Origin of the sequence: Mycolicibacterium chengduense (assembly GCF_033741155.1) — a bacterium.
GTDB lineage: Bacteria > Actinomycetota > Actinomycetes > Mycobacteriales > Mycobacteriaceae > Mycobacterium.
This window is the reverse complement of record NZ_JAWQNH010000003.1, coordinates 680470-735217: the sequence shown is the minus strand read 5'-3', so window position 1 is coordinate 735217 and position 54748 is coordinate 680470. Positions and strand designations below refer to the sequence as shown.

Annotated in this window: 60 protein-coding genes and 2 pseudogenes (2 of these 62 running past the window's edge); 33 read left to right on the top strand and 29 right to left on the bottom strand. The window is 66.6% G+C overall.

Translation table 11 applies throughout. The features are described from left to right. Positions 1–574 carry the final stretch of a spinster family MFS transporter gene (locus SBI67_RS14085; RefSeq protein WP_318981133.1) on the top strand. 707 nt of this gene lie to the left of the window's left edge, so 574 of the gene's 1281 nt are visible here — the last part of the coding sequence; its start codon lies beyond the left edge, outside the window; the stop codon is at positions 572–574. Between the two features lie 12 nt (positions 575–586). Here the strand turns inward: SBI67_RS14085 and SBI67_RS14080 are convergent. Further along, positions 587–919, bottom strand: a pseudogene (locus SBI67_RS14080) (YaeQ family protein); the annotation flags it as partial. A gap of 19 nt (positions 920–938) precedes the next feature. Between SBI67_RS14080 and SBI67_RS14075 the strand changes: the two are divergent. Beyond that, on the top strand, positions 939–1769 hold the full coding sequence (locus SBI67_RS14075) for an acyl-CoA thioesterase domain-containing protein (RefSeq protein ID WP_413232473.1): 831 nt from the start codon (positions 939–941) through the stop codon (positions 1767–1769). Between the two features lie 215 nt (positions 1770–1984). Here the strand turns inward: SBI67_RS14075 and SBI67_RS14070 are convergent, their stop codons facing one another. Together SBI67_RS14070 and SBI67_RS14065 are read right to left on the bottom strand one after the other, a co-directional pair. Next, positions 1985–2971 (bottom strand): NAD(P)H-dependent flavin oxidoreductase, encoded by a 987-nt coding sequence (locus SBI67_RS14070; protein ID WP_318981131.1) that lies wholly within the window; start codon positions 2969–2971, stop codon positions 1985–1987. 7 nt (positions 2972–2978) lie between these two features. After that, positions 2979–3587 carry a PadR family transcriptional regulator gene (locus tag SBI67_RS14065; RefSeq protein WP_318981130.1) on the bottom strand — a complete coding sequence of 203 codons (609 nt, stop codon included), beginning with the start codon at positions 3585–3587 and terminating at the stop codon, positions 2979–2981. A 180-nt stretch (positions 3588–3767) separates the two neighbouring features. On the opposite strand from SBI67_RS14065, the gene SBI67_RS29105 reads away from it, so the two are divergent. Then, positions 3768–3998 carry a helix-turn-helix domain-containing protein gene (locus SBI67_RS29105; RefSeq protein ID WP_413232489.1) on the top strand — a complete coding sequence of 77 codons (231 nt, stop codon included), beginning with the start codon at positions 3768–3770 and terminating at the stop codon, positions 3996–3998. Between the two features lie 28 nt (positions 3999–4026). Here the strand turns inward: SBI67_RS29105 and SBI67_RS14060 are convergent, their stop codons facing one another. Continuing rightward, positions 4027–4386 carry a hypothetical protein gene (locus SBI67_RS14060; protein ID WP_318981129.1) on the bottom strand — a complete coding sequence of 120 codons (360 nt, stop codon included), beginning with the start codon at positions 4384–4386 and terminating at the stop codon, positions 4027–4029. A gap of 124 nt (positions 4387–4510) precedes the next feature. Here SBI67_RS14060 and SBI67_RS14055 point away from each other — a divergent pair, with 124 nt between their 5' ends. The 5 genes from SBI67_RS14055 to SBI67_RS14035 all read left to right on the top strand — a co-directional run bounded on the left by SBI67_RS14055 (position 4511) and on the right by SBI67_RS14035 (position 9085). Next, positions 4511–6121 carry an arylsulfatase gene (locus SBI67_RS14055; RefSeq protein WP_318981128.1) on the top strand — a complete coding sequence of 537 codons (1611 nt, stop codon included), beginning with the start codon at positions 4511–4513 and terminating at the stop codon, positions 6119–6121. A gap of 9 nt (positions 6122–6130) precedes the next feature. Continuing rightward, positions 6131–6571: a pyridoxamine 5'-phosphate oxidase family protein gene (locus tag SBI67_RS14050; RefSeq protein WP_318981127.1), complete on the top strand. Its 441-nt coding sequence runs from the start codon at positions 6131–6133 to the stop codon at positions 6569–6571. Positions 6572–6684: 113 nt separating this feature from the next. Beyond that, positions 6685–7437, top strand: coding sequence for an SDR family oxidoreductase (locus SBI67_RS14045; protein WP_318981126.1), 753 nt, complete (start codon positions 6685–6687; stop codon positions 7435–7437). 153 nt (positions 7438–7590) lie between these two features. Next, complete coding sequence (locus tag SBI67_RS14040) at positions 7591–8169, top strand: TetR/AcrR family transcriptional regulator (protein WP_318981125.1); 579 nt, start codon at positions 7591–7593, stop codon at positions 8167–8169. A 64-nt stretch (positions 8170–8233) separates the two neighbouring features. Further along, a complete protein-coding gene (locus SBI67_RS14035) occupies positions 8234–9085 on the top strand; it encodes an MBL fold metallo-hydrolase (RefSeq protein ID WP_318981124.1) in 852 nt (283 codons plus the stop codon). Here SBI67_RS14035 and SBI67_RS14030 read toward each other — a convergent pair whose 3' ends face one another. Continuing rightward, on the bottom strand, positions 9086–9637 hold the full coding sequence (locus SBI67_RS14030; RefSeq protein ID WP_318981123.1) for a TetR/AcrR family transcriptional regulator: 552 nt from the start codon (positions 9635–9637) through the stop codon (positions 9086–9088). It lies immediately after the preceding gene. 241 nt (positions 9638–9878) lie between these two features. Here SBI67_RS14030 and SBI67_RS14025 point away from each other — a divergent pair, with 241 nt between their 5' ends. Further along, positions 9879–10220 carry a nuclear transport factor 2 family protein gene (locus SBI67_RS14025; RefSeq protein ID WP_318981122.1) on the top strand — a complete coding sequence of 114 codons (342 nt, stop codon included), beginning with the start codon at positions 9879–9881 and terminating at the stop codon, positions 10218–10220. A 66-nt stretch (positions 10221–10286) separates the two neighbouring features. Continuing rightward, positions 10287–10931, top strand: a complete 645-nt coding sequence (locus SBI67_RS14020; protein ID WP_413232472.1) for an NADPH-dependent F420 reductase — start codon at positions 10287–10289, stop codon at positions 10929–10931. A 2-nt stretch (positions 10932–10933) separates the two neighbouring features. Here SBI67_RS14020 and SBI67_RS14015 read toward each other — a convergent pair whose 3' ends face one another. From SBI67_RS14015 to SBI67_RS13995, 5 genes are all read right to left on the bottom strand, one after another. Further along, positions 10934–11356 (bottom strand): hypothetical protein, encoded by a 423-nt coding sequence (locus tag SBI67_RS14015; RefSeq protein WP_318981120.1) that lies wholly within the window; start codon positions 11354–11356, stop codon positions 10934–10936. 182 nt (positions 11357–11538) lie between these two features. Then, complete coding sequence (locus SBI67_RS14010) at positions 11539–12006, bottom strand: hypothetical protein (RefSeq protein WP_318981119.1); 468 nt, start codon at positions 12004–12006, stop codon at positions 11539–11541. A gap of 116 nt (positions 12007–12122) precedes the next feature. Continuing rightward, positions 12123–12914 carry a cysteine hydrolase family protein gene (locus SBI67_RS14005; protein ID WP_318981118.1) on the bottom strand — a complete coding sequence of 264 codons (792 nt, stop codon included), beginning with the start codon at positions 12912–12914 and terminating at the stop codon, positions 12123–12125. Between the two features lie 21 nt (positions 12915–12935). Next, on the bottom strand, positions 12936–13319 hold the full coding sequence (locus SBI67_RS14000) for a DUF4267 domain-containing protein (protein ID WP_318981117.1): 384 nt from the start codon (positions 13317–13319) through the stop codon (positions 12936–12938). A gap of 28 nt (positions 13320–13347) precedes the next feature. Beyond that, positions 13348–13824 carry a DUF1772 domain-containing protein gene (locus tag SBI67_RS13995; RefSeq protein WP_318981116.1) on the bottom strand — a complete coding sequence of 159 codons (477 nt, stop codon included), beginning with the start codon at positions 13822–13824 and terminating at the stop codon, positions 13348–13350. Between the two features lie 145 nt (positions 13825–13969). Here SBI67_RS13995 and SBI67_RS13990 point away from each other — a divergent pair, with 145 nt between their 5' ends. Then, positions 13970–14464, top strand: a complete 495-nt coding sequence (locus SBI67_RS13990) for a MarR family winged helix-turn-helix transcriptional regulator (protein ID WP_318981115.1) — start codon at positions 13970–13972, stop codon at positions 14462–14464. Positions 14465–14485: 21 nt separating this feature from the next. Here the strand turns inward: SBI67_RS13990 and SBI67_RS13985 are convergent, their stop codons facing one another. The 6 genes from SBI67_RS13985 to SBI67_RS13960 form a co-directional block, all read right to left on the bottom strand. Next, on the bottom strand, positions 14486–15430 hold the full coding sequence (locus SBI67_RS13985; RefSeq protein WP_318981114.1) for an NADP-dependent oxidoreductase: 945 nt from the start codon (positions 15428–15430) through the stop codon (positions 14486–14488). Positions 15431–15709: 279 nt separating this feature from the next. Continuing rightward, positions 15710–17506, bottom strand: a complete 1797-nt coding sequence (locus SBI67_RS13980) for an FAD-dependent monooxygenase (RefSeq protein ID WP_318981113.1) — start codon at positions 17504–17506, stop codon at positions 15710–15712. A 3-nt stretch (positions 17507–17509) separates the two neighbouring features. Then, positions 17510–18145 (bottom strand): VOC family protein, encoded by a 636-nt coding sequence (locus SBI67_RS13975; RefSeq protein ID WP_318981112.1) that lies wholly within the window; start codon positions 18143–18145, stop codon positions 17510–17512. A 13-nt stretch (positions 18146–18158) separates the two neighbouring features. Next, positions 18159–19118, bottom strand: a complete 960-nt coding sequence (locus tag SBI67_RS13970) for a fumarylacetoacetate hydrolase family protein (RefSeq protein ID WP_318981111.1) — start codon at positions 19116–19118, stop codon at positions 18159–18161. A gap of 108 nt (positions 19119–19226) precedes the next feature. Continuing rightward, positions 19227–20525 (bottom strand): PucR family transcriptional regulator, encoded by a 1299-nt coding sequence (locus tag SBI67_RS13965; RefSeq protein WP_318981110.1) that lies wholly within the window; start codon positions 20523–20525, stop codon positions 19227–19229. Continuing rightward, positions 20522–21832, bottom strand: a complete 1311-nt coding sequence (locus SBI67_RS13960; protein ID WP_318981109.1) for a cytochrome P450 — start codon at positions 21830–21832, stop codon at positions 20522–20524. The genes SBI67_RS13965 and SBI67_RS13960 overlap by 4 nt, the downstream gene beginning before the upstream one ends. Positions 21833–22016: 184 nt before the next feature. Here SBI67_RS13960 and SBI67_RS13955 point away from each other — a divergent pair, with 184 nt between their 5' ends. Beyond that, a complete protein-coding gene (locus SBI67_RS13955) occupies positions 22017–22553 on the top strand; it encodes a TetR/AcrR family transcriptional regulator (protein WP_318981108.1) in 537 nt (178 codons plus the stop codon). A gap of 200 nt (positions 22554–22753) precedes the next feature. Next, the gene (locus SBI67_RS13950; RefSeq protein ID WP_413232471.1) at positions 22754–23260 is read left to right on the top strand and encodes an FBP domain-containing protein; all 507 of its coding nucleotides are present in this window, start codon (positions 22754–22756) and stop codon (positions 23258–23260) included. A 10-nt stretch (positions 23261–23270) separates the two neighbouring features. On the opposite strand, the gene SBI67_RS13945 is transcribed toward SBI67_RS13950, so the two are convergent. Further along, positions 23271–24164 carry a serine hydrolase gene (locus tag SBI67_RS13945; protein ID WP_318981107.1) on the bottom strand — a complete coding sequence of 298 codons (894 nt, stop codon included), beginning with the start codon at positions 24162–24164 and terminating at the stop codon, positions 23271–23273. Positions 24165–24396: 232 nt separating this feature from the next. Here SBI67_RS13945 and SBI67_RS13940 point away from each other — a divergent pair, with 232 nt between their 5' ends. From SBI67_RS13940 to SBI67_RS13915, 6 genes are read left to right on the top strand one after another with little or no spacing between them, the layout of a single operon-like run. Beyond that, positions 24397–25395: a substrate-binding domain-containing protein gene (locus tag SBI67_RS13940; protein ID WP_318981106.1), complete on the top strand. Its 999-nt coding sequence runs from the start codon at positions 24397–24399 to the stop codon at positions 25393–25395. Positions 25396–25404: 9 nt separating this feature from the next. Continuing rightward, a complete protein-coding gene (locus SBI67_RS13935; RefSeq protein WP_413232470.1) occupies positions 25405–26409 on the top strand; it encodes an ABC transporter permease in 1005 nt (334 codons plus the stop codon). Next, positions 26406–27185: an ATP-binding cassette domain-containing protein gene (locus SBI67_RS13930; protein ID WP_318981105.1), complete on the top strand. Its 780-nt coding sequence runs from the start codon at positions 26406–26408 to the stop codon at positions 27183–27185. Before SBI67_RS13935 ends, SBI67_RS13930 begins: the two co-directional genes overlap by 4 nt. Then, positions 27163–28083: a PfkB family carbohydrate kinase gene (locus SBI67_RS13925; RefSeq protein WP_318981104.1), complete on the top strand. Its 921-nt coding sequence runs from the start codon at positions 27163–27165 to the stop codon at positions 28081–28083. The genes SBI67_RS13930 and SBI67_RS13925 overlap by 23 nt, the downstream gene beginning before the upstream one ends. Before the next feature lie 2 nt (positions 28084–28085). Further along, positions 28086–28736 (top strand): nucleoside/nucleotide kinase family protein, encoded by a 651-nt coding sequence (locus SBI67_RS13920; protein WP_318981341.1) that lies wholly within the window; start codon positions 28086–28088, stop codon positions 28734–28736. After that, positions 28733–29731: a LacI family DNA-binding transcriptional regulator gene (locus SBI67_RS13915; RefSeq protein ID WP_318981103.1), complete on the top strand. Its 999-nt coding sequence runs from the start codon at positions 28733–28735 to the stop codon at positions 29729–29731. The genes SBI67_RS13920 and SBI67_RS13915 overlap by 4 nt, the downstream gene beginning before the upstream one ends. Positions 29732–29735: 4 nt before the next feature. On the opposite strand, the gene SBI67_RS13910 is transcribed toward SBI67_RS13915, so the two are convergent. Next, positions 29736–30845, bottom strand: a complete 1110-nt coding sequence (locus tag SBI67_RS13910; protein WP_318981102.1) for an ROK family protein — start codon at positions 30843–30845, stop codon at positions 29736–29738. 79 nt (positions 30846–30924) lie between these two features. Between SBI67_RS13910 and xylA the strand changes: the two genes are divergently transcribed. The 5 genes from xylA to SBI67_RS13885 all read left to right on the top strand — a co-directional run bounded on the left by xylA (position 30925) and on the right by SBI67_RS13885 (position 36012). Next, positions 30925–32148: a xylose isomerase gene (gene xylA / locus SBI67_RS13905; protein ID WP_318981101.1), complete on the top strand. Its 1224-nt coding sequence runs from the start codon at positions 30925–30927 to the stop codon at positions 32146–32148. 103 nt (positions 32149–32251) lie between these two features. Continuing rightward, a complete protein-coding gene (locus SBI67_RS13900) occupies positions 32252–33337 on the top strand; it encodes a sugar ABC transporter substrate-binding protein (RefSeq protein ID WP_318981100.1) in 1086 nt (361 codons plus the stop codon). Between the two features lie 7 nt (positions 33338–33344). Continuing rightward, positions 33345–34130, top strand: a complete 786-nt coding sequence (locus tag SBI67_RS13895) for an ATP-binding cassette domain-containing protein (protein WP_318981099.1) — start codon at positions 33345–33347, stop codon at positions 34128–34130. Positions 34131–34140: 10 nt separating this feature from the next. Then, a complete protein-coding gene (locus tag SBI67_RS13890; RefSeq protein WP_318981098.1) occupies positions 34141–35406 on the top strand; it encodes a sugar ABC transporter permease in 1266 nt (421 codons plus the stop codon). Between the two features lie 102 nt (positions 35407–35508). Beyond that, positions 35509–36012, top strand: coding sequence for a hypothetical protein (locus SBI67_RS13885; RefSeq protein ID WP_318981097.1), 504 nt, complete (start codon positions 35509–35511; stop codon positions 36010–36012). Positions 36013–36066: 54 nt separating this feature from the next. On the opposite strand, the gene SBI67_RS13880 is transcribed toward SBI67_RS13885, so the two are convergent. After that, entirely contained in the window at positions 36067–36726 is a 660-nt protein-coding gene (locus tag SBI67_RS13880; RefSeq protein ID WP_318981096.1) for a GntR family transcriptional regulator, read from the bottom strand. A 142-nt stretch (positions 36727–36868) separates the two neighbouring features. Here SBI67_RS13880 and SBI67_RS13875 point away from each other — a divergent pair, with 142 nt between their 5' ends. Genes SBI67_RS13875 through SBI67_RS13865 form a run of 3 tightly spaced genes read left to right on the top strand, consistent with a single transcriptional unit; the run spans position 36869 to position 39782 of the window. Further along, positions 36869–37633: an HpcH/HpaI aldolase family protein gene (locus SBI67_RS13875; RefSeq protein ID WP_318981095.1), complete on the top strand. Its 765-nt coding sequence runs from the start codon at positions 36869–36871 to the stop codon at positions 37631–37633. Next, positions 37630–38973 (top strand): MFS transporter, encoded by a 1344-nt coding sequence (locus SBI67_RS13870; RefSeq protein ID WP_318981094.1) that lies wholly within the window; start codon positions 37630–37632, stop codon positions 38971–38973. Before SBI67_RS13875 ends, SBI67_RS13870 begins: the two co-directional genes overlap by 4 nt. 2 nt (positions 38974–38975) lie before the next feature. Continuing rightward, the gene (locus tag SBI67_RS13865) at positions 38976–39782 is read left to right on the top strand and encodes a carbon-nitrogen hydrolase family protein (protein ID WP_318981093.1); all 807 of its coding nucleotides are present in this window, start codon (positions 38976–38978) and stop codon (positions 39780–39782) included. An 18-nt stretch (positions 39783–39800) separates the two neighbouring features. Here the strand turns inward: SBI67_RS13865 and SBI67_RS13860 are convergent, their stop codons facing one another. Together SBI67_RS13860 and SBI67_RS13855 are read right to left on the bottom strand one after the other, a co-directional pair. Then, the gene (locus SBI67_RS13860; RefSeq protein ID WP_318981092.1) at positions 39801–40862 is read right to left on the bottom strand and encodes a sodium:calcium antiporter; all 1062 of its coding nucleotides are present in this window, start codon (positions 40860–40862) and stop codon (positions 39801–39803) included. Positions 40863–40953: 91 nt separating this feature from the next. Beyond that, positions 40954–41205, bottom strand: a complete 252-nt coding sequence (locus SBI67_RS13855; RefSeq protein WP_318981091.1) for a hypothetical protein — start codon at positions 41203–41205, stop codon at positions 40954–40956. Positions 41206–41254: 49 nt separating this feature from the next. Between SBI67_RS13855 and abc-f the strand changes: the two genes are divergently transcribed. The 3 genes from abc-f (at position 41255) to SBI67_RS13840 (ending at position 46378) form a co-directional block, all read left to right on the top strand. After that, entirely contained in the window at positions 41255–42904 is a 1650-nt protein-coding gene (gene abc-f / locus SBI67_RS13850; protein ID WP_318981090.1) for a ribosomal protection-like ABC-F family protein, read from the top strand. Between the two features lie 112 nt (positions 42905–43016). Next, entirely contained in the window at positions 43017–43463 is a 447-nt protein-coding gene (locus SBI67_RS13845; RefSeq protein ID WP_318981089.1) for an MmpS family transport accessory protein, read from the top strand. Next, the gene (locus tag SBI67_RS13840) at positions 43460–46378 is read left to right on the top strand and encodes an MMPL/RND family transporter (protein WP_318981088.1); all 2919 of its coding nucleotides are present in this window, start codon (positions 43460–43462) and stop codon (positions 46376–46378) included. Before SBI67_RS13845 ends, SBI67_RS13840 begins: the two co-directional genes overlap by 4 nt. Positions 46379–46383: 5 nt before the next feature. On the opposite strand, the pseudogene SBI67_RS13835 reads toward SBI67_RS13840, so the two are convergent. The 4 genes and pseudogenes from SBI67_RS13835 to SBI67_RS13820 form a co-directional block, all read right to left on the bottom strand. Then, positions 46384–46827 (bottom strand): annotated as a pseudogene (locus SBI67_RS13835) (arsenate reductase ArsC); the annotation flags it as partial. A gap of 50 nt (positions 46828–46877) precedes the next feature. Then, complete coding sequence (arsB, locus tag SBI67_RS13830; protein ID WP_318981087.1) at positions 46878–47993, bottom strand: ACR3 family arsenite efflux transporter; 1116 nt, start codon at positions 47991–47993, stop codon at positions 46878–46880. Continuing rightward, on the bottom strand, positions 47990–48364 hold the full coding sequence (locus SBI67_RS13825; protein WP_318981086.1) for an ArsR/SmtB family transcription factor: 375 nt from the start codon (positions 48362–48364) through the stop codon (positions 47990–47992). The genes arsB and SBI67_RS13825 overlap by 4 nt, the downstream gene beginning before the upstream one ends. Before the next feature lie 106 nt (positions 48365–48470). Further along, positions 48471–48947, bottom strand: coding sequence for an ArsI/CadI family heavy metal resistance metalloenzyme (locus SBI67_RS13820; protein ID WP_318981085.1), 477 nt, complete (start codon positions 48945–48947; stop codon positions 48471–48473). 99 nt (positions 48948–49046) lie between these two features. Between SBI67_RS13820 and SBI67_RS13815 the strand changes: the two genes are divergently transcribed. Further along, a complete protein-coding gene (locus SBI67_RS13815) occupies positions 49047–49406 on the top strand; it encodes an Rv2640c family ArsR-like transcriptional regulator (protein WP_318981084.1) in 360 nt (119 codons plus the stop codon). Between the two features lie 31 nt (positions 49407–49437). Here the strand turns inward: SBI67_RS13815 and SBI67_RS13810 are convergent, their stop codons facing one another. The 4 genes from SBI67_RS13810 to SBI67_RS13795 form a co-directional block, all read right to left on the bottom strand. Then, a complete protein-coding gene (locus SBI67_RS13810) occupies positions 49438–49929 on the bottom strand; it encodes a hypothetical protein (RefSeq protein ID WP_318981083.1) in 492 nt (163 codons plus the stop codon). Positions 49930–50014: 85 nt separating this feature from the next. Then, positions 50015–51037, bottom strand: a complete 1023-nt coding sequence (locus SBI67_RS13805; RefSeq protein WP_318981082.1) for a fused (3R)-hydroxyacyl-ACP dehydratase subunits HadA/HadB — start codon at positions 51035–51037, stop codon at positions 50015–50017. Between the two features lie 109 nt (positions 51038–51146). Beyond that, a complete protein-coding gene (locus SBI67_RS13800; protein ID WP_318981081.1) occupies positions 51147–51719 on the bottom strand; it encodes a TetR-like C-terminal domain-containing protein in 573 nt (190 codons plus the stop codon). Positions 51720–51964: 245 nt separating this feature from the next. Continuing rightward, complete coding sequence (locus tag SBI67_RS13795) at positions 51965–52450, bottom strand: hypothetical protein (protein WP_318981080.1); 486 nt, start codon at positions 52448–52450, stop codon at positions 51965–51967. Between the two features lie 147 nt (positions 52451–52597). Here SBI67_RS13795 and SBI67_RS13790 point away from each other — a divergent pair, with 147 nt between their 5' ends. Together SBI67_RS13790 and SBI67_RS13785 are read left to right on the top strand one after the other, a co-directional pair. After that, positions 52598–54289 carry a metallophosphoesterase family protein gene (locus SBI67_RS13790; protein WP_413232469.1) on the top strand — a complete coding sequence of 564 codons (1692 nt, stop codon included), beginning with the start codon at positions 52598–52600 and terminating at the stop codon, positions 54287–54289. Between the two features lie 234 nt (positions 54290–54523). Then, positions 54524–54748 carry the beginning of a glycoside hydrolase family 6 protein gene (locus tag SBI67_RS13785; protein ID WP_318981079.1) on the top strand. The gene runs 789 nt beyond the window's last position, so the window shows 225 of its 1014 coding nt (coding positions 1–225); it begins with the start codon at positions 54524–54526; its stop codon lies off the right edge, out of view.

Below are 54748 nucleotides of genomic sequence, written 5' to 3'. Positions count from 1 at the left end.
GGTGTCTGCGGCGGGCTACTCGCTGACGACCTTTGCGCCCGCTTTCCTCATGCGTACCCGGGGGATGTCGCTGGGCGAGGTCGGTATCGAGTACGGCCTTCTCACAGGCCTTCTCGGAGTTCTGGGACTGTTTATCGTCGGCCGGATCGCCGACGGATTGGCAGCCCGTGACCCGCGCTGGTTGCTCTGGATCGTCGTGATTCTGATCGCGGCACTGTTGCCGGCGTCGGTGCTGGCATTCGTTGTCGAGAACCGCGTGTGGTGCGTTCTCCTTCTGGCACTGTCCTATGTCATCGGCATTGCTTATCTGGCGCCATCCATCGCGGCGATACAGCGCTTGGTCCTTCCCGAACATCGCGCGACAGCATCGGCCGTGTTCTTGTTCTTCAACGCAACGCTGGGTGCGGTCGGACCTTTCCTGACCGGCGTGGTCAGCGATTCGCTGGCTGGTGTGTTGGGCACGCAATCACTGGGCCGCGCCCTGCTGATCCTCGTGCCGACCATGCAACTGGTGGCGATCGGCTGTTACGCCCTTGCCGCGCGCCGGTTTCGGCGCGACGTCATCCCGGAATAGTGACGTCCACCGTCACATCGGCGGCTCAGGGGTGAAGGTGACGTCGGATCCGCCCACGGTCATCGTTACCTGGTCCTCTATCGCTATCACCTGCGCGGTCAACCGCCGATCGACACTGTGAGCCAGCCGCTCGACGGCCGAATGCGATATCTGCATGACTGACAAACTCTGCAGCCCAGCCACTTTCGGGCCGACGAGCTACCACCAGGTGGCCACTCCGGAGGAGCACGGGAACAGCATCACCGGTTCTTCCTTGCTGGCCGCTTTGGCCAGCGCCCGTTCGTCGGGTTGCCCCGCGGCGGTCCACTCCAGTGTCCGGTCTGTGTAGTCGGCGAGCCGTAGGTCTGCGTTATCGTCAGGTGCGATGAGCATCCGAGCGTTCTTCGCGCTGCAGACCGACGACGTCGGTCGCGAGGTCTTCGTGCCCACCGAGTGGGCGCGCGGACCGTGGGGCGATACCATCAGCGGCAACTATATCGGGGGGCTGCTCGGCCTAATCGGCGAGCGCGACCTCAGTGACCAGACGGCCGGTATGCACCCCGCTCGGTTGACTGTCGACCTGATGCGGCCCGCAGCGCTGACGCCGGTGTCGGTGACGACCGACGTGGTCCGGGCCGGGCGCCGGCTACTGCTGGCCGACGTCGTGATGACCCAGGACGGCACACCGATCGCCCGGGCAAGTCTGCTCTATCTGCGTTCTGGTGGCCAGCCGACCGCTCCGCGCTGGTCTGCCGATGTGGTCATGCCGCCGCTTCCGGCGATGCCCTCGACGATCGCCGCCGACGTGCCGATGCTGATGTACACCTACGGGCGCGATGACGTCCAACCCGGCGACGGGCTCGCGGCGTGGGCGCACAGCGGGCCCAAGTTCGTGTGGTTCCACGACTTGCTGCCGATCGTCGATACGCTGGACAAGACGCCGTTCGGGTCCGCGGCGATGGCAGGCGATGTCGCGAGTTCGATCACGGGCTTCGGCGAGGATGGCCTGCCCTTCATCAATGCCGACTACACGGTGTCGCTGAGCCGCTTGCCCTCCGGCGCGTTCATCGGTCTTGCCGCTCTGACGCACCATAGCTATGGCGGGATTGCCACCGGCACAGCGTTTCTCGTCGACGAGAAAGGGCCGATCGGAACTGCGTCCGCCACGGCGGTGGTCAATCCCGGCTTCAACCCGCCGGATCGACCGCGCTCCTGACGGCATGTATCCGTTTTCCACTCCCACCGAGCCGGTTCGTAGCGTGATCAGGGATCTGGGATTTCCCGATCCGAAGATCCGGTTCGCTGAAGGGCTGTGCACCGGTCTGACCACCTGGCTCATCGGTGCCGCCGCGCAAGGGCCGCCATGATCGGGGCGTCGGTCGAACGAAATCGCCCCTGCGACAGCCCATCGCGATACTACGCGCGGACGCGTCACGCGCCGGCCGAGGTCAACTCCGCGGCGAACAACCGGGCCCGAGCAGCCCCGTACTGCTCTCTCAACCGCGCAACCAGCTCGGCCGTCGAGACCACGTCTCGGATGGGGCCGATGCCTTGTCCGGCGCCCCAGATGTCCTTCCACGCTTTGGCGTCGGTGTTCCCGCCGGAGCCGAAATCCATTGTCGACGAATCGGATTCGGGCAGGTTGTCCGGATCCAGCCCCGCTGCCTCGATGGAGCCCCGCAGGTAGTTGCCGTGCACACCGGTGAAGAGGTTCGAGTACACGATGTCGCTGGCGCCGCTGGTGGTGACCATCTGCTTGTATGCGTCTTCGGTGCGGGCTTCGGTCGTGGCCAGGAACGCCGATCCGATGTAGGCCAGATCGGCGCCGGCGGCTTGGGCGGCGAGGATCGATCGGCCGTGGCCGATGGCACCGGAGAGCAGCAGCGGCCCGTCGAACCACGCGCGGATCTCCTGAACGAGCGCGAACGGCGAGATGGTGCCGGCGTGCCCGCCGGCTCCCGCAGCCACGGCGATCAGGCCGTCAGCGCCCTTGTCGATGGCTTTGCGGGCGAACCTCTCGTTGATGACGTCGTGCAACACGATGCCGCCGTAGGAGTGGATGGCGTCGTTGACGTCGGCGCGGGCGCCCAGCGACGTGATCACGATGGGGACCTTGAAGTCGATGCACGCCTGGACATCCTCGTCGAGTCGGGCGTTGGACTTGTGCACGATCTGGTTGACCGCGAACGGCGCCGTCACCGCGTCGGGATGCTCACGGCGCCGGTCATTCAACGCCGTGGTGATCTGTTCCAGCCATTCGCGCACCACCGAGGCCGGACGAGCGTTGAGCGCGGGGAAGGAGCCCACGACGCCGGCGCTGCACTGCGCGATGACCAGCTCCGGTCCGGAGCAGAGGAACAGCGGGGCCGCGACGACGGGCAGTGCGAGATTGTCACGCAGGATATCGGGAAGGGCCATGGGACAGTCACTTTCGCTCGGGTCGATCGGGGTGGCGGGAAGGAAGTTCAGCGCGTTCTGGACGCGGCGGAGTGAGATCGTCTGCAGTCTCGGCGATTTCGCGCCAGAACGCGATGGATGCCCTTTCGATCATCTGGCCTGCCCGCAATGTCGCCATGGGATAGCCGATGCCGGGCCGATCCTGATAGCGGTGCTGCAGATCGGTGAAGCGGGCCAAGCGGGCCTTTCGTTCCACGATCTGGTTTTCGGCCAGCTCCCGCATACTGGCCGGATCGACAAGCTCACCGAAATGGAGTTTCAGCAGTGCCTCGTCATGGAGCTCGGCGGCCTGTGCGGTCCCGGGATCGCGCAGCCAATTCCGCAGGCAATCAAGGCCTTCGGGGGTGATGGTGAAGAACTGGCGACGTCGGCCGCCGTCCTCGGTCTCGGACTGCAACAGCCCGCAGTCCTCCAGTCTGCGCGGTTCGCGGTACAGCGTGGCGTGCTGCAGTGGCCACAGGTAAGCGATGGATTCGGCGACGTACTGCTTGAGCTGATACGAGGTGGTGGGTCCGCGCACCGCGATGACACCCAGGACCACATAGGAGAGGTGGCTGAGTCTGGAGCCTTCGGACATAGGTCCAACCGTATCACTGATACGGTCCCGGTGGAATGGTCGGAGGGGCGTTTACTCTTGTGTGGCGCTGCGCGCTGATGGTGTGAAACGGGATGGGTCACATGGACATCGTGCTGGCCGGCTGAGCGCGGGGTCAGCCGTCGTTTGTGAGCTGTTTGTGTCTTACGGGTACGCGGGCACCTGTTCATCGAGCGTGGATATGAGTCCTTCACGGTGGCCGAGATCGCGGACTACGCCGGGCTGACAAAGCGGACGTCTTCCGTCATTTCCGGGACAAGCGTGCGGTATTGGCCGCCGGCCAGGAATCACACCGCAGGGTGTTCGCCGATGCCATCGCTGGCGACAATGTCGGCCACACCACTGGAGGCGAGGCGGGAGCAATGCCAGACCCCGCATGACCAGCGATTCTGAACTGGACCTGTGCGACCATTCGGCCCGACTACGCCTCACCCAAACTCGGCCGGTAATCGGCCGCGTCGGCCTCGGCGGTAAGCAAGGCGCCCAGATCACCCTCCTGCTGGGCGACAAACACGCCGATCACCTGCCGGCATACCTCGGGCACGCTCACCCCACGAATATCTGCAATACGTTTGAGCCCGAGCAGCATTGACGTAGAGACGTGAAACTGGACGGCGAATTGACCGCACGAACCATCCTCAGGCGGCGACCCCGGACCCACGACCACAGGTTCATCCACCCCGTACTCGTCCACCTCAGCACGCCGGGCTCGCTCAACAAATCCGCCGCCACCAACGGTGCCGGCCGGCTCCGGGAACTCCTCATGACTGAACAAACCCATTCTGCCCACGCTAGACCTCGCAGAATTCTCAGGTTGCCCACCGAATCCAGACGCAGGTATTGGCGCTGGCGAGAATCAAATTTCACGGCCGGTCTGGCGGCGGCCCGTGCCAGGATTCCTCAGCGTGACGCGTCCCAACTTTCTGGTCATCGTGGCCGACGATCTCGGATTTTCCGACATCGGCGCCTTCGGCGGGGAGATCAACACCCCCAACCTGGACAGCCTGGCCCACGCGGGCATCAGGCTCACCGATTTCCATTCCGCCCCGGCGTGTTCGCCGACGCGGGCGATGCTGCTGACCGGAACCGATCACCACGTCGCCGGAATCGGCACCATGCTGGAGATGGCCGCCCCGGACTTCCAGGGAGCCCCCGGCTACGAGGGCTATCTGAACGATCGGGTCGTGGCGCTGCCCGAGCTGCTGCGCGACGCTGGCTACCAGACGCTCATGTCGGGTAAGTGGCATCTGGGCGACTCGATCGACCGGTCGCCGTGGGCGCGCGGATTCGACCGTTGCTTTGCCCTGTTGCCGGCCGGTGCCAGTCATTACGGCACCCGCGGGGGCGGCGGGGTCTCTCCCGTGCCGACGATGTTCACCGAAGACGATCAGTTCGTCACCGTCGGCGAGGATTTCTACTCGTCGGATGCCTACACCGACAGGCTGCTGCGCTATTTCCGCGAACGTCCGCAGGACGGCCAACCCTTCTTCGCCTATCTGCCCTTCCAGGCGCCGCACTGGCCGCTGCACGCGCCGCGGGAAACCATTGCCACCTATCACGGTCGCTACGACGACGGACCGGACGCGCTGCGCGAGCAGCGGCTGGCGGCACTTATCCGGCTGGGACTGTGCGCACCTGACGTGGAGCCGCACCCGGTGGTCGCTGACGGCGCCCCGGAATGGGCGGACATGACCGACGAGCAGCGCGCCGTGTCCGCCCGCAAGATGGAGGTCTACGCCGCCATGGTGGACAACATGGACTGGAACATCGGTCGGGTGATCGACTACCTCGACGGCACCGGCGAACTCGACAACACGGTCGTGATCTTTCTGTCGGACAACGGCGCGGAGGGAACGATCGTCGAGGCCATGCCGCTGCGCGGCCCCGAAATCGAAGCGTTCGTCGCCAAGCACTGTGACAACAGCCTGGACAACCTCGGCGGTCCCAGCTCCTGGGCCTGGTACGGCCCGCGCTGGGCGCAGGCCGCCACCGCGCCGTCGCGGCTGCACAAGGCCTTCACCACCGAGGGCGGAATCCGGGTGGTGGGTTTTGTTACGTGGCCGGGTTTTGCCCGGCAGGGGGAGATCGGTACGGCGTTCACCACCGTCATGGACATCGCGCCGACCGTGCTGGAGCTGGCCGGCGCCGAGCACCCCGGTACCGAGTACCCGGGCAGGGAGGTCGAGCCGCTGCGCGGCCGGTCGATGGTGGCTTACCTGTCCGGGCAGACGGACGCGGTGCACGACGGGGACACCGGCACCGGGTGGGAGTTGTTCGGCCGCCGTGCTATTCGGCAGGGCGATTGGAAGGCGCTTCACCTGCCCGCGCCCTACGGCTCGGGCACCTGGCAGCTTTATGACCTCTCGAGTGATCCGGGCGAGGTGCATGACCTGGCCGCCTCCCGGCCCGACAAATTGGCCGACTTGCTCACGCTGTGGGACCGCTACGTCGAGGAGAACGGCGTGATCGTCGGGCCCGTGTCGCTCTTCGATATCGACCTTGAGGCGGGCGCTTAAACTCTCTGCATGCCAAGAAAACTCAGTGATGAAGAAATCGAGGCCTTCCTTGACAGCCGGCCGGGCTGGGCGACACTGAGCACCATCGATAAGGATGGTTTCCCGCATTCAGTACCACTGGGATACTTCCGCCTCGGCCGCGACATCGTCATGGGAGTACGGGACGGGACACGCAAAGTCGCCAATGTCGAAAGCAATCCGAACGTGAGCATCATGCTCGAAGACGGGTCCACCATGGCGGACATCCGTGGAGTGCTGCTTCAAGGCCACGCCCGCATCGTTCGCGAACCGGGCGAGGTACTTCAGCTCGCCAGGCACGGTGCCCGCAGGCGGGGCGTACCGGAGTCCGAGTGGCCCACCGCACCAAGACCGGGTGTCGTCTACATCCGCATGACACCGGTGCGAACAGTGTCGTGGGATTACTCCCAATCAACCCCAGACGAGGCCTAGCGTCGGTGGCGCCTTGGGCGGCCAGGCGCCGTCTGCCGTCGGTCTACTGCACGGAATGGGCAGACTGCCGACGTTGTTGCCCAGGAGATTGGGCTGCATGAGGAGGAAGTTCGATGACGACCTTGCCGTTGACTGGTGCCGTGGCAATGGTGTCGGGTGCTTCGAGCGGGATTGGGTGGGCTACCGCGCGGGCGCTGTCCGCGCATGGCGCAAGGGTGTTGGTCCTAGCCCGGCGGATCGAACGGTTGAAGGACCTGGTGGACGTCATCGCCGCCGACGGAGGGCAGGCACTGGCCTACCAAGTCGACGTCGCCGATGCGGCCGGCGTTGAACATGCCATCCGGGTCATCGGCGAGGAGCACGGACAGATCGATGTGTTGGTCAACAATGCCGGCTTCCTGGCCAACGGGCCCGCGATAGGCGCGGACCTCTCTGATTGGCACCGCATGCTCGACATCAACGTCGGCGGGGTGCTCAACCTGACCCATGCGGCTCTGCCGTATGTGGTGAGTGCCGCGAGGGGATCTCGCGGTGTCGCCGACATCGTGAACGTGAGTTCCGTTGCTGGACGGCGTGTTCCATCTCCCAGTAGTAACGTCTATGCGGCCAGTAAGCATGCTGTCGTAGCGTTCAGCGAGGCTTTGCGGCAGGAATTGAGTCCCAACCAAGTCCGGGTAGGTCTCATCGAACCCGGTGTGGTGCGCACCGAGATGACGACGGGTGGCGCCAAGCACGCGCCCGACGCAACGACCGGCCGACCGCTGAATCCCGATGATGTGGCCGGCGCGATCACGTACATGGTCACTCAACCGCCGCATGCCGCGGTGAACGAGATCCTGCTCAGACCCACAGAACAGGTCATCTAGTGACGGTAGATGCCCCCGGGGCTGCGAGTCTGCGTGTAGCGCATCGGGTCTGCGGTCAGAGCGCGATAACGCGGTCTGACACGATCTCAGCGCAGCGCCGATCACGGCTCGGTCAGCGTCACCAGCTCTCGATGCGTGGATAGAGTTGCCGGCGTGGGACGGCCCAAGGAATTCGATCCAGGTGTGGCGATCGATCAAGCAATGCACGTGTTCTGGGGTCGGGGGTATGGTGCGACGACACCCCAGGATCTGGCCGACCGACTGAAAATCGGTAAGGGCAGCCTCTACCACGCCTTTGGTGGCAAGCGTCAACTCTTCGACCGTGCGCTTCGGCGCTATCTCGACATGGGGGTCGAGACTGTCAGCGCCCTCCTGGCGGAACCCGGCCCGGCGAAAGACATCCTGCGCCGGGTGCTTCAGTTCATGGTGGAAACTGACCTCGCGTTGCCCGAACGGCGGGGTTGCTTCGCCACCAACAGCGCGGTGGAGTTCGGCCGCGTCGACCCGCTGGTTACCGATCAGTTGCTGGACCTGTTCACCCGCACCGAGTCTGCCTTCCACGCGCTCATCGAACGTGGCCAGCGTGAGGGTGACATCCGCCCGGACGTGGCCGCTGCGGCCATCGCGAGCATGCTGCTGAGCACCGTGACGGGTTTTCACGTCCTCGCGCGCGTCGAACCTGGCCCCGAGCGGCTGCTACGCGCGGTCGAGGCCACCATCGCAGTTCTCTGATCGTGGTGCTAGATTCTTGACCTAAGGGTCAAGAATCTAGCAGGACGCGGTGGAGAGGGCTTACATGGCGAAGCGACTGACGCTGGAGCTCTTCGACGTGCCGCAACGTCGACTCGATCCACACCTCGATGTCGCCGCCCCGGCGGAAGGGTGGACGTGGCCGCCGACCTCGGTGACGCTCATCGCTGGCGAAAAAGAGGCGGTACTGGTCGACACCGTGCCCACCCGCGCGGATGCGGATGCGCTCGGCGCCTGGATAGCCGCAACCGGTCTGGAACTCACCACAATTTTCATCACGCATGGTCACCTCGACCACTACCTCGGTGCGGCACCGCTGTTGAACCGCTTCCCCAATGCCCGCCTCGTCGCGACTGCGGCCACCGTGCGCCATATCGACCTCGAGCTCAAGTCCGGCGCTGAGCGCGAGATCTACGCCGCGATGTTCGTCGATGAACTGGTCTCGACCGTCGTTGTGCCGGAGCCACTCTCGGGTGAGCATCTGGAACTCGAGGGCCACGAGGTGATCGCCGTGGCCGCCGGCCAATCCGATCACGCCGATTCGTCCTATGTGCACCTGCCCGAACTGGCCGCCGTCGTGGTCGGGGACATCGCGTACAACGACGTGCACTGTGCACTCATGGGCAGCGATCGCGACAAGCGGCAGGCCTGGCGGGACACGATCCGGCACGTTCAGGACCACCGCCCGGAGATCGTCGTGGCCTCGCACCGACGCGCCGATGCACCGAACGGCGCCCGAGTCCTGTCAGACACGATCGCCTATCTCGATGAGTGCGATCGGATCCTCGATGACAATCCCACCGCCGCTGACTTCGTCCAGCAGATCATTGCGTCGAACCCGACGAGACTCAACAGCTCCACTGTGCTGTACGGTGCAGCAGCCCTCGGCCTCAAGTGATTACGGCGTCACCGGCCAGGCGCTCAGCGCAACGTCGGCCGCGGCGCGAAGTGATGTGCGATCGGCACCGTCGCGGGCCAGCGAGGACAGCCCGCGCAGCACGAGGTCGATGTAATCGGTGAGGGCATCGAGGTCGTGGGCGTCGGAGAGGTCGCCATCGCGCCGGGCCTGCTGCAGGCGCTTCTTGATGGCCCGGCGCCCGAGTTCGCGTTCTTCACCAAGCACCGGATCGGAGATCACGAAGCACCCACGAGGTTGATCGTCAGAACCATACTCACGTACCGCGATGTCGAGCATCCGTGCGAAAACGTCGCGCGCAGTCCGTTCCTCGAGCGCTGTCGGCACCACCCGGGCCGGAGCCTTCGTGTACGTCTCGACCGCCTCGTCGTACAGACTGCGCTTCCCCCCGAAGGCGTTGTAGAGACTGGGTGCGGAGATCCCCATGGCATCGGTCAAGTCGCGCACCGTGGTGCGTTCATAGCCCCGCTCCCAGAACAAGTGCAGAGCCTTGACCAGTGCTTCGTCACGGTCGAACTCCGGCGGGCGTGCCATCTCGACATTGTAGATAGCGTGGCCCTGGCGATGTGATCGTCAAGGCGCGACCGGACGAACGCATCCTGCTGGCATCTGCCACCGCAATTTGCTCCCTTGTTGCAAAACCTGGAGACGCGCCGATAGCGCCGGCACCCGCTTGTTGGTACTGTCTGCGCTACTGGTTTTATTCATACTGTTACAGAATCACGGATCGTCATTCGAGGAGTGCAACGTGGTAGACGATTCAGCGCAGAGGTTGATGCTCGCCAACCTCCTCGATGTCTTCAACGAACGCGACGATGCCAAACGCCGCGCCGCCATCGAGCGCACGTACGCGATCGATGTGAGTTGGACCGACGCCGAGGGTGTGACATCGGGCTGGGATGCGCTCGACGCTAAATGCGCTGATGTGCAACGAGGTATCGCCAGCCAACAGTTTGTCCCAGCCGGACCGGTGCACCAGCTTCCCGGGTTCGCTTACCTGGCCTGGCGCCTCGAAGGGGGCGAGTCGGATCAGCCCGCGCTCTCCGGCTTCGACGTGGCGCTGATCTCCGAAGGTGTGATCACCAGCCTCTATACCGTTTTGGACGGTACGGCCTGACACGTGCCCGAAGGGGTATTACTCACCAAGGCTTTCCAATCTTCGGCCACTGAAAGGACGTTGCACATGACGTACGCGATCATCGGGGCGGGTGCCATCGGCTCTGCGCTGGCACGGCAGTTCGCCCGCAGCGGTATCCCCGTCGGACTCGCCGCTGCCAGGGGCGCAGCCGCGGTGACACCACTGGCCGAACAGATCGGCCCTTCGATCCGGCCGATGGAAGTGGCCGAGGCGCTGCAAGCCGATGTTGTTGCGTTGGCGGTGCCATTCGACAGCGTCGAGGGCCTGGTCGGGCAGGTCGCCGATTGGAACCGTCGGATCATCATCGATGCCACCAACGCCATCAATCCGACGGACTTTTCTCCGGCCGATCTCGGGGGTCGCGCCTCGTCGGATGTCGTGGCGGATTGGGCCACCAACGCCCGAGTCGTCAAGGCCTTCGGGAACACCTGGGCGAAGGTGTTGGCGCGCGCGCCCGAGGATGGACGCGGCGGCCGTCGCATCGTGTTCGTCTCCGGTAACGACCCTGAGGCGAATGGTGAAGTCGCCGACCTGGCACGACGTATGGGGTTCGAACCGATCGACCTGGGTCGAAACGATGAAGGGGGACTGCTCCAGTCGTTCGGCGGACCGCTGACCGGTCACAGTTTCATCGCGCAGCCACTGGCGGGCAACAGTCCGCCGGAAATGGACCTCGCCGCCCCGGCCTGATGTCACCTTCGGCGCGGCACCATCCCGGTGAACGCTGCGCCGGAACGAATCTCGCTCACGGTGACCGGATGCGCCTGATCGCGGGTGAAGTACTGGGCGTAGACGTCCAACGATCCGTCCGCGTGCGCGAGGTCTCCCACGCGTTGGTGACCTGGCATGCAGCGGCACACCAGGTCGTCGATACCGAGATCGTCGCGCGTGTAGATCAAGCCCAACACCAGGCGGCGGGCCGGGTCGGTCATCTCCCGGTACAGGCACCACCCTGCGGGCCCGGCCACGGTCGGCAGCAACCACGTCGAGACGGCGATCAGCAAGTCATCGAGCGTGGCCGCCGATGGCATCTTCCAGGACTGGGCATGGGACTCCACATCGTCGCCCATCGCCACCGATGATCTGTCCACCAGCACGCGCACGATGTCGTCCACACCCCGCATTCTGCCTCGAAGGCAGGCAGCGCCATCCGAACCGCCCGCAGCCACGAGCTGAGCCCGGGTCACCGGCGCCGTCACGACAAGACCACTGATCACGGAGGAGAAATCACCGCAGTCAGGACTGCTCGTGCTCTCGTCTTGGACCGATCAGACTGTGCCCCAGTGCATTCTGGTGCCTAGAACCGATCGAAGATCGAGTTCACGATGTCGTCGCCGATACCGATCCCCGCACCGGTCATCATGGCCTGCCCGAACCTGCCGCTGAGGAATCGTTGCAGGGTGCCACCGCCGGCGGCGGGTTGCTGGTACTGAGGTTGCTGATATTGAGGTTGATACTGCGGCGCGGGCGCCGAATATCCCGGGGGAGCGGCGTAGGCGGCCGGCGGGGGTGCCGGCGTGGGTTCGGATGCCACGTGGTTGTCGATGAGTCCGTGAATCGCCTGCAGGAGTTCGGTCGTCGTCAGCTGCTCATCCCGAACGGCCAGGGCGATCTCTTTGAGGTCGAGGCCCCACTCGCGGGCGTTGCCGTCGCCGGCGGCGGCCGCGGCCGACATCTTCTCGGCCAGTGCGGCGAGTAACGACGTGGTGCGGTCGGCCTGCGCTTGTAGCGCCGAGAACTGACGATCCACGGTTTCGGTGTTCATCAGCGGTCCTTTCGTTTCGACTGTCTCTTGGTTACTCCCGTCGGCTAAAAGTGGGCTGAGCGTCTCCTGACAACTTCGGGCAGTGCGCAACCGCACAACAAGCGCGCGCAGTGCGGCTAGCGCTCGGTGACGGCGTTCATGGCCGCCACCACGTCATGAGTCCAGACGACACCGTGCGCCAGGAAGGCGTAGTTCACGAGCGCGGCTTGGTAGCCGTCTCCCCATTCCGGGTGACGCGGTCCCGCGACCGCGTCTCGGACGACGTACACCTCAAAGCCTTGCTCGAGCAGGTCGCGAAGGTGCGATTCCACGCACATGTTGGCCAGCATCCCACCGAGGAGCACCTTGCCGATGCCTCGTTTCCGGAGCTGCAGGACAAGGTCGTTGGTTTGTGAGCCGAACACCTTGTGGGGGCTGACAACGACGGTGCGTGGGTCCTCGATGTAGGGCTTGAACTCATCGAGCCAGTCGGCTCCGGAGCCGACAAATCCGTCCAGGTTCAGCGGGCCGGACCTATCGAAGGTCCCGGTGCGCAGTTCGTCGGCTTCCAATGCGCCGTTGAACAACCAGCGGTGATCCGTGGGATAGAAATAGTGCGGTGAGATGAACATGCCGAACGAGGCAGCCTTTGCGGCTTCGAAGATGGCGAGCATATGCGCGACGGTGTCGTTTTCGGTCACGCTGGCCCCCGTTGCGCCCCAGTTGATCCCGGTTGGACTCAATACGTCGTTCTGCGGATCGATGAAAACCACGGCGGTGTCGGCGGGGCTCCAGTTCATCGGGAGGGCCTTCTCTCGGTTGGTCGGTGCGGGTGACGGTTGGTCAAAGCTGTGGCGCCACGATGCCTTTCCCGTCGAGCGATCATGCTCGACCAGATCGTAAGCGTCATTGACCTTGCTGAGGGGCAAGACCGTCGAGTGCGGAGCGGCTCACGCCATGAGCAGTAGTGCAGTGGTGACGAGCATGACTACCGCGGTGCCCCCGTGCACTCCGTACGCGACGGACTTGGCACCACCATTGCGCAGCACGATGGCGGCGTCGGTGATCGGGATCAGCGTGGCGGCCAGCATCATCCAGCCGGCGAGATGGGGTGCGCGGGCGAGCAGCAGGATGACGACGAACAGGCCGGTGGTGACATCGCGGATGCCCTTGACGCCGAGGTAGGCCCGGACTCCGGGTTGGTCGAGATCGGGCAGTACGCCGTAGCCGGCGGCGGCCGTGCGTGGTGCGAGGAGGAAGCGCGCGCCGATGACGATGATGGCAGCGGCCAGACCGCCGGCCAGGACATACCCGGCGGTGGTGGTGATGGTCATGTCTGTCCTCCTGGTGTGGGTCGGTGAGTCACGGCAGCAGGACCAGGCAGGCGGCGATGACCGCCACACCTTGCAGGACGGCACGGGCGGTGATGATCGAGTCCCACTTGGCTTGCAGCGCACGACCATTCGGCAGAAGTCGGCCCGTGTCGCTGGCGGCTGTCAGCTGCCGATTGACCGGTGCGCTGATCCGCAGGTAGAGCAGCAGCCAGATCGACAGCGCCGCCAGGGCGGTGCCGGCTGCGACCGCCTGGGCCCACTGCGCCGCCAACCCCGCGGCCGCCGTGCACACCGCGGCGGCAACCACACCGAGCACACCCGGTGTCACCATGCGCCGATCGCCGTAGCGGTGCACGTGGCCCATCACCGTCACCAATGCGGCGTCGTCGACCCGGGCCAGCGCCGGTCGCAGCACCATCGCGCAGAACACGTCGGTGCCATAGACCACGCCCGTGCCGAGCACGGTGACCAGCGCAGCAGCGCGGATAAGCAGATCTACATCCATGTCGGGGCTCCTGTCCGAGAAAGTGCTAGCAACGCTAACCGCGAAAGGGAACGCTCGTCAATAGCGCCGCTATTCCTGCTAGCGACGATATCTTCAGGCGCGGCACGCCAAGGCGCTTCGATGTCGAAGCACTAAAGTGCACGGCATGGCTGACGTGCTCAACCCGACCGAGTTGCGGGCGTACTTCGCGCTGATGGAGGCCGTGAGTTTGCTTCAGTACGCGGTGCGCCAGCAATTGCAGGACGACGGCGGGCTGAGCTACGTCCAGTTCGAGATTCTTGCCAAGCTGGCCGATGCCGATGGTGGGCTGACCATGACCGACCTCGCGGACGGTGTGGTGTACAGCCGGTCCGGCTTGACGCATCAGGCGGGGCTGCTGGAAAAGCAAGGCCTGATCACCCGCGCCGGCTCGGCCCGAGACCAGCGCGCCACCGTCGTCCACATCACCGATCAGGGGCGCACCCGCCTGGCCGAGGTACTTCCCGGCCACGTGCAAGTGGTGCGCGAACTGCTGGTCGACTCCCTGTCCGACAACGACATCCGCAGCCTCGGCGACATGATGTCCAACGTCCGCGACCATATGCGGCGTCGGCCCCCGCGATCGGCGGCCGCACGTAAGCGTCGCGTCGACACGACGTGAAAACAGTTGCAGCGCTGCGCATCAGCCCTGCGTCGGCACCAGCAGGGTCTTGCCGTGCAGGCGGCCGCGGTCGGCGGCATCGTGTACGGCGGCGGCCTCATCCAACGGTCGGCGGTCGGCGATCTCGATCTGCAGTCGACCGTCGTCCACGCGGTTGACCAACTGGGCGAGTTGGGCGGCGTCACTGCGGACGAAAACCCGCTGCGTCCGCACGCCACGCGGCGGGTCCTGCGGTCCGAAAACCATTGTGCCGACGTGGAATCCACCATCGGCGACGAGGCCGACGAGGGCCTCGGTTTGCTCGTCGGTGGTGGAGACCAGATTGAGCACCACGTCGAACGGGGCGCCCTCGACGTGGACGGGTGACCGGTCGTAGTCGACGTAGTCGACGATGCGGTCAACTCCCAACCCGCGCAGCCGCTCGGCGTCACGGTCCTTGGCGGTGGCGGTGACGTGCGCTCCGGCCTGCTTGGCCAACTGGACCGCGTAGCCGCCGACCGCGCCGGAGGCCCCGTTGATGAGTACCGACTGACCGGCGGCCAACCCGGCGACCTCGAACAGGGCTTGCCAGGCCGTGAGTGCGGGCTCGGGCAGGGCCGCGGCGTCGGCCAGCGGCACCGTTGTCGGGGCGGTGGCGAGAGCCTCGGCCGGTACCAGGGCATATTCGGCGGCGGCGCCGTCGGTGTCCAGCGGCAGGAATGCGACCACCGCATCACCGACATTCCATCCGGGCACGTCGGCGCCCACCTCGGTGATCGTTCCGGCGACGTCGACACCCGGGATGTGAGGGAAGCTGACCTGGTACACCTGCTCCAGGTACCCGCCCCGGATACCCGCGTCCACCGGGTTGAACGACGTTGCGGCGACTTTGACCAGGACCTGCCGCGGGCCGGGCACCGGACGTGGGGCGTCCTCGTACCGTAGTACGTCGCTGGCGCCGTATCGGTGGAACCGAACTGCTTTCATGATGCTCTCCTCGGGATTATTGCTTCGATGTCGAAGCAGATACGTTCGGTGCAACTCGCTTCGATGTCGAAGCAATCCCGGAATCGTGGTGACCGCAGTCACAAGGCTGTACCTGCTCAGGCGCGGAACGCGTCGACGGCCAGCGCGGCGAATCGCCGCGCTGCCGCTGGAACGGGCCGCGGATGCGCACCGTCTGATGGACGCCGGACAGGTGTTCGGACGAATCGTCCTCACCCCGTAGGTTCGGATCAGGTGAGCGCCGAGCAGAATGCCGGCGGCTCAGGTGCAGTGTTGCTGCGGGCGGGCACCGGCGTGCGGATATACCTCGGCCCAGGAGCGCTCGATGAAGTGGCGCAGGTTGTCCACCGCCTGCGGTCCGGCATCGGTACGCCACACCACGTGGCCGTCGGGGCGTACCACGACGGCCCCACGGTCGCCGGCCTCGAACAACTCGATGGCGGCAGGATTCCCGTCACCGGTCCCGGTCAGTGCAACCACGGTGAGCGGCACGGGGATGTTCGAGTCCGCCAGCCTCTCGGTCCAGCCTTGCGGATCGGCGGTGAACACGGTGAGGCCCCTTCGGGCGATCGCCTCATGGGTGGGCAGTGGCGCGCCGTCGGGGCCGTTGATGATCACATGGGGCAGACGCGCACCCGGACGCGTGGTCGGGTGATACCGCGCGACATCGCCGTCCGGGCAGCGACCCTCTGCGGTGTCGATCAGCGGACTGGCGTAGGCGTAGCCGAACTCCAGGCCGCTGGCCACGAAGTGTTCCTCTTGTCCAGGAATGGCATCGGCCATCCGCTGCCGTAACCGACTGCTGCGTAACGTCTTTCGCAGTAGAGCTCGGGTTCGCGAGGTCTGCGCGGTGGTCAGTGCGTCCGCGACCCGCGCGATCAGGCTGTCCGGCACCCGGCCCAGCGGGAGCTTGCCGATGAGTTCGGTGGCCTTGTGCAGCGAGGCATTCGTGATGCCCAAAGAAGCGGTGACATCGTCGAGTTTGAAGTGGTTGTGGGTGCTCTGCTCGGCGAACCGCGCGACGACGGGCCGTCGCTCGGTCTCGTAGGTGTCCAACAGCGATTCGGGCGCGTCTTCCTGCAGGATCGCGGCGAGCTTCCAAGCAAGGTTGTGGGCGTCCTGCACACCGCTGTTGAGACCGAACCCGCCCGTGTGGGGGAATCGGTGGGCGGCATCGCCGATCAACAGCAGTGATCCGGCACGGAACCGATCGGCGATCTGTTTGGTCATCGTCCAGGTTCCGGTGGAGCGGATCTCGTATCCGGTGGACCCGAGCACGTTGGGCAATATGCCGTTCCAGTACGTCCGGCTGTTGCTTGCGATCGATTGAGCAGCATGCAAGTACGGTGTCATCAACACGTAGTCGTCGTCGGCGTGGGCGATCATCACGCCGCTGAACCGCGGATGGTAGATCCAGCTGAGCAGCGGCCGACTGGCGCCATCCGGATACAGTCCGGGCGCGTGGAAGAAGACGCTGCCCATATTGGCCAGCACCGGACCGGTCATGGCAATTCCGGCGGCATCGCGCAGCGCGCTATTAGCCCCGTCTGCGGCGATCACGAAACGCGGTGACACGACCACCGACTCACCTGTCGCCGACCGCAGGATCGGTTTCCCGTCGGGCAGATCGGCGCGCCAGCCGCGCCGGAAATCGACACGGGGCTCGCTCTCCAGGGCCTTCCAGAGCTCCGGCATCAACAGGTGCTGGCCGATGTGAGAGATGAGAAACGAGCTGTGTGTCCGGACTTCGGCAAGCCGATCCGGCTGGGAGAGCAGATCGATCTCACCGATCGGTTCGGATCGCACATCGGTGCACCAGCGGATGATGTTGACTGTGTCGATCGGCGGGGTGATCGCTTCCAGAGCACGTCCCAGTTCGGGGGAGGCTTGATTCCAGATCTCCAGGGTGCGGGCATTGATGACGTGGGCGGCCGGATGCAGTCGGGTTTCCCGGCGCTCTTCGACAACGGTGCTCTCGATACCGTATCGGGCCAGCAGCAAGGCCAGGGTGGAACCTGCGGCTCCGGCGCCGACGATGAGAATCGATTCAGAATCCATGCCTCACAACGTCTTCCAGTTGATGGCCCGCTTGTTCGACCGAGGCTTGGTGCCGGGGCGAGTGCCGGCGCCCGGCTTGAGCAGCTCCTCGCGAGCCACGCCGGCGCGAAGCTTTTCGAGTAGGTAGCCGGGGTCGATGTTGGTGCCGATCGGGTTCTCCTCGAACGCGTGACTGTTGAAGTAATCGGCGGTCTGCTGCGCGGTGGGGAAGTTCTCGGTCTGGAACTCCAGCCGGATACCTTCGGGGTCCTCGTAGTACAGGCTGGTCGTCGGTCCGTGGTTGATGGACCAGACCGGGATGATCCCCACCTTCTTCAGCCGTTCGTAGGTCAGCAGCAGCCTCTCCACGGAGGTGAAGGTGAACGCCAAATGGTCGATGCCGTAGGTCTTTCGACGCCAACGTGACAGCGGAAAGACATGCCGCAGTGGTGGCGGCAGTTTCACCAGCGCCAGCCGATGGCTTTCGTGGTCCCAGGTGAGAAAGGCGATCTGACGGTCTTCGTGAACGACGCGGGCGCCGAAGACGTGCCCGTACCAGTCGATCATCTGCGCGCTGCGAGCGGTCTTGACCACCCAGTGGGCGATGAAGTCGGGTACCAAGCGGTCGGGAAGGCAGTCGAGGTCCGGCGTGGCACTCATGGCGGTGCTCCTCTCAGGCGTCTGGAGCGACGATGGTGGTCCGCTGGGTGCCCAGGTCGAGCGTCCCGGCGGTGTTGCGAATAGAGGCGGTGACGACGTCACCGGGCTTCAGGTAAGGCTTGCGCTGGTTGAGCTTGACGAACGCCGCCCACAGCTTGTCCTCGGGAAGCAGAGCCGTGGCCAGGCGGCGCACGACGGGCGGGGGCGAGCCCGCCACGATGCCATGCGGGGTTCCGGTCAGCAGGACGTCGCCCGGGTCCCAGTTGCAGAACTCGCTGAGCTCGGTGAGCGTCTCGGCGGGCCGGTACAGCATGTTGCCGGTGTTGTCGGACTGCCGCAACGATCCGTTGACCTCGAGTCGCAGCTCGAGATCGTCGATGAGCCGCAGATCCTCTGGTTCGAGCACCGCCAGGACCGGCCCGAGCGGACAGAAGCCCCGGTAGCTCTTGCCCTTCAGGAACTGTCCCTGGGGCAACTGGATGTCGCGGGCGGACAGGTCGTTGCCGATGGTCACTCCGAAGACGTACTCGTGCAGGTTCTCGACGGTCACCGTGGTCGGCGCGTGCACAGTTCCGCGCAGAACCAGCGTCAGCTCGATCTCGTAGTCGAGGAGGGTGACGTGAGCTGGACGGGTGACCGGGTCGAAGGGGCCGGTGACTGCGGCGTCGGTCTTGTCGAAGAACAGGTTGAATTCGCGTTTGTCGGGGTTCATCCCCGACTCGATCGCATGCTCTCGGTAGTTCACCCCCTGGCACATCACCCGGCAGGGGGTGGTGACCGGTGACAGCAGTTCGACATCCGCCAGGGTCACGTCGCCGGGTTTCGCCGCCGCGGCCCGCCAGTCGGTTTCGCCGCGCTCGATCAGGTCGGCAGTGCGGAGATAGTCGCCGGTGAGAGGCGAGATGACGCCGTCGGTGAGCACGCCCCAGGAGCGGCGCTCGTTGTGCTCGTATCGGACGAGATGCACGACCATGGACTTCTCCGTCTGCCCGTCATTCGACGGGCCCAGTGCCCACTCAACTGCAGACCAAAGCCACGACTCCTGGTCTCAGGTACAGATTTTGCAGAGCCTCACTGGTTCTCAGTCCAATTCCACGTTCGGGGGCCGCAGCACGGTCTCCCCGAGTTCCTGGGCGAGGGTGAGTGCCGCGTGCAGCTGCAGGCGACGAACCGTTGCCGGTCGGCCGCGAAGCTGCTCGGCCCGCTGCACGCGGTAGGCGACCGTATTGCGCGCGATGTGGAGATCGGCTGCCGTGGCGGCCAGACTTCGGTCGTTGTCGAGGTAGCACTTGAGGGTGCCGCGCACCGTGACGACCGAATCGGTACCGGCGCCCAAGTCACCGAGTTCCCGGGCGACAAACTCACGTGCGGCGGCCAGGTCGGTGCTGAGCATCGCGACGAGGTCGACCTGCTCGTAGCCGAACAACCAAGCGTCCCGGGTGGACAGGGCACCCACGCGTGCCGCCTCGGCCGCCTGCCGGTGGCTGCGCCGGAACCCCTCGACGCCGGCACCGGCCGTCCCGACCGCAACACGGACGCCAGGGGCCGGAGGCGTCGCGGGTGCCACCGCCTCCGGAGGATCTGAGGTGCGCGAACCCCAGGCCCAAACCCGTTGGGCGCCAATTGGAAGTATGAGCGTCGAAGCGCATCCCGCGGCGGCGAGGACATCGGAGGCCGCGGCCCTGAGCTGGGCCGGTTCGACCGACGTGCTCGAACTGGGCCAAACGATGACCGCGAGATGCCAGCGGGTCAGGTCGTAACCCAGGATCCGGGTGGCCCGGTCCATCGGCACAGCGGTGCCCTGGAGTAGGTCTTCCACGATTCCCGCGCGCAGGGCGATCGAACTGGTCAACCACGCCTCGTGGGCGCGGGCGTATTCGTCCGCCATCCGTTTGGTCAGCACATCGACGATTCCGAACAGCACTTCGTTGATCCGCCGCATCTCAGCGAATCGCTGCGCCTCCGGAACCAGGCGTTCGGCCGCGTCCAGCAGCACCGCAACGGCGGTGGCGTGGGCGACGTGGATGCTGCGCAGCATGTGCTCGATGCCGATGCCTCGGGACACCACTTCCATCGGTCCCGCGAAAATCTCCGGCATGGCCGCCAACGACACCTGGTCGCCCCGCTCGAGTGCGACGAGCGTGCCGAGTGCAACGGCTTCACATCCCTTGGCGATCTCGGTGGCGACGGCATCCACCGCCAGTTCCGGGATGGCGGCGGTGATGGCGGCCGTCATCTCTGCCCCGAGTTCGACGGCCCAGGCGGCCGGTCTCGGTCCCAGCACGGTGGCGAGAAGCTGGGCGCGGTCGGGAAGCGCCGATTGCCGGGGAATCGCTTCGGGCGAGCGGGGTTCGAGTTCGGCGAACCAGGGACGGCTCATCGACTGCGTGGTCGGACGACGGCGACCGCTCCGGCCGCCGGTGCGTTGGCGATTCCGCGGGATCGCGATCGCTCGTCCGGTGCCGACGTGGGTTCGAGCGTGTACGTGCGCAGAAGCTGCCGCAGGGTGATGAGCATTTCGGTGTTGGCGAACGCCGCACCGACGCAACGGCGCACACCGCCCCCGTACGGGATCCACGAGCTGGTGTCCGGTTTGGCATGCAGGAACCGGGTGGGATCGAAGCGGGCCGGATCGGCGTAATTGGTGGGGGAGCTGTGCGAGAGCGCAATGCTCGCGATGATGGTCTGGCCTGCGGGCAAAACCCACTCGCCCAACCGAGTGCGACGTGTGGTCACGCGTAGCACGCCCGGGATCACCGGTCGACTGCGCTGCACCTCCCAGACCGTGGCTTGAAGGAGATCTGAACCGCCGGCGTCGACCTCCTCGACCAGCTGCGACAGCACCTCGGGGTGGCGGCGCAACCGCTCGATGGCCCAGGCCAGCGTGGTGGCCGTGGTTTCGTGTCCGGCAGCGAGCAGCGTTTGCAACTCGTCGATGATGTGATCGTCGGGAATCGGCCGGCCATCCTCGTCTCGGGCGGCCACCAGCATGGCCAAGACATCCGTGCGCTCGTGCAGGTCCGGTGTTGCCCTGGCATTGCGGATCAGCGTGCCGATCAGTTCGTCGCACCGACGCCGCATGCGTTCCAGACGTCCCCACGGGCTCCAGCGCCCGACGTCACGACGTAGGCCAGCTGGTAGGACGGTGAGCCGGGACGCCAGCAATACCGCGGGCGGGAGAAGCTCTCGCAAGGCCGCCAGTTCGGGCCCCTCGGCGCCGAACACCGCGCGCAAGATCGCGTTCAAAGTGATGCGCATCATCGACGGCAGCGTCGCAAACGGTGTCGCGGTCGGCCAGGTGGACAGCTCGCGCGCCACCTCCTCCTCGATGATCTGCTCATAAACCGGCATCCGTCTGCCATGTAGCGGCGGCATGAGCAGCTTGCGCCGAGCCAGGTGTGCTGGCCCGTTGAGGCTGAAGGTGGACCCCGGGCCGATGACGTCGCCCAGGTTGGTGATCGTCTGCACGAGATCTCCCGCGGTGAACAATTCCTTGATCAGGGCGGGATCACTGAGTACGACAGTGTCGCCGAACAGTGGAAGCGACGCGCTGAACGCTGCGCCGTGGCGCCGGCGGGCGTAGTCGAGGGCCCGCGGCCGGTCGATGAGCATCGCGGCGCCCTGAACGATGCGTGGAAGTCCGACACCGGGTGGCAACCGCACCGGGTCGCTGGTGAGCTGAGCCAAGGTACCCCCTCCGGTACATCCGTGTACTAACGGACTCTAGTACACGGATGTACCACAGTGGGAGCATCCGGCTCTACGATCGGACCGGCAGAAGGGACGGGACGTGGACGCGGTGGCGGTACGAGAAGGTGCGCGGCTCCCCGAAGGCAACGCTGCGCTCTATCGACGCCGGATCTTGGAAGCGATGGCAGAGTGCATCGCCGAGGTCGGCTACGCGAACACCATGGTGGCCGATGTCGTGCGCCGGGCCCGCACCTCGAAGTCGAAGTTTTACGCCGAGTTCTCCGACCGGGAGGCATGCCTGGTGGCCCTGCTCTCGGAGACCAATGACGCCAATCTCGCCGCGGTGGCGGCCGCGGTGGATCCGGCCGCGCCGTGGCAGACCCAAGTGCGCCAGGCGGTGGAAACCTGGTTCGACTGGGCCGAACGGCGCCGCCCGCTGACACTCGCCTGGATCCGCGATGTGCCCGCGCTGGGTCCCTCGGCGCGTTCCCTGCAACGCGTGGCGATGGAACGTTTCGTCGAACTGGTGCACACCCTCAGTGACACCGACGAACTGAAGTCCATCGGCATCCAACCCGTGCCCCATGCGCGCGCGGTGCTGTTGATCGGCGGTCTCCGGGAACTGGCCGCGCACACCGTCGAACACGACCGGCCTCTGGCCTCGGTGACCGAAGAGGCCGTTCGCAGTGCCATCGCACTGATCAACCCTGCCGACTAGGACGCGCCCTGGTCGCTGGGCGCGCTTGGCGCCTAACGATTTCGGTAGGTATCGTCGGCGGCGTGAACATCCGAGTCGAGGAGGTCGTCGGCGCTCGCGCCGACATCAGATGACCGCGCCCCGTCGCCGACCCGCTGGGCCGGCGGCGTAGCCGTTCCCTCACTCCGTTGGACCGCACGCCTGTGCGCTCCCCTTTCAGGATGGATTCACCAGTGCACTCCTACACCCGTACCCAGATTCTCGATGCCTTCCGCGGGGCGACCCGCAGCGAGGTCAAAAAGGTCACATTCGCTGCCGATTTCGATGCGATCGAGTTCGGCAAACTCGAGTACTACGGCTGGGCCGATCCCAAGATCCCCCGCCGGGCCTACCTCGTGGTCGAGCGACCCGAGGGGCCGATTGCGCTGCTGTTGAGCCGGGCCGCCGCCAAGCCGCGGGGGCGTGCCATGTGCACGTGGTGCAATGACGTGAACCTCACCGATGAAGCGGTGCTCTACACCGTCCGCCGCGGCGGCGCGGCGGGCCGCAAGGGCGACACCATCGGCATGTTGATCTGCGCGAACTTCGGCTGCTCCCGGCACGTACGGCAGCTGCCGCCGGCCTATCACAAGGAAACAGATCTCGAACGGCTACGCGAACAGCGAATCCACGAGTTGCGGCGCAAGGTACACGGTTTCGTCGACAAGGTGCTTTCGACGGAGGGCTGAGTGCGGGTGCTCAGATCTTGCCGGCCGGAAACATGGTCCTGACGGCTTGGGTGATGGTGGCGCGGGCCGCGGTCGCGTCGCCGGGCCCCAGCGCGCTGATCGCCATCACGTAGCGGCGGTCGGGCCCGATCACACCGGTCGACACATGCAGCTGATTGCTGCCGTTCCAGCAGCAGAACCAGCCCTGTTTCACCGCAACCGGTTCGGCCGAAAGACCGTCGGGGATCCCGAATCGCTGCGGATAGCCGTCGAGTCCCGTCGGGGTGGATTGTGCGAGGTCGTCCAGGATGATGTCCGTTTGTTCGGGCGGCAGCCCGCCGGTGCCTGCCAGGAGCATGTCGTAGTAGCGGACGAGATCGCTTGCGGTGCTTTGCGTGACGTCCCAGTGCCCGTTGTACGGTGCGGTCGTCGCCGCCAGTCCGTACCTGGCCACGACGCGAGAGATGACGGCGTTGCCGCCGCTGCGATCCCAGAACATCTGGGCCGCACCATCATCGGAGGAGCGCAGCATGGAGTCCAGTGAGTTGTGGTCGGCAGGCGTCAGTTTCGTCTTGCCCTGCGACTCCTGCAGCAGCAGGTCGTCGGCGATGAACAGCTTCACCACCGAGGCGATCGGGAACGGCTTGTTGATTCCGTTCGAGACAATCTGACCGGTATTGCGGTCCAGCACAACGGCCTCGATATTGGCTCCGGACGCGGCAGCATCCGCCGTCGCCTTTCGGATTCTGGCGTCGAGGCCGTCGAGCGCGACGGCCGGCTCGTCCGCAGGGGCTTGGGCGATGACGACGGGTCCCTGCGGCTCGGCAGGTGAAGCATTGCCCGGCGCGGCCTCACACCCGTTCACCAGCAGTGCCGCGCCGGCGATGGCAAGAGTGGTCATCGCCCAGTTCGGCCGCTGACGCATAGCTGTCCTCCAAGTGCTGATCCGGCCCTGCGGAGCCGACGTTGCCCCCGCTCAGGTTTCCCCAACTTAGCCGGTTTAACCAGATCGCACCGAGGTCGATGTCCGCCGCGCAGCCTGCCGGAAGCCGTCCCAAGAATTTCGCGCAAGCGCATGCGCAAGCGCTTGCTTACGTTCTAGGCTGCTGCAGATCACGCGGCGCCACCGGCGTTGCACCGGGGACAAAGGAGTCCAGATGGTCGGAATGCGCAGAAAAAGCACCCAGCTGATCGGGGCGGCCCTGGCCGCGGGATCGCTGGTCCTCGGTCTGACCGCGTGCGGAGGCTCCGGCTCGGACGGCATCAAGGTCGGCCTGATCACCAAGACCGATTCGAACCCGTACTTCGTCAAGTTGCGTGAAGCCGCCAAGGCCCAGGCCGACAAGGACGGGGCCGAGCTGATCGCGGTGGCGGGTGCCTTCGACGGTGACAACGAGGGCCAGGTGGCGGCCATCGAGAATATGGTGGGCAAGGGCGTCAAGGGCATCCTGATCACGCCGAACTCGTCGACCGGTGTGCTCGACGCGATCAAGAAGGCGCGCGACGCCGGCGTCGTGGTCATCGCGCTGGACACCGCCACCGATCCCGCGGACGCCGTCGACGCCACCTTCGCCACCGACAACAAGGCCGCCGGCGTCACCCAGGGCAAGTGGGTGCGCGCCGCCATCGGCACCGCGCCGCCCCAGGTCGTCATGCTGGACGGCACCCCGGGCGGCACCGTCGACACCTTCCGGCACGACGGCTTCCTGGAGGGCTTCGGCATCACGAACGACTCACCGGAGATCGTCGGCCGGGAGAACACCAACGGTGACCAGACCAAGGCGCAGACCGCGATGGAGAACATCCTGCAGCGCGCCCCGGGGATCAACGCGCTGTACACCATCAACGAGCCCGCGGCCGCCGGCGCCTACCAGGCGATCCAATCCGCCAACCGCGCAAGTCAGATCACCATCGGATCGATCGACGGCAGCTGCACGGGCGTCGCGGACGTGAAGTCCGGGAAGATCGGCGCGACCGTGATGCAGTTCCCCGCCAAGATGGCCGAGTTGGGTGTGCAGGCCGTGGTGAAATTCGCCAAGGACGGCACCAAGCCCAGCGGGTTCAACGACACCGGCTCGCAGCTCATCACCGACAAGCCGGTGGCCGGACTGGATTCCAAGGACACCGCCTGGGGTCAACAGAATTGCTGGGGCTGAGGTGCGACCGTGAGCACCGGTGCTCCCACCACTGAACTGACGGCCGACCCGCCGGCTGCCGGCCGGTTCAACCTGGGCACCGTTCTGCGCGAACCGCTGATCGGACCGTTGGTGGCGCTCGTCATCGCGATCGTCGTCTTCAGCGCGATCTCGGATTCGTTCCTCAACCCGCAGAACATCTCCCTGATCCTGCAGCAGTCGGTGGTGGTCGGCATCCTCGCCGTCGGGCAGACGCTGATCATCCTGACTTCCGGTATCGATCTGTCGATCGGTGCGGTCGCGGTGTTCGGCACCATCGTCATGGCCCAGAGCGCAGGCGCCTATGGGCCGGTTGTGGCGCTGGGATCGACGCTGTTGGTGTGTGTCCTCTTCGGCGCCATCAACGGCGGGTTGGTCACCATCCTGCGGTTGCCGCCGTTCATCGTCACCCTCGGCACGTTCACCGCGATCCTGGCAGGCACCCGCCTGCTGGCCGGCTCGGAGACCTACCGGGTGGACAAGGGGCCGCTCACCTTCCTGGGCACGTCGGTGCGCATCGGGTCGTTCTCCACCACCTACGGTGTGTTGGCCATGCTGCTGGTGTACCTGGTTATGTGGTACGCCTTGTCCCAAACAGCTTGGGGTAAGCATATTTACGCCGTGGGCGGCAATCCGCAGGCGGCGGATCTGCTGGGCATCAAATCCGGACGGGTGTTGCTGTCGGTCTACATCGTGACCGGCGTGATCGCCGCCATCGCCGCGTGGGCGGCGCTCGGGCGCATCCCGAACGCCGATCCGAATGCCTACCAGAACGCCAACCTGGAGACCATCACCGCGGTGGTCATCGGCGGCACAAGCCTGTTCGGCGGCCGCGGCGGGGTGGTGGGCACCCTGGTCGGTACCTTGATCGTCGGCGTGCTGCGCAACGGTCTCACCCAGGCCGGCGTCGACAGTCTCTACCAGAACATCGCCACCGGCATCCTGGTGATCGTCGCGGTGGCGGTCGATCAATTCGCGCGCAGGAGATCACAATGAGCGCACCGGTTCTCGAAGCGCGTGGCCTGGTCAAGAGGTACGGCCACGTGACGGCGATCAACGGGGCGGATTTCGAGCTCCGCGCGGGCGAGGTGCTCGCGGTCATCGGGGACAACGGTGCCGGGAAGTCCAGCCTGATCAAGGCGCTGGCCGGTGCGGTGGTTCCCGACGCCGGTCAGATCCTGATGAACGGTACGCCGGTGTCGTTCAAGAACACCCGCGACGCGCGGGCCGCCGGCATCGAGACGGTGTACCAGGACCTGGCCGTCGTCCCGGCGCTCGATATCGCGTCCAACCTCTACCTGGGCCGCGAGATCAGGCGAAAAGGATTGGCGGGCAGCCTGTTCCGTCGACTCGATACCGGAAAGATGCGTCACGAGGCCGCGCAGCATCTGACGGATCTGCGGATCGGGATCAAGTCGGTCGGCCAGGCCGTGGAAACCTTGTCCGGGGGCCAACGCCAAGGTGTCGCGGTGGCGCGGGCCGCCGCGTTCGGCCGCGGGGTGATCATCATGGACGAGCCCACCGCCGCGCTCGGTGTCCGCGAGTCGGGACAGGTCATCGACCTGATCCGGTCGATCCGCGACCGCGGCATCCCGGTGGTGTTGATCAGCCATGACATGCCGCACGTGTTCGAGGTGGCCGACCGCATCCACATCCACCGACTGGGGCAGCGGGCCGGCGTCGTCGATCCGAAGAAGCGCTCGATGTCCGAAGTGGTGGCGCTCATGACCGGTGCGGAGGAGCCGACCGATGAGGAACGCGCCGGTCTCTGAGAAGGCCCCGGTCGGGGTCTTCGTCGGGTTGGCCACCCTGGATGTGGTGCACCGTATCGCGCGATCGCCGGCGGTGAACGAGAAGATCACCGCGGCAGCCCAGTTCGTCGCAGCCGGTGGACCGGCCGCCAACGCGGCGGTCACCTTCGCGGCCTTGGGCGGCGATGCGGTCCTGGTCACCGCACTGGGCGAGGACCCGGTCGCCGATCTGATCCGGGCCGACCTCGCGGCGTACGGTGTCCGGGTGGTCGACGCCGCGGCGGGCACCACCCGCGCGGTGCCGGTCTCGGCGGTGGCGGTGCTGGAGGCGACCGGGGACCGAGCGGTGGTCTCCCTCGACGCCGTGAACTCCGACGCGGCGCCACCGGAGGAGCTCGATGATCTGGTGGCCGGTGCCGACGTGGTGCTGGTCGACGGTCATCATCCCCGCATCGCGATCGCGGGGGCACGGTCGGCCGCCGCGGCACGCACCGCGGTCGTGGTCGATGCCGGCCGGTGGAAGCCGGTGATGTCCGACATCATCCCGTATGCGACGGATATGGTGTGCTCCAACGATTTCCGAACCCCCGATGCCGACGGTCCCGTCGCCACCGCCGCAGCACTGGTCCGCGGCGGCGTCGGCACCGTCGTGACGACGCACGGGGGTGCGCCCGTGCAGTGGTGGTCCGGCGGAGAGTCGGGGTCCGTCGCGGTGCAACCCGTGACGGTGCTCGATACGCTGGGCGCCGGCGATGCCTTCCACGGTGCATACTGCTACTTCGCCACCCGATTCGATGGCAGCCTGCCCGACCGCATCGAGCGGTGCACCCGGGTGGCGGCACTGCGCTGCTCGGTGATCGGGCCGCGGGCGTGGTTGCGCGAACTGCAACCCGAACAGACTCGAAAGCGAGAACGGTGACCATCGAGCAGGGCGTACACGTGCAGGACGCCACCATGGACGAGTTGATCGAAGCGGCCAAGGCGCTCGCCGTTCCCGGGGAACGCCGCATTCTGGGTTTCACCGGCGCGCCGGGGGCCGGGAAGTCCACCGTCGCCGAGCAACTCGTCCAGGCACTGGGACCGGACATCGCCGTGCTGGTGCCGATGGACGGATTCCACCTGGCCAACGACGTCCTGATCGACTTGGGCAGGCGCGACCGCAAAGGGGCGCACGACACCTTCGACGACGGTGGGTACGCCCGGCTGATCACCACGTTGCGGGCACAGCGGGTGGGTGACCCGGTGGTGTATGCGCCCCAGTTCCGACGCGATCTCGAGGAATCGATCGGATCGGCCATCCCGGTACCGTCCACCGTGCCGCTCGTGGTCACCGAGGGCAATTACATTCTGCTGGAGGGTGATGCGTGGCCGGTGGCGCGGGCGCACATCGACCAGGTGTGGTTCTTGGCGCCGGATGCCGAGGTGCGCCACACCCGGCTGCTGCGCCGCCACGAGGCCTACGGCAAGTCGCCGGAGGAAGCCGCGTTCTGGGCTCTCGGGTCCGACGAGCGCAACGCCCAGCTGATCGAGTCGACCGCCGGTCGTGCCGACCGGATCGTGCGCCTGCCATGACCACCATGGGAGATGTCGCCCGCATCGCCGGCGTCTCCGCATCCACCGTCTCGCATGTGCTCAACGGCACCCGTAAGGTCAACGCCGCCACCCGCTTACGGGTGGAGGCCGCCATCGAACAGAGCGGTTATCGGCGCAACGGTGTCGCGCGTTCACTGGCGGCCGGGCGCACCCACACCGTCGGACTGTCCATCTCCGCGTTGACCAATCCGTACTTCAACAGCCTGGTGCACGCGGTGGAGCGGGCGCTCTCCGATGCCGGTTACGTGCTGATCGTCGGCGACTCGCATGACGAGCTGCAGTCGGAGAAGCGGGTGACCGATTCGCTGCTGGACCGCCAGGTGGACGGCATGATCGTGGCCCCGGCTGCCGGGTCCGAACGGCTCACCCTGCCCGATATCACCCGGACCGGAACACCGTTGGTCCTGATCGACCGTGGCGTCGATATCGGGTGCGATCAGGTCGGCCCGGAGAACGTCGCCCCGGCCCGTGCGCTCACCGAACACCTGCTCGAGCTCGGGCACCGCCGCATCGCAGTGTTGCGGGGGTTGGCCGGAATCTCCTCCACCACCGAGCGTTTCGACGGCTACTGCGCAGCGCTGGCGCACCACGATATCGAGATCGATACCGCGCTGGTGCTCGACGGTGCGTCCAGTACCGAGGTGGCCGAACGCGAGGTGCTCGCATTGATGTCGAAGGACACCCGGCCGTCGGCGTTGGTGTCGCTGAACAACGCCATGACGATCGGAGCGCTCAAAGCCTTTCGCACGCTCGGCTTGTCGATACCGACCGATGTGGCATTCGTCTGCTACGACGACTTCGAATGGGCCGATCTCTTCGAACCGCGGCTCACCGCGGCGGCGCAGGACGTCGACACCATCGGCGCCACCGCGGTCGAACTGCTATTGCGCCGTATGCACGGTGATGACGCTGTCCCGCAACATATCCGGGTTCCGACGGCGATGCGCCACCGCAATTCATGTGGCTGCGCGTGACCCCTCAGCCGATCGCATCCCCGACGGCAGGCCGGCAATAGCCGGCCGGGTCGGCGAGCAGAGCGGCGAACGCGGCCTCGGCGGCGCCGATCATCAGCGTGTCCGAACCCAAGGTGCCCGGCACGATACGGACCTGCTCGTTGGGCACCCGCATGGAATGCCGGGTGATCGCGGTCGCCAGCGCCGCGTCCGCCTGCGCCGGGAAGGCCCCCAGGAACCCGCCGAGCACGATGAGGTTGGGATTGAGCAGGTTGATCGCGTTGCCGAGCGCGATGCCGAGGTACTGCGCCTGGTGCGCCGTCGATTTGGTGCTCGACTCGCTGACCTCGGTTTCCAGGCAGCCGATCCGCCCGCAATGACACGGTCCGGCACCCCCGACGTAGGTGTGGCCCAGCTCGCCGGCGTAGCCGGCGGCACCTTCGAGCAGTTCACCGGCCACCACGAACCCGGCGCCGATTCCGCTCTTGCCGCCGTTGACGTAGATCATGTGCTGGGCACTGGGATGCCCACCGAAGATATGTTCGGCGATGGCGCCGAGGTTGGCGTCGTTCGCCGCGAAGACCGGTAAACCCGTTGCGCTGCTGAGCATCGTGCCCAGCGCTTCGTCGTGCCAGTCGAGGTTGGGGGCCAGTCGGACCACCGATGTCGGGGCATGCACCAGACCCGGAACCGCCACGCCGATCGCGGTGACACGCTGAGACCGGTGCAGGCTGCGCTCGATGGTGCTCACCGCCTTGGCGGTGATGGCCACGGTATCGCGCACGCTGGGAACACCGCGGGTCGGGTACCTGGTGACCTCCAGAACGGCGCCACCCAACGCCACCAGACCGACTGTGACAGAGTCGGTTTCAGGATTGACGGCGATCGCCAGCGTGCCGGTCTGCGGACGCACCATGGGGCTGGGCCTGCCCACCTGGCTGGCGGGCGCCGCTTGTGACTCCTCGACCAGACCGGCAGCGGCCAGTTCCTCCACGAGGTCCTTGACCGTCGAGCGGGACAAGCCGGTCCGGCGGGTCAATTCGGACCGGCTCAAGGCGCGCGCACGATGCACCAGCGTGAGGACCGCCGACAGGTTCCGGCGCCGGACGTCGTCGGTGTTGGTGCCGATTCCCATTCGAGAATCCTCCCTTGACAGTGGTCTGCGCCACATCTTATGTTCGGCGGAGCAACAAATCCAGTTTCAGGAGCACGCCATGTCGATCCTCGAATCCGCCGCCACCGCAACGGACGACCTCACCCCTAAACGCTCGGACAAGTTCTCCTTCGGTCTGTGGACCGTCGGCTGGACCGCCAACGACCCGTTCGGGGTGGCCACCCGGCCGACCCTGGATGTGGTCGAAGCAGTGGAGCGACTTGCCGAACTGGGCGCATACGGCCTCACCTTCCACGACGACGATCTGTTCCCGTTCGGCAGCAGCGACGACGACCGGCGCCGTGCCATCGCCAGGTTGGCCACGGCGCTGCAGGCCAACGAGCTGGTCGTGCCCATGGTCACCACCAATCTGTTCACCCATCCGGTGTTCAAGGATGGCGGGTTCACCAGCAATGATCGCGATGTCCGGCGCTTCGCGCTGCGCAAGGTGCTGCGCAATATCGACCTCGCGGCCGAACTGGGGGCCGAGACGTTCGTCATGTGGGGCGGCCGGGAAGGCAGCGAATACGACAGCGCCAAGGATGTCCGGGCCGCGTTCGAGCGCTACCGCGAGGCCCTGAACATGTTGTGCGACTACGTCATCGACAAGAAGTACCCGTTGCGATTCGCCATCGAGCCGAAGCCGAACGAGCCGCGCGGTGACATCCTGCTGCCGACCGTCGGGCATGCGCTGGCGTTCATCGAATCACTCGCCCATCCCGAACTCGTCGGCGTCAACCCCGAAACCGGGCACGAGCAGATGGCCGGACTGAACTTCATGCACGGCATCAGTCAGGCCCTGTACGCCGACAAACTGTTCCACATCGACCTCAACGGGCAGCGCGGGATCAAGTTCGATCAAGACCTGGTGTTCGGCCACGGCGACCTGGCCAACGCATTCGCGCTGGTCGATTTGCTCGAGCACGGCGGTGTGGACGGCGGGCCGAGCTACACCGGACCGCGGCATTTCGACTACAAGCCCAGCCGCACCGAGGACAGCGCCGGGGTGTGGGCCTCGGCCGCGGCCAACATGCGGATGTATCTGCTGCTCAAGCAGCGTGCCGCAGCGTTCCGCGCCGACCCCGAGGTGGCCGAGGCGCGGCGTGCCGCCCGCGTCGACGAGCTGCGGCGCAGCACGCTGGGCCAGGGCGAGACCTACCGGGAGTTGCTGGCCGACCGCTCGGCGTACGAGGACTTCGACGCCGACTCTTATTTCGGGGCCAAGGGATTCGGTTTCGTCCGGTTGAACCAGCTGGCCATCGAACACCTGATGGGTGCGCGCTGAACACCAATGGCACCAACACGCTGGACGTGACGCATGTCACGCTATAAGTTGTCTGAAACAACAAAAGGCCGAGGGATCGGCGGGATGTGATGAGGGGCGGTTCATGAAGCGAATCAGCGGCCTGATGTTCGCCGTCGTCGTCGGCGCGGGCCTCACGCTCACCGCGTGCGGCAGCAACGGCGGTGGCGGCGGAAGCGCAGGCGGCGGCGGCGACGCCAAGAGCCAGAAGATCGGCGTCATCCTGCCGGACACCAAGTCGTCGGTCCGCTGGGAGTCCAAGGACCGCCCGGCGCTGGAGGCCGCCTTCAAGGCCGCCGGTGTGCCGTACTCGATCCAGAACGCCGAGGGATCCGCCGACAACATGGCCACCATCGCCGACGGCATGATCGCCGATGGTGTCACGGTGCTCGCGCTGGTCAACCTCGACTCCGACAGTGGCGCCTCCATTCAGCAGAAGGCGGCCAGCCAGGGCGTCAAGACCATCGACTACGACCGGCTGACCCTCGGCGGCTCGGCCGACGTGTACGTCTCGTTCGACAACAACAAGGTGGGGCAGCTGCAGGGCCAGGGTCTGGTCGACTGTCTCGCCGGTAAGCCGTCGAACGTGGTGTTCCTCAACGGATCTCCCACCGACAACAACGCCACCCTGTTCACCGGTGGTGCCCACTCGGTGGTCGACAAGGTGCCGTCGATCAAGGTGGTGGCCGAGCAGGCGGTCCCGGACTGGGACAACGACAAGGCGGTCACCATCTTCGAGCAGATGTACACGGCCGCCGACGGCAAGGTCGACGGCGTGTACGCGGCTAACGACGGACTCGCCGGATCGGTGATCTCGATCCTGGAGAAGAACGGCCGGGCCGGGCAGGTGCCGGTCACCGGCCAGGACGCGACCGTCGAAGGACTGCAGAACATCCTGGCGGGCACCCAGTGCATGAGCGTCTACAAATCCGCGAAGGAGGAGGCCGGTGCGCTCGCGGAGGCGGCGATCGCCCTGGCCAAGGGCGAACAGCCCAAGACCAACAGCACCTCTCGTGACGACAAGGGCAACCGGGACGTGCCCTCGGTGTTGTTGACGCCGAAGTCCATCACCAAGGACACCGTCAAGGTGGTCTTCGACGACGGTGGCCAGGCCAAGGCGGACGTCTGCACCGGGCAGTTCGCGGCGGCGTGCAGCGCCGCGGGGCTCTAGGGGCATCGTGTCCGCACCGAACGCGCCCATCCTAGAACTCCGCGGTGTCGACAAGAGTTTCGGGGTCGTGCACGTGCTGCACGACGTGGACTTCGGCGTGTATCCCGGTGAGGTCACCGCACTGGTCGGGGACAACGGCGCCGGCAAGTCCACCCTGGTGAAGGCCATCGCGGGCATCTACCCGCTGGACACCGGAACCTATGTGTTCCAGGGTGATCCGGTCACGGTGCATGGGCCCAATGATGTGTCGGCGCTGGGCGTCGAGGTGGTCTACCAGGACCTGGCGCTGTGCGACAACCTCGACATCGTGTCCAACATGTTCCTCGGGCGCGAACTCAAGCGCCACGGCGCGCTCGACGAAGCGAAGATGGAATCCCTTGCTCGGGAAGCGCTTTCGTCGCTGTCGGTACGCACGGTCAAATCGGTGCGCCAGCCGGTGTCCAGCCTGTCCGGCGGCCAGCGGCAAACGGTGGCCATCGCCAAGTCGGTGCTGTGGAACGCCAAGGTGGTGTTGCTCGACGAGCCCACCGCAGCACTCGGCGTGGCGCAGACCCGGCAGGTCTTGGACCTGGTGCGCCGGCTCGCCGACCAGGGCGTGGGTGTCGTGTTCATCTCGCACAACCTGAACGACGTGTTCGAGGTGGCCGACCGGATATGCGCGCTGTACCTCGGCCGGATGGCCGCCGAGGTCAAGGCCGCCGAGGTCAGCCACAGCCAGGTGGTCGAGCTGATCACGGCGGGTCGTTCCGGCAGCCTGGGCCTGGCGCCGGCCGAGACCGCTCAGTCGATGTGAGGACCGCCGAATGACAACGCTCAATTCGAAACTGGCCGATGCCGACTTCGCGGCGGACGCCCGCGCCGACGAGTCGTTCGCCGATGCGGCCCGCAGCTATCTGCGCCGGGTCCGGGGCGGCGATATGGGATCGCTGCCCGCGGTGCTCGGCCTGATCGTGCTGTTCATCGTGTTCGGGATCGCCAACGAGCGGTTCACCTCGGCGCTGAACCTGGCCAACCTGGTCACCCAGGCCGGGTCGATCTGCGTGCTGGCCATGGGCCTGGTGTTCGTCCTGCTGCTTGGCGATATCGACCTGTCCGCCGGTGTGGCGGGCGGTGTATCGGCATGCGCGATGGGTTTGGCCATCGCCAACCATGGCTGGCCGTGGTGGGCCGCGGTGCTGGCCGGGCTGCTGTGCGGGGCGGTGATCGGGCTGGCGATCGGACTGCTGCGGGCCAAACTGGGCATCCCGTCGTTCGTGGTCACACTCGCGTTCTTCCTCGGACTGCAGGGGGTGACGCTCAAGCTCATCGGGGAGGGCGGCTCGATTCGGGTGGACGACCCGGTCATCCGCGGTATCACCATCGACAACATGTCGGTCACCGCCGGGTGGCTGCTTGCGGTGCTCGTCGTCGCCGGGTTCACCGGGCTGGAGCTGTACCGGCAGCGCACCAAGGTCTCCCTCGGCCTCGTGCATCCGCCGATCGGTGTGGTGATCGCGCGCATCGTCGGGGCGGCGGTGGTGGCGCTCGGCGTGGCCTACGTCCTCAACCTCAACCGCAGCGTGAACCCGAATGTGGAGATCCGCGGCATCCCCTACGTCCTGCCGATCGTCGGGGCACTGCTGATTGTGCTCAGCGTGATCCTCAACCGGACCTCCTACGGCAGGCACATCTACGCCGTGGGCGGCAACGCCGAGGCGGCGCGCCGGGCCGGCATCAACGTGGCTCGCATCCGGATGTCGGTGTTCGTGGTGTGTTCGTCGCTCGCGGCGCTGAGCGGGATCATCGCCGCGTCCTACGGCGGCAAGGTGTCGGCCTCGTCTGGGGCGGGCAACGTGCTGTTGTACGCCGTGGGCGCGGCCGTCATCGGTGGGACCAGCCTGTTCGGCGGCAAGGGGCGGGCACTGGACGCCGTCATCGGTGGGGTGGTGGTGGCCACCATCGCCAACGGGTTGGGCCTGCTCAACCAGTCGTCCTACATCAACTTCTTGGTCACCGGCGGCGTGCTGCTGCTGGCGGCCAGTGTCGACGCGATCTCGCGGCGGCGACGGTCGGCGACGGGTCTGGCCTGAATGCCCGGGCACCGCGCGACGGGTCGGCCGCGGACCGTCCGAACGGATAGCTGTGGCCCGTTCGGCCTGCATCGTCCGGCGATCCGAACTAGTCTGCCCGCCATGAAGTCGGTCCTTGCCTCCTGCGCGGCGGCGGCCGTGGCGGCGATGTGCACGGCATGCGGCGGGTACGGTACCGCCGGTTCCGCCGCGCCCAGCCTCGCGGCCTATCCCGCGGAAACCGCGGGCGGCGCCTCGGTCACGCTCGGCGCGGCCACTGTCGCCGCTCAGAGCATCGTCGACAGCTTCACCGCCGGTGACTACGGGACCGTGTGGGAACGGATGACCGAAGACGTCCGTGGCGGGATCACGCAGGACGACTTCGTGACGTTCTACGAAACGTGCAAGAAGCCCGGACCGCGCCTCAACGTGTCGGGTTTGCAGATGCAGGACGACGGGCAGGCCGTCGTCCGCATGGCCGGCCAGGGCGTCCAGGGCGTGCGCTTCATGGTCTACGAACAGGGCGTGTGGAACATGCGGGCCACCAAAGATTTCGCCGCGCATCTGGGCCAGCCACTACATCAGATCATCGCCGAGGAGAAGGCCGCCGGTCTCTGCGACGCCTGAGGGGTGCCCGTGGCACTGCGGCAGTGCTGCGATATGCGGATCTGACCGCCGCACTCAACCGAGCGCGGCGACGATTTCCGGGATGGGGCGCAGGTGCTCGTCGAGCAGTGCCGAGACCAGCTCGACGTCGCTCGCTTCCAGCGCGGCGACGATGGCGCGGTGCTGGGCGTCGATCTCGGGAGCGCGCTGAGGCCGGATCTGCATGGCCCGCACGGCGACTCGCTCCTGGCGGGATCGTAGGGCGTCGTACAGCTCGACGAGGACCGAGTTGCCGTGGGCGGCAACGATCGTGCGGTGGAACGTCCGGTCCAGGCGCGCGACGGTGAACCAGTCCTGGCTGCGTCCGGCCTCCTCGATGGCCCCGGCCAGTTCTGTGAGTTCGCCGGGCGGCTGTGTGCCGGCGGCGCAAATGGCCTGTGCCGCATGGCCTTCGATGAGCCGACGCGACGCGTAGACCTCTTCGAGTTCGCGCGCGGTGACGTTGCGGACCTGGGCGCCGCGACGCGGCAGCAGGTCGATGAAGCGCTCCGAGTTCAGCCGGTGGAACGCCTCACGCACGGGCGTGCGTGACGTTCCGACGGACTCCGAGATCCAGGCCTCGTCGAGGAAGCGGCCCCCGGGCAGGGTGCCGCGGATGATCTCGTCGCGCACCCATTCGTAGACGCGGTCGCGTGCGGATTGGTTCGAGCCTGGCTCGCTGACCGTGATCGACACCGGTGAACCCTTCCTGTTGCGGCCCGGTCGGACCGCCTTCAGACTACTGGACACACCATGTACACCATGTGTATACACGGAGTGTACGCAGTGTGTGGCGCCCGCCACACCTCGCCGAGTTCGAAAGAAGGAGCGTTTTCCCATGGCCCCGAACCGTCGGTATGCCATCTGGTTGTCCGGACCCAACACCGCCGCCGCAGAAATCGCGCGTCAGGTGGGCTGCGGCGCCGTGGTGCTCGACATCGAGCACGGCACGTTCGATCTCGCTGCCCTCGAACGCTTCATCCCGCTGTGCAAGGCCATCGGTTTGGAGGTCGTCGCCAAGGTGCTCGGGCCGGAGCGCGGACCCATCCAGCAGGCGCTCGACTTCGGCGCCGACGTCGTGGCGATCCCGCACGTCGAGAACGCCGCACACGCTCGCGCCGTCACGGCGTTCGCCAAGTTCCCGCCGCTGGGCGACCGGAGCTTCGCCGGTGGGCGCACGTCCGCGTACGGTGGCTTCACCGACGAGTGGGTGCGCGAGCAGGACACGCGCACGCGGTGCTACCCGATGATCGAAGACGCAGGCGCCATCGACCAGATCGAGGACATCCTCGCTCTGGACACCGTCGACGGCATCTTCGTCGGCCCCTCCGACCTGTCGCTGCGCCGCGCCCGCGGGGCCTACACCCGCGAGGCAGGCGACTTCGACGACCTCGCCCGCCTGGCTGCCGCCGCCCGACAGGCCGGAAAGCCGTGGTTGTTGCCCGCATGGTCGACGCAGGAGAAGAAGTTCGCGGTCGAGCACGGCGCGGACCAACTGGTTCTCACCATGGAGCACGGCGCGCTGCTCACCGGGTTCGCTGCCGCCCACGCCGAAGCCGTCGAACTCGACCGCGTCCCCGCACTTTCCCGGACCGAGCCGTGACCACCAGCCCGCGGACCACCGAACCCCTGGACGCCCTCACCGGCCCACGCCCCGGTACCGGCCGCACCCGCTGGTATGTCGGTGGACTGCTCGGCGTCGGGATGTTCGTCAACTACATCGACCGGGTCAACCTGTCGGTCGCCACGCCGGCCATCATGGCCGAGTTCGACATCTCCGCGGCACAGATGGGCGTCGTCGCGTCGGCGTTTCTGTGGACCTACGCCATGCTGCAGATGCCGATCGGCACCATCATCGACAAGATCGGCGTGCGCTGGGTCAACCGTGTCGGCGTGTTCCTGTGGGCGGTGGCCTCGTTCCTCTCGGCCGCCGCCGGCGGGCTCGGCCTGCTGCTGGTGGCCCGGCTGTTGCTCGGCGTCGGCGAGGCGCCCACGGTGCCTGCGGGCTGGAAGGCCATCGGCCAGTGGTTCCCCAAGCACGAACGCGGTACGGCCACCGCCATGTTCGACGGCTGCGCCAAGATCTCCAACGTCATCGGCATCCCCATCATGGCGTTCCTGGTGTCGACGTTCAGCTGGCACGCCGCGTTCATCTTCACCGGTGTCCTCAGCGTGCTGTACCTCGTCGCGTGGTGGCTGCTCTACCGCTCACCGGTCACGGCGGTGGCCGACGGCCGCATGTCGGCCGCCGAATTGGAATACCTGCGCGCCGGCGGCGCCGAGGACGAGAACGCCGAGACCGGCGGTTCCCTGCAGGGCGTCGGCTACCTGCTGGGGCGGCGCAAGACGTGGGGCCTGGCACTGGGGTACGCGTCCTACACCTACGCCTACTATGTGCTGCTCACCTGGTTGCCCGGCTACCTGGAGAAGGAATTCGGCGTGAACCTGCTCAAGGGCGGTATCTACAGCATGATCCCCTGGCTGGTGGCCGTCATCGCCCAGTTCCTCATCGCCGGTGTCCTGATGGACCGGTGGACCCGGCGCAGCGGCGACATCACCCGGGTGCGTCGCATCGTGTTGGTGACGAGCATGCTGGCGGCCCTGTCGGTGACGGGCGCCGCGTACGCCGACACCATCGGCGTCGCGCTGGTGTTCCTGTCCATCGGCGCAGCGGGACTGGCGGTTTCGGTGCCCGCCGGGTCCAGCATCGTCTCGCTGATCGCCCCGCAGGGCTACACCGGGTCACTGGCCGGCATCGTCAACTTCGTCGCCAACCTGATCGGCATCGCCGCCCCGATCGTCACGGGGATGGTCGTCGACCGGACCGGCTCGTTCGCCGGGGCGTTCCTCGTCACCGGGGTCATCCTGATCGGCGGGATCCTCTGCTACACCGTCGTTCTGGGCCGCATGGACCGTATGCCCGCACCCTCGATCAAGGAGTAGACATGACCACGAGTGCTACCGTCGCCGTCGCGCAGTTCGCCCCGGGTGAGGACAAGAACCGCAACCTCGAGGCCATCACCGGCTATGTCGCCACCGCCAAGGCCGGGGGCGCCGAACTCGTCGTCTTCCCCGAGTACGCGATGTTCACCGCACCCGCCATGGACGAACGCTTCCTGGCCTCGGCCGAGTCACTCGACGGGCCGTTCGTCGCCGCGGTGCGGGACCTGGCGCGCCGCGAAGCAATCGCCATCGTCGCCGGCATCAACGAGACCACCGACAAACCCGACCACATTCACAACACGCTGATCGCCGTCGACGACGGCGGCAAGGTCACCGCCACCTATCGCAAACTGCACCTGTACGACGCGTTCGGTTACTCCGAATCTCGTTTCGTCCGACCGGGTTCGGCGTGCCCGCCCGAGACGTTCACCGTGGGCGGACTGACGTTCGGTATGCAGACCTGCTATGACTTGCGCTTCCCCGAGGCCACCCGCAGGCTGGTCGACGCCGGTGCCGACGTCGTGCTGATGCCCGCGGAGTGGGTGCCCGGGCCGCTCAAGGAAAACCATTGGACGACGCTGCTGCGCGCCCGGGCCATCGAGAACACGGTCTACGTTGCCGCCGCCGACCAGTGCGGCAGCAACGGTGCCGGCAACAGCATGATCGTGGATCCCATGGGTGTGGTGCTCGCCGCCATCGGCGAGGACGACGGCGTCGTGTCCGCCACGCTGCACGGTGACCGCATTGCCCGAGTGCGCGAGAAGAACCCGGCACTCGCCCTGCGCCGCTTCACCGTCACCGAACGGTAGGACCTGTGGGCGGCCGGCTCACCCGCCGTGGGCGATGGCGAACAAGCCGGCGACCCCGATCGTGTAGACGACGAGGACGGTCAGCGAGTCGATGCCCATCCGGGCGATGCGCCGGTTCGGGCGGAAGATCAGTCCCACCGCATAGATCAACGTGAGCACCATGGCCAGCGCGGTCAGATAGATGTCGGTGTGCTGCGCTTGCGGCAATACCGCGTGGCCGGAGATCACCGTGGCCATCAGGAACAGCACGGGAAGAAAGGCATTGCCGCCGAAGATGTCCGATACCGCGAGTTGGTAGTCGCCGATACGCACCGACGCCAGGCCGGTGGACAGTTCGGGCAGGGAGGTGGCAGCCGCCAGGACGGTGGCGCCAAACAAGACGCCGGACAGGCCGATGCGGTCGGCGAGGGCTTCACCGCTGCGTTCCAGGACGACACCCGCCGCCAAGGTGGCCACGGCGGCGATTCCGAAGAGGGTCGCCGACTTGGCTGTGCTGATCTGCTGCTTGCGCACGCGCTCGGTGGTGCTCTGACCGCGCGGATGCTCCTGGCCGTCGGGCGGTTGCCCGGACTCGTGCCACGGCAACGACCGCCCGGCGCGCCGCAACAGCAGCAGGCCCACCACCCAGGTCACGGCGATCAGGACCGGCGCCGGGGTGACCCGCAGCGCGAGCAGTGACGGCGGCAGTTGGGTGCCTGCGATCACGATGGCCAGCACCGCCACCACCAGCACCGCCTCGAGTACCAGTACCAGCGACGCGGCCCGATAGGTCAGGGGCCGCCGCCCGCGGACCCCGAAGGCGTCCAGGGCGACCAGTACGACCGTCTGAATGGCGATGCCGCCCAGGATGTTTCCCACCGCCACACCCAGATTGCCCGACAGCGATGCGCTGGCCACGATGGCGATCTCGGGCAGGTTGGTGGCGATCGCCAGCAGGATCAGTCCGCCCAGCGCCGATCCGAGGCCGAACCGCGCAGACAGCACGTCGGTCTGGTCGGACAGCGAGATTCCGGCCACCCAGACCGCCGCCGCCGCGGCGGCGAAGGCCAGCAGAAGCCCCCACAGCGGCCATCCAGACACCCAGGTCTCCCATCTGCGGGCCGTGACACGGCCGTACGGACGAACGGTGGGCTACCCGCATCGGCGGCCGGGTACACGCGGCAGCCGATGCCTATTCCGAGTGCGGCGTCGGACTCTGGGTGGACTCCCACTTGGCTTCCAGGGTCCGCGCGACCTGTGTGCCCGCAGGCAGCTCGAGTGCAGACGTCGCTCCGCCATCGCCTTCCACGGTGATGGCGAAGCCGCCGTCGACGGATTCCTTGTGCACCACCTTGTACGTCCGCGCACCGGTACCGCGGTCGAGGGTGATGACATCACCGGGAGCGACGTCATCGATCGGGCCGTTCACCACAGATTCGGTCATCCTTCGACCGTAACGAACTCGGCGCCGGCGCCCTGCGACGATAGGTGCCATGACCGCAACGCTCGTCGCGAAGGGCCTGGCCGGGGGGTTCGCACACCGCACCCTCTTCGAAGATTTCGATCTCACCGTGGCGCCGGGCGACGTGATCGGGGTGGTCGGCGCGAACGGCGCCGGGAAGAGCACACTGCTGCGGATCCTGGCCGGTGATCTCGAGCCGCTGGCCGGCACCGTCAGCGTCGCGCCGGCCGACGCCTTCGTCGGATGGCTGCCTCAGGAGCATGAACGGGTCCCCGGCGAAACCGTCGCCGGGTACATCGCGCGCCGGACGGGATGCGCCGCCGCGACGGTGGCGATGGAGGCCACCGCCGCCGCGCTCGACGACTCCGCGGCGAGCGCGGATGCGTACGCGAGCGCTCTGGAGCACTGGCTGGCCACCGGTGCGGCCGACCTGGACGACCGGCTGCCCGCGGTGCTGGCCGATCTCGGCCTCGATTCGACTGCGCTGCAACCGGAGTCGACACCCATGACGGCGCTGTCCGGCGGGCAAGCGGCCCGCGTCGGGCTGGCGGCGTTGCTGTTGTCGCGGTTCGACATCGTGCTGCTCGACGAACCGACGAACGACCTGGACCTCGACGGCCTGGACCGGCTGGAGCGTTTCGTCGGGGACCTGCGGGCCGGTGTGGTGCTGGTCAGCCACGACCGAGAGTTCCTGGCCCGCACCGTCACCCGGGTGGCGGAACTGGATCTGGCGCAGCACACCACCACCGTCTACGGCGGTGGTTACCAGAGTTACCTGCAAGAGCGCGAGGTCAACCGGCGGCATCGGCGCGACGAGTACGAGGAGTTCGCCGAGAAGAAGGCCGACCTGGTGGCCCGCGCGCGGATCCAGCGGGAATGGTCCAGCCAGGGCGTCCGCAACGCCATGCGCAAGGCGCCGGACAACGACAAGAACCGGCGTCGGGCACAAACCGAATCCAGTGAGAAGCAGGCGCAGAAGGTGCGCCAGATGGAGAGCCGCATCGCCCGCCTGGAGGAGGTCGAGGAACCGCGCAAGGAATGGACGCTGCAGTTCAGCATCGGCTCCGCACCGAGGTCCAGCTCCGTCGTGGCGACCCTGGACAACGTCGTTGTGCGGCAAGGAGATTTCGTCCTCGGGCCGGTGTCGCTGCAGATCGACGCCGGTGACCGGATCGGCATCACCGGCCCCAACGGCGCGGGCAAGTCGACCCTGTTGAGCGTGCTGCTGGGCCGCCGACAGCCCGACGACGGCCGCGCCGGCCTGGGCGCCAGCGTGGCCATCGGACAGATCGACCAGGCGCGGGCGGAGTTCTCCGGCGCGCACCGGTTGGTCGACAGCTTCGAACAGCGGATGCCGGCCTGGTCCACCTCCGATGTGCGGACCCTGCTGGCAAAATTCGGGCTCGGTGCCGATCACGTGGAGCGGCCGGTCGGGGAGTTGTCACCGGGGGAGCGGACCCGAGCGGGTCTGGCGCTGCTACAGGCTCGCGGGACCAACGTACTGGTGCTCGACGAGCCCACCAACCATCTGGACCTGCCCGCCATCGAACAACTCGAGCAGGCGCTGGCGGGCTATGACGGCACCCTCCTGTTGGTGACCCATGATCGGCGGATGCTGCAGAACGTGCGCCTGGATCGGTCCTGGCATGTGGACGGGGGCAGAGTCAGCGAACTCGGCTGAGCCGTGAACGGTTGTGATGCCCGCCCCGGTGTCGTACCGTCAACCTAGTTGATTAGCCGTCCTAAAAAGCCGCCACCGTCAGCTCCTGGCACGGCACATGAAAGGGTCACGGATGCAACGGGTTTCGCTCAGCAGAAAGCTGGGAAAACGCTGGATGTATCTGGTGGCGGTGCTCGTGGTCGCAGTGGCCGGGTTCGCCGTGTTCCGTCTGCACGGCATCTTCGCCTCGCACGACGTCACGTCCACGCCGAGCGGCGCGGACAACGACATCGTGCCGTTCAACCCCAAACACGTGGTCATCGAGGTGTTCGGGCCGCCCGGCGCCGTCGCCACCATCACCTACCTGGATGTGAACGCCCAACCGCAGCGCGCCGACGACGTCACCCTGCCCTGGGCCTACGACACGACAACCACGCAGCCGGCCGTCTTCGTCAACGTCACCGCCCAGGGTGACAGCGACTCCATCGGCTGCCGCATCAAGATCGACGATGCTGTCAAGGACGAGAGAACGGTCAACACCCTGAACGCCCTCACCTACTGCCTGGACAAATCCGGATGAACGGTATTTCCCCCCGTCGCTCCGCTCGCGCAGGGATCCCAGACTTCCTGCGCAAGTACTCCGTCCTGATCGCCTTTTTCTGGCTCGGTCTGGCCGTCGTCACCAACGTCTTCGTCCCGCAGCTGGAGACGGTCGCCGAAGCGCACAACGTGTCGCTGAGCCCGCAGGACGCGCCGTCGCTGCAAGCCAGTAAGCAGATCGGCAAGGTTTTCCAGGAATTCGACTCGGACAGCTCGGCGATGATCGTGCTCGAGGGTGACCAGCCGCTGGGCGCCGAGGCCCACCACTACTACGACGGCCTGGTCGCGAAACTGACCCAGGACACCAAGCACGTCGAACACGTCGACAACTTCTGGGGCGACCCGCTGACGGCGGCCGGCTCACAGAGTTCCGACGGCAAGGCCGCGCTGGTGCAGGTCTACCTGGCCGGCAACCAGGGCGAGTCGCTGGCCAACGAGTCGGTGGATGCCGTCCGCGACATCGTCAACCACACCCCACCCCCGCCCGGGCTCAAGGTCTATGTCACCGGCGCCGCGCCGCTGGTCACCGACCAGTTCGAGGTCGGCAGGCAGGGCACCCTGAAGACCACGCTGATCACCATCGGGGTGATCGCGGTGATGCTCTTCGCGCTGTACCGCCGGCTGAGCACGGTGTTCTTCGTGATTTTCACGGTGATGATCGAGTTGACCGCCTCCCGTGGAGTGGTTGCGGTGCTGGCCAACGCCGGCATCATCGAACTGTCCACGTACTCCACCAACCTGCTGACGCTGCTGGTGATCGCCGCCGGCACCGACTACGCGATCTTCCTGCTCGGCCGGTTCCACGAGGCGCGGTACGCCGGTGAGGATCGGGTGGCGGCGTTCACCACGATGTACCACGGCACCGCGCACATCATCCTCGGCTCCGGACTGACCATCGCGGGTGCGGTGATGTGCCTGACCTTCACCCGGCTGCCGTACTTCCAGAGCCTGGGCATTCCCGCCGGGACCGGCGTACTGGTGGCCGTGGTGGCCGCATTGACCTTGGCGCCGGCGCTGATCTGCATCGGCAGGCATTTCGGTCTGTTCGAGCCCGCGCGCCGGCTGCAGACGCAGGGCTGGCGCCGGATCGGCACGGCCATCGTGCGTTGGCCCGGGCCCATCCTGGTGGCCACTGTGGCCATCGCCCTGATCGGCCTGATCGCCCTGCCCAACTACAAGACCAGCTACGACGCCAAGGGCTACATGCCGGCCGGCGCCCCGGCCAACCGCGGCTACGCCGCCGCGGAGCGGCACTTCTCGCAGGCACGGCTGAATCCGGAATTGCTGATGATCCAGGCCGACCACGACCTACGCAATTCCACCGACATGATCCTGCTGGAGCGCGTCGCCAAGGCCGTCTTCCACACCGACGGCATCGCGCAGGTGCAGTCGATCACCCGGCCGTTGGGCACCCCACTGGACCACACCTCCATTCCGTTCCAGATCAGCGCGAGCAGTGCCTCCCAGATCAACAACCTGCCGTTCCAGCAGGCGCGTGGGTCCGATCTGCTCAAACAGGTTGACGTGATCAACAATTCGATCGACGTGCTGCGCCAGCAGTATGCGCTGCAACAACAGTCGGGTGCGGTCACCGACGAGCAGGCCAAGGCGTTCGCGCAGACGGTCGCGACGGCCAATGACCTGCGCGACAAGATCGCCAACTTCGACGACTTCTTCCGGCCGCTGCGCAACTACTTCTACTGGGAACCGCACTGCTTCGACATCCCGGCCTGCGCGGCCATCCGCTCGGTGTTCGACGCCCTCGACGGGATCGACGCCCTCACCGACCAGCTGAGCAACGTCGCCGGCAGCATCGCGAAACTCGATGCGCTGCAACCGAAGTTACTGGCTCTGATCCCGCCGCAGATCCAGAGCCAGGAGACCAACCGTGATCTCACCCTGACCAACTACGCGACCACGTCCGGGATCAACGACCAGACCCAGGCGGCGTTACAGAACGCGACCGCGCTGGGCCAGGCCTACGATGCGTCCAAGACCGACGACTCGTTCTATCTGCCGCCCGAGGCGTTCTCCAACCCTGAATTCGTGCGGGGCATGAAGCTGTTCATGTCGCCGGATGGCAAGGCCGCCCGGATGATCATCACCCACGACGGCGATCCGGCGACGCCGGAAGGCATCTCGCACATCGACAAGATCCGGCACGCCGCGCAGGAAGCGGTGAAGGGCACGCCGCTGGCCGGCTCCAAGATCTTCATCGCGGGTACCGCGGCCACCTACAAGGACATTGCCGACGGTGCCAAGTACGACCTGATGATCGCCGGCATCGCGGCGCTGTCGCTCATCCTGCTGGTAATGATGTTCATCACCCGCAGCATCATCGCGGCGTTCGTCATCGTGGGCACGGTGGCGCTGTCGCTGGGCGCCTCGTTCGGGTTGTCGGTGCTGATCTGGCAGGACATCTTCGGGGTCGAACTGTTCTGGATCGTGTTGGCGCTGGCGGTGATCCTGCTGCTGGCGGTGGGGTCGGATTACAACCTGCTGCTCATCTCCCGGTTCAAGGAGGAGATCGGGGCCGGCCTGAACACCGGCATCGTCCGGGCCATGGCCGGGTCGGGCGCGGTGGTGACCGCCGCCGGCCTGGTGTTCGCCGCGACCATGGCGTCGTTCATCTTCGCCGATCTGCGGATCCTCGGGCAGATCGGCACCACCATCGCCCTGGGCCTGCTGTTCGACACGCTGATCGTGCGGTCGTTCATGACGCCGGCCATCGCGGCCCTGCTCGGCCGGTGGTTCTGGTGGCCGCTGCGGGTGCGGCCCCGGCCCGCCAGCCAGATGCTGCAGCCCTACGGTTCGCGGGCGTCGGTGCGTCAGCTTTTGTTGTGGGAGGACGGGGACCCGGCAGCGCCACGCCGGGTCGAACCGTCCGAGGGCTGAGTGCTTCAGTTGCCGCCGGAGCAGGTTTCGGTGCGGCCGCCGATGTCGATACCCAGGTCGGCGAGCAACCGGCGCACCCGTTCTTCGACGTCATCGCGGATCGCGCGGACCGCATCGAGTCCCTGTCCAGCCGGATCGGACAATTGCCAGTTCTCGTAACGCTTTCCGGGGAACACCGGGCAGGTGTCTCCGCAGCCCATCGTGATGACTACGTCGGCGGCCTGGACGATCTCATTGGTCCAGGGTTTCGGGTATTCGCCGGTGATGTCGATACCGACTTCGCGCATGGCTTCGACGGCGGTCGGGTTGATCTGGTTGCCCGGCTCGGAGCCGCCCGACCAGGCCACCGCCTTATCCCCGGCCAGGTCCGTGAAGTATCCCAGAGCCATCTGGGAGCGCCCGGCGTTGTGGGTGCACAGGAACAGCACGGTGGGTTTGCCGTCGATGACCGTGCGTTTCCCCACCTCGTCGCGCAGCTGATGGGTCATCGGGGAGTCGGTCACGAGGTGGGTTCCGTTCGCGTCGGGGAGTCGGTGGGCAGGTGCTGGGAAGTGTGATGGTGGAACCGTTTACGCAACGCCAGAGAGACATAGACCAGAGCGACCAGCACCGGTACTTCGATCAACGGTCCGACGACGCCGGCCAGGGCTTGGCCCGAGGTGGCGCCGTAGGTGGCGATCGCCACGGCGATGGCGAGTTCGAAGTTGTTGCCCGCGGCGGTGAAGGCCAGGGTGGTGGTGCGTTCGTATCCGAGGTCGAGCAGCGTGCCGAGCAGATACCCGCCGCCCCACATGATCGCGAAGTAGGCCAGCAGGGGCAGCGCGATGCGCACGACATCGATGGGGTGGCTGGTGATCTGTTCGCCCTGTAGCGCGAACAGGATCACGATGGTGAACAGCAGGCCATACAGTGCCCACGGTCCGATCCGGGGCAGGAAGCGGGTTTCATACCAGTGCCGGCCCTTGGCTTTCTCGCCCAGGCGCCTGGACAGGTAACCGGCCGACAGCGGGATGCCCAAGAAGATGATGACCGATTTCGCGATCTGCCACGGCGACGTGCTGATGGTGGTCTGTTCCAGACCGAGCCAGCCCGGTAGCACCGAAAGGTAGAACCAGCCCAGCGCCGCGAACATGACCACCTGGAAGATCGAGTTCAGCGCGACCAGCACTGCGGCGGCTTCGCGGTCCCCGCAGGCCAGGTCGTTCCAGATGATCACCATCGCGATGCAACGGGCCAGGCCGACGATGATCAGGCCCGTCCGGTACTCGGGCAGATCCGGCAGCAGCAGCCAGGCCAGCGCGAACATCAGCGCCGGACCGATGACCCAGTTCAGGATCAGCGACGACAACAGCATCTTGCGGTCGCCGGTGACCGTGTCGAGGCGGTCGTAGCGAACCTTGGCCAGCACGGGATACATCATGATCAGCAGGCCCACGGCGATGGGCAGTGAAATACCGTCGATCTGAACCTTTTCGAGTGCGGTGTTCAAACCGGGGATTCCGCGACCCAGCAGCAGCCCGGCGATCATCGCCGCGCCGATCCACACCGGCAGGAACCGATCGAGGGTGGACAGCCTGCCCACGACAGCAGGGGCGGCGCCCGCGGTATCGGTCATACGGTCACTCCCGGTCGGATGTCGGCGCCCAACAGCACACCCAGGCTCAGCAAGGCTTCCGGGACGAGGGCGTAGTAGACCCAGGACCCGCGGCGCTCTGAGGTCAGTAGTCCGGCGTCCCGCAGCACCTTGAGGTGATGCGACACCGTCGGCTGGGACACCTCGATACCGTCGGAGATATCGCACACGCATGCCTCGCCGCCTTCGCGGCTGGCGATCGCGGAGAACAACTGCAATCGAACCGCATCGGCCAAGGCTTTGAGCTTGACCGCCATATCGATGGCCTCGCTCGGCGAGAGGGGTTGGCGGAGTAGCGCTCCCGGTGCGCAACACGCGTCCGAGGCGGACGCGGAGGCCTCTCGATTCGACATCCATCGATATTGACAGTGATCGATATCGGGCGCAAGGCGGTGCCGGGTGAACAATCGGCGAACCCGCCCGGTGCCGTGGTGGTCAAGCCCGGATGTGCCCTCGGTATCAGCAGCAGGACGTGGTGTCGGCCGGCGGGGCGGGATCGGCTGGCGCGCCGCCGCAGCACACGCCACGGGAATCTTTGTCTGCGACCAGGTTTGGGCTGGTGCCGAAGGTTTCGGAATCGGAGAGCACGGTGTAAACCTCCCACCTCTCACCGGCCGGTCCGGTCACCCACACCTTGTCCTGGGTGGCGAAGCAACACGTGGTGTTGATCTCCTCTTCGGTGAACAGCCCTTCGTCGGCCAGTCGGGCGATCTCGGCGTGAACGGTTTCGCTGGAGCCAACCTCGACCCCGAGGTGGTTGATGGTGCCGCCGTTGCCTGGGTTCTCCAACAGCACCAGCTTCAAGGGCGGCTCCGCGACGGCAAAGTTGGCGTAGCCGGGCTTCACCTTGGCTGGTGGCACACCGAAAAGCTTGCGGTAGAACGTGATCGACTCGTCGAGGTTGTCGACGTTGAGCGCCAGTTGGACTCGGGACATGACCCGCCTTTCAGGGTTGTGACATATGTCGAACTACTGTGACGCTGCCCAGCATGCCACCTTTTGGATATATGTCAATCAATCTGGCAGACTTGTCCCATGCCCAAGGCGTTGCCCGCCATCGACATGTCAGCTCCGGTCTGCTGCGCCCCTGTCGCCGCCGGCCCGATGAGCGACGACGATGCCCTGAAAGTCGCACTCCGACTGAAGGCGTTGGCGGACCCCGCCCGGGTGAAAATCATGTCCCACCTGTTGTCCTCCAGTGCCGGTGAGCAGAACAGCGGTGATCTTGCCCGTGTGCTCGGTCTGACCGAATCCACCGTCAGCCACCACGTCACTCAGCTCCGCAATGCCGGCCTCGTGGACTCGGAACGCCGTGGCATGAAGGTGTTCCACGCTGCGCACCGCGACGCACTGATGGCGTTGTGTACGGTGCTGGACCCCAACTGTTGCAGCTGAGGAATGCCGTCCTGGCAGCGTTGTCGCGCGGTCAGGCGGATTGAGGGCTCAGCCGCCCGGGAGCCTCCGTGCCCTCAGCTGCCGCGGCGTCGTCGACGATCTCGATGTCGGGCAACTTGTTATGGTGCCGGGCGACCCGGCGCAGCTGCCCGAAGATGTTCATCGAGCTGAGCATCGGGATGCCGCCGATGAACGTCCGGAACGACGGGTTGCCGCCGTGCACGTGCAACTCGTAGAGGCAACCCACCACGTAGAAGAATCCGCAGCTGAACAGGACGGCGGGGATGGCGTAGGCCAGCGGTGAGCGGGCGTCCTCGACCAGTTCGGTCGCGTACTCGAACTCGGCCGGTGTCATCGGCTCGCGACGACGCAGTTTGGCCAGGATCGCCTTGTGGGCACCGACCTGCTCGCCCAGTGCCGCCGGAGTGCGGTTCTCCAGCCGGCGGATGTAGACGTACACGCAGCCGACCAGACTCAGTGCCAGCAGTCCGTCGAGAACCGTCAGATCACCCCAGAGATTCATGGTCGCCCCTCGCGCTCACCGAACCGTTACCTGATCTAAGTATCTGCGGCGGCGCGGTGTGGCACAAGGCCGGGGGCCGGGTGGCTCAGCTGAACCGGATGTTGACGGTGGCCAGCCCGAAGATCTTCCGGCCCTGCGACTTGGCGCCCACGAGCACGACACCGGTACGGGTCTGCGGATCCAGCGACTTGATCTTGCCGCTGTACTCGATATCCGCGCCGCCGTCGGCCGGCACCACCGCGGGCTGCGACAGCCGCACGGCGTAGCGGCTCACCGAGCCGGGATCGTCGGTCCACGAGGACACGAACGACGCGCCCAACCCCATGGTCAGCATGCCGTGGGCGATCACATCGGGCTGGCCGGCCAGCCTGGCGATGTTCTCGTCCCAGTGCAGCGGGTTGGCGTCACCGGCCACCCCGGCGTAGTTCACCAGGTCCCCCCGGGACAACCGGGTGTGATGCAGCGGTAATTCGTCGCCGACCGTCAGATCGTCGAACGACGGTGACGCGGCCGCGGCGGCCGGTTCAGCGGTACGGGTTTCGATCGCCGGACGCAGCGTCTTCTCGTAGGCGCCCGATTCCTCGGCGCCGAGCATGTTGATGCCGTGCATCATCACGCCCTGTACGGCAGGCCGGATCGCCGGGTCGACCTCTTCGCCGGTCACCCCGACCACGGTGGTGTGCAGGGTGTGCACCACCTCGCCGGCGGTGTCGGTGAAGGTGTTGGTGACGGTGATCAGATCCCGCCCGGCGACGCGGCGCACCGACGTGAGCTCGATATCGATACGCAGTTCGTCACCTTCGACGATCGGGCGGTGCTGCTCGAAGACCTCCTCGGTCTGCAGGTACATGTCGTAACCCACCACCACCTGCTCGAACATGCGCTGGTTGCACGCCATCGCCGGTCCCGAGGTGAAGGTCAGCGGCGCGATCAGCCCCGGGTATCCCAGGTTCTTGGCCGCGTCGACGTTCCAGTGCGCGGGGTGGTGGTCCTGGACCGCACGAGCGAACTCGCGGATCTTCTCGCGACCTACCAGATAGGTGTCCTCCATCTGGTAGTAGTGGCCCACCCGGGACTCAAGGGTCGACGTTTCTGCTGCTGCGGTCATCGCTGGGCTCAACTTCTCTGTCTGCACGTTCGCCCTGCACGTTCGTGGGGGCTGTCCTCAGCACAGTAACGCGCGCACACCGCAGCAACCCAAACCGAGGACTGCGGCCTCAGGACCGAATTGCCTGCCACACCAGATCGGCGAGCTGCCGGCAGTAGCTTTCGTCGATGGCCTCGCCGGTGAACAGGGCGCGCATGTTGATGGGGGCCAGCAGCATTTCCAATGTAGTCGCGGCGTCGACCCCGGCGCGCAACTCGCCGCGTTCGTGGGCCCGCTCGAACACGACGCTCAACCGCTGCGACCGCATCCGCCACAGGGTGCGGCGGATCTCGATCCCGTCGGCGAAGTGTTCGCCGATCAGATGTGAGCCCTGAATCTTGTGGCCACGGTCGGAACTGACATACGCGGCCATGTCAGCGGCGACCGCATAGAGGTCGTCGCGCAGCGACCCGGTATCGGGTGCGACCGCCTGCCGACCGGTGCCGTCCAGCAGGACATCGATGATCAGCGCGGCTTCATCGGCCCAGAACTGCCGGATGTCGACCACGGGTAAGCCGTTCCGGTGCGCCAGCGCCATGATGCTGAACCGGTCGATGCCCCAGCGTGTCAACTCTTCCCGGGCGGCGGCATGCACACGGTCGCGGAACTCCGGCGTGGGTCCCGCCTCATCGATCGTGCTCAAGAACAACCTCCCCCGAGTATTCGAGCCAGTCTAGCGTTCAAGATCAGGGGGCCGGAAAAACGTTGCGCCGATCCACTATCGGGCGCATTTCGCGGGCATGGCCGGACGGCGGTATGACCCGGACCCTGTGCCAGGGCGTCAGCAGTGCGGTGTCGTCGCTCGGTCCGCCACCATGACGCGCATGACACCGAGGACACGGAGGACGCCTGCGAGGTTGCCGTCCGCGCGGCGCGGACCGGGCACCATTACCGACTCTCGGCGGTGCTCAGGATGGCGCGGGCCGTCTCGAACGACCGGGCCGCCCCCTTGACCTCGGCACCGAACTGGATGAAATCGCCGGTGTTGGATCGGAAACTCAAGGTCGGGCACCGCCGGGTCAGCTCGTTGAGTTGGCCGGTCAGCTCGCGCAACGCCGTGGTCAGCGCCTGATCCGGGGTGGGCAGGCTGGTGCGGATCTGCTGGTTCGCGCTCGTCAGATCCCGGCAGACGGTGTGGATACCGTCGAAGTCGGCCCGGTTGATCGCCGTCACCAGCCGGCCCGACGCGGTGCCTAGTGTCTTGAACGCCTCGTAATGCTGATGCCGCCAAGCATTGATCCGTTCGGCGCTGCCGAGGCCGAGCGCGGCCGGTGCCGGGTCGCTCGGGGCGGCGGGCGTCGGCTGGTTCGCGCCGCACCCCGGGGCGGCAAGCGCCAGCAGCACGATGACCGCGGCCCGGCGGAAACGTTTCAAACGACGAACTCGCATACCTTGGGGGAGGGAGAGGTTAGCCCGGGACTCTAGCGCATGCCGGCCCCAGCCCGGGTGTTCATCGGGTGTTCCGGCGCGGTTCGCCCGCCCCGGTGGCGACGGGAGGTGGATCTGGGTGACCATCCAGTGATGGACCCCTCGAGGGATGTGCCGGACACCGGGATACCGCAGGCCGTGGCGGCCCACATGACGATGGCCGAACGGTACGACTGGCATCGGGACTATCTGCGTCGGCGGCCGGTGTCCCGGCGCGTCTTCCTCGGCGGTGCGGCAGCTGCGACGGCGGTTGCGGCACTGGGCGGCTCGCCGTTCGGGCAGCGCGCTTACGCGTCGGACGCACCGTTGGCGGTCGGTAACCGCCGCGTCGGCTACGGTGCCGACGCGGCCACCCAGCTGCGCTTGTCGGCGCAGCTGTCCAGGAACCCCAAGGGCGGCAGGGTGTTCCTGGACCACGGCCCGACGGCGGAGCTGGGTGCGACGGTACCGGCCGAGGTGCGCAATCTGGTGACACAGATCCCGGACGGACGGGGCGGTGTGCTGGCCACCGAGCAGTTCTATGTGCACGTACCGGTTGACGGACTACCGCCCGCAGCAGCGCACCACTACCGGTGGCGCACCGATGACGGTTTCGTCAGCGATGTGCGGATCGCGTCGACGGCGATGCCGCGTTCGCGGGCGCTGGCCGCAGATCCGTTCCGTTTCACCATGATCGGAGACCAGGGCACCGACCAGACACCGGTGCTGCCGCCGGGTCTGGCCAGGGGCGACTACGACGACAACTACTACAAGCCGGACAACGATCCCGACGTGCCGCACACCGCGAACGTGTTGAACCAGATCATCGCCGCGCGGCCGGACTTCCACGTGCTGGCCGGCGATATCGCCTACGCCGACCCGTCGGGGTTGGGCAAGCCCGCGGCGTTCGTCGGTCCCGGCGGGACGCTGCCCGCCGGTTTCGACAAGTTCAATCCCTACGTGTGGGACGTCTACCTCGGGTCCATCGAGGCGAGCGCGGCGAGCACACCATGGATGTTCGCCACCGGTAACCATGACATGGAGGCCGCCTACGGCACCCACGGTTACGGCGGCCATGTCGCCCGTCTCGACTTCCCCGGCAACGGCCCGGCGAACTGCCCATCGGTGTATTCGTTCAGCTATGGCAACGTCGCGGTGTTGTCCCTGGACGCCAACGACGTGAGTTACGAGATCACCGCCAACACCGGATACTCCGGAGGTGCGCAGACCGGCTGGGCCGAGCGGACGCTGGCCGGCTACCGCGCCGATCCGGACATCGACTTCATCGTCTGCTTCTTCCACCATTGCGCCTACTCGACCACCGACGCGCACGCCAGCGACGGCGGCGTGCGGGCGGCATGGTGCGCCTTGTTCGACCGGTACCGAGTCGACCTGGTGCTGCAGGGGCACAACCACGTGTTCGAACGCTCCGACCCGATCCGGGCCGGAGCCCCCACCAGAGCCGCCCTGGACAACGACATCGTCTACCCGGAAACCGACGGAACGGTGTACTACACCGTCGGCTGCGGGGGCCGGCCCCGCTACGGTTTCCAGCCCGGCGAGCTGGAGAGCTACCGCGGCAACGTCCTCGCCGACACCAGCGTGCCCAACAGTTACGTCTGGACCGCCGGCGGGGCGAAACAGCAAGAGGCCGTGGCCTGGTCGAGGGTCCGCTTCCGCAATTACGCCTTCCTGCGCGTCGACGTCCGGCCCGGCGTCCTGGTCAGCGAAATGGACGTGACGGCTGTCGACGAGTACGGCCGCGAATTCGACAGGCTCACCTACCGGCGCCCCGTTCGAACCTGACGGCGTTGTTTGCCGGTGACCCCAGCCCCGCCGACGAGCCCCGCTCGCTGCCGTCGCGGCGGCCTGGGTCCACCGGGGCCGCCTGGCAATCTGCACGAACTGTTGCTGCGAACGATGCGGTGGCCCAGAACCGCCATGCAGCCCCAGCGGTCGGCCGTCGAGCACGGTTTGCGGCCGCCGCGTACGGCCCCGACGCGATTGGCGCGAAGTGGCCGGCCACACTATTTTCCAGGCGTGATCTCCTCAGCTGCCGGCGCCGTCGCGCGGTGGATCTCTCCGTTCGTAGCGGCCGCCGCGGTCGCCGGCGTCGGTTGCTCGGTCATCCCCGTCGCGTCGGAGCCTGCCCCGGCCATCCGGCTGGCCGACGATTCCAACCCGCTGGCCGGGCGCCCGTTCTATGTCGACCCGATCTCCAAGGCGATGCGGGCCGCGCAGGCCGCCAACCCGCCGAGTGCCGAG

What these genes read in the sequence shown, in the direction of transcription:
- SBI67_RS14075 (WP_413232473.1), top strand. Translation starts at nt 939, where the DNA reads ATGAGCATCCGAGCGTTCTTCGCGCTGCAGACCGACGACGTCGGTCGC.
- SBI67_RS14070 (WP_318981131.1), bottom strand. Translation starts at nt 2,971, where the DNA reads ATGGCCCTTCCCGATATCCTGCGTGACAATCTCGCACTGCCCGTCGTC.
- SBI67_RS14065 (WP_318981130.1), bottom strand. Translation starts at nt 3,587, where the DNA reads ATGTCCGAAGGCTCCAGACTCAGCCACCTCTCCTATGTGGTCCTGGGT.
- SBI67_RS14060 (WP_318981129.1), bottom strand. Translation starts at nt 4,386, where the DNA reads ATGGGTTTGTTCAGTCATGAGGAGTTCCCGGAGCCGGCCGGCACCGTT.
- SBI67_RS14050 (WP_318981127.1), top strand. Translation starts at nt 6,131, where the DNA reads ATGCCAAGAAAACTCAGTGATGAAGAAATCGAGGCCTTCCTTGACAGC.
- SBI67_RS14045 (WP_318981126.1), top strand. Translation starts at nt 6,685, where the DNA reads ATGACGACCTTGCCGTTGACTGGTGCCGTGGCAATGGTGTCGGGTGCT.
- SBI67_RS14035 (WP_318981124.1), top strand. Translation starts at nt 8,234, where the DNA reads ATGGCGAAGCGACTGACGCTGGAGCTCTTCGACGTGCCGCAACGTCGA.
- SBI67_RS14030 (WP_318981123.1), bottom strand. Translation starts at nt 9,637, where the DNA reads ATGGCACGCCCGCCGGAGTTCGACCGTGACGAAGCACTGGTCAAGGCT.
- SBI67_RS14025 (WP_318981122.1), top strand. Translation starts at nt 9,879, where the DNA reads ATGCTCGCCAACCTCCTCGATGTCTTCAACGAACGCGACGATGCCAAA.
- SBI67_RS14020 (WP_413232472.1), top strand. Translation starts at nt 10,287, where the DNA reads ATGACGTACGCGATCATCGGGGCGGGTGCCATCGGCTCTGCGCTGGCA.
- SBI67_RS14010 (WP_318981119.1), bottom strand. Translation starts at nt 12,006, where the DNA reads ATGAACACCGAAACCGTGGATCGTCAGTTCTCGGCGCTACAAGCGCAG.
- SBI67_RS14000 (WP_318981117.1), bottom strand. Translation starts at nt 13,319, where the DNA reads ATGACCATCACCACCACCGCCGGGTATGTCCTGGCCGGCGGTCTGGCC.
- SBI67_RS13995 (WP_318981116.1), bottom strand. Translation starts at nt 13,824, where the DNA reads ATGGATGTAGATCTGCTTATCCGCGCTGCTGCGCTGGTCACCGTGCTC.
- SBI67_RS13990 (WP_318981115.1), top strand. Translation starts at nt 13,970, where the DNA reads ATGGCTGACGTGCTCAACCCGACCGAGTTGCGGGCGTACTTCGCGCTG.
- SBI67_RS13985 (WP_318981114.1), bottom strand. Translation starts at nt 15,430, where the DNA reads ATGAAAGCAGTTCGGTTCCACCGATACGGCGCCAGCGACGTACTACGG.
- SBI67_RS13980 (WP_318981113.1), bottom strand. Translation starts at nt 17,506, where the DNA reads ATGGATTCTGAATCGATTCTCATCGTCGGCGCCGGAGCCGCAGGTTCC.
- SBI67_RS13975 (WP_318981112.1), bottom strand. Translation starts at nt 18,145, where the DNA reads ATGAGTGCCACGCCGGACCTCGACTGCCTTCCCGACCGCTTGGTACCC.
- SBI67_RS13970 (WP_318981111.1), bottom strand. Translation starts at nt 19,118, where the DNA reads ATGGTCGTGCATCTCGTCCGATACGAGCACAACGAGCGCCGCTCCTGG.
- SBI67_RS13965 (WP_318981110.1), bottom strand. Translation starts at nt 20,525, where the DNA reads ATGAGCCGTCCCTGGTTCGCCGAACTCGAACCCCGCTCGCCCGAAGCG.
- SBI67_RS13955 (WP_318981108.1), top strand. Translation starts at nt 22,017, where the DNA reads ATGGCAGAGTGCATCGCCGAGGTCGGCTACGCGAACACCATGGTGGCC.
- SBI67_RS13950 (WP_413232471.1), top strand. Translation starts at nt 22,754, where the DNA reads ATGGATTCACCAGTGCACTCCTACACCCGTACCCAGATTCTCGATGCC.
- SBI67_RS13945 (WP_318981107.1), bottom strand. Translation starts at nt 24,164, where the DNA reads ATGCGTCAGCGGCCGAACTGGGCGATGACCACTCTTGCCATCGCCGGC.
- SBI67_RS13940 (WP_318981106.1), top strand. Translation starts at nt 24,397, where the DNA reads ATGGTCGGAATGCGCAGAAAAAGCACCCAGCTGATCGGGGCGGCCCTG.
- SBI67_RS13930 (WP_318981105.1), top strand. Translation starts at nt 26,406, where the DNA reads ATGAGCGCACCGGTTCTCGAAGCGCGTGGCCTGGTCAAGAGGTACGGC.
- SBI67_RS13925 (WP_318981104.1), top strand. Translation starts at nt 27,163, where the DNA reads ATGAGGAACGCGCCGGTCTCTGAGAAGGCCCCGGTCGGGGTCTTCGTC.
- SBI67_RS13915 (WP_318981103.1), top strand. Translation starts at nt 28,733, where the DNA reads ATGACCACCATGGGAGATGTCGCCCGCATCGCCGGCGTCTCCGCATCC.
- SBI67_RS13910 (WP_318981102.1), bottom strand. Translation starts at nt 30,845, where the DNA reads ATGGGAATCGGCACCAACACCGACGACGTCCGGCGCCGGAACCTGTCG.
- xylA (WP_318981101.1), top strand. Translation starts at nt 30,925, where the DNA reads ATGTCGATCCTCGAATCCGCCGCCACCGCAACGGACGACCTCACCCCT.
- SBI67_RS13900 (WP_318981100.1), top strand. Translation starts at nt 32,252, where the DNA reads ATGAAGCGAATCAGCGGCCTGATGTTCGCCGTCGTCGTCGGCGCGGGC.
- SBI67_RS13890 (WP_318981098.1), top strand. Translation starts at nt 34,141, where the DNA reads ATGACAACGCTCAATTCGAAACTGGCCGATGCCGACTTCGCGGCGGAC.
- SBI67_RS13885 (WP_318981097.1), top strand. Translation starts at nt 35,509, where the DNA reads ATGAAGTCGGTCCTTGCCTCCTGCGCGGCGGCGGCCGTGGCGGCGATG.
- SBI67_RS13875 (WP_318981095.1), top strand. Translation starts at nt 36,869, where the DNA reads ATGGCCCCGAACCGTCGGTATGCCATCTGGTTGTCCGGACCCAACACC.
- SBI67_RS13865 (WP_318981093.1), top strand. Translation starts at nt 38,976, where the DNA reads ATGACCACGAGTGCTACCGTCGCCGTCGCGCAGTTCGCCCCGGGTGAG.
- SBI67_RS13855 (WP_318981091.1), bottom strand. Translation starts at nt 41,205, where the DNA reads ATGACCGAATCTGTGGTGAACGGCCCGATCGATGACGTCGCTCCCGGT.
- abc-f (WP_318981090.1), top strand. Translation starts at nt 41,255, where the DNA reads ATGACCGCAACGCTCGTCGCGAAGGGCCTGGCCGGGGGGTTCGCACAC.
- SBI67_RS13845 (WP_318981089.1), top strand. Translation starts at nt 43,017, where the DNA reads ATGCAACGGGTTTCGCTCAGCAGAAAGCTGGGAAAACGCTGGATGTAT.
- SBI67_RS13840 (WP_318981088.1), top strand. Translation starts at nt 43,460, where the DNA reads ATGAACGGTATTTCCCCCCGTCGCTCCGCTCGCGCAGGGATCCCAGAC.
- arsB (WP_318981087.1), bottom strand. Translation starts at nt 47,993, where the DNA reads ATGACCGATACCGCGGGCGCCGCCCCTGCTGTCGTGGGCAGGCTGTCC.
- SBI67_RS13825 (WP_318981086.1), bottom strand. Translation starts at nt 48,364, where the DNA reads ATGTCGAATCGAGAGGCCTCCGCGTCCGCCTCGGACGCGTGTTGCGCA.
- SBI67_RS13820 (WP_318981085.1), bottom strand. Translation starts at nt 48,947, where the DNA reads ATGTCCCGAGTCCAACTGGCGCTCAACGTCGACAACCTCGACGAGTCG.
- SBI67_RS13815 (WP_318981084.1), top strand. Translation starts at nt 49,047, where the DNA reads ATGCCCAAGGCGTTGCCCGCCATCGACATGTCAGCTCCGGTCTGCTGC.
- SBI67_RS13810 (WP_318981083.1), bottom strand. Translation starts at nt 49,929, where the DNA reads ATGAATCTCTGGGGTGATCTGACGGTTCTCGACGGACTGCTGGCACTG.
- SBI67_RS13805 (WP_318981082.1), bottom strand. Translation starts at nt 51,037, where the DNA reads ATGACCGCAGCAGCAGAAACGTCGACCCTTGAGTCCCGGGTGGGCCAC.
- SBI67_RS13790 (WP_413232469.1), top strand. Translation starts at nt 52,598, where the DNA reads ATGGACCCCTCGAGGGATGTGCCGGACACCGGGATACCGCAGGCCGTG.